52 protein-coding genes and 1 rRNA gene (1 of these 53 running past the window's edge) are annotated in these 57,671 nt (G+C 36.4%); 38 read left to right on the top strand and 15 right to left on the bottom strand.

Going from position 1 to position 57,671, the window contains the following annotated elements; translation table 11 throughout:
- The 5 genes from A9G07_RS11405 to orn form a co-directional block, all read right to left on the bottom strand.
- Positions 1 to 569, bottom strand: partial view of a cation:dicarboxylate symporter family transporter gene (locus A9G07_RS11405; protein WP_065735219.1) — the 5' portion only. The gene continues 853 nt to the left of window position 1, outside the view; 569 of the gene's 1,422 nt are visible here — the first part of the coding sequence; the start codon lies at positions 567 to 569; its stop codon lies off the left edge, out of view.
- Positions 570 to 691: 122 nt separating this feature from the next.
- The gene (locus tag A9G07_RS11400) at positions 692 to 2,017 is read right to left on the bottom strand and encodes a CoA-disulfide reductase (RefSeq protein ID WP_065735218.1); all 1,326 of its coding nucleotides are present in this window, start codon (positions 2,015 to 2,017) and stop codon (positions 692 to 694) included.
- 157 nt (positions 2,018 to 2,174) lie between these two features.
- Positions 2,175 to 3,149 (bottom strand): ferrochelatase, encoded by a 975-nt coding sequence (gene hemH / locus A9G07_RS11395; RefSeq protein WP_065735217.1) that lies wholly within the window; start codon positions 3,147 to 3,149, stop codon positions 2,175 to 2,177.
- The gene (gene waaA, locus A9G07_RS11390) at positions 3,146 to 4,423 is read right to left on the bottom strand and encodes a lipid IV(A) 3-deoxy-D-manno-octulosonic acid transferase (RefSeq protein ID WP_065735216.1); all 1,278 of its coding nucleotides are present in this window, start codon (positions 4,421 to 4,423) and stop codon (positions 3,146 to 3,148) included. The genes hemH and waaA overlap by 4 nt, the downstream gene beginning before the upstream one ends.
- A 2-nt stretch (positions 4,424 to 4,425) precedes the next feature.
- On the bottom strand, positions 4,426 to 4,980 hold the full coding sequence (orn, locus tag A9G07_RS11385) for an oligoribonuclease (protein ID WP_065561851.1): 555 nt from the start codon (positions 4,978 to 4,980) through the stop codon (positions 4,426 to 4,428).
- An 81-nt stretch (positions 4,981 to 5,061) separates the two neighbouring features.
- Here orn and rsgA point away from each other — a divergent pair, with 81 nt between their 5' ends.
- Positions 5,062 to 6,087, top strand: a complete 1,026-nt coding sequence (gene rsgA, locus A9G07_RS11380) for a small ribosomal subunit biogenesis GTPase RsgA (protein ID WP_065735215.1) — start codon at positions 5,062 to 5,064, stop codon at positions 6,085 to 6,087.
- 81 nt (positions 6,088 to 6,168) lie between these two features.
- Here rsgA and A9G07_RS11375 read toward each other — a convergent pair whose 3' ends face one another.
- Both A9G07_RS11375 and dauA read right to left on the bottom strand, forming a co-directional pair.
- The gene (locus A9G07_RS11375) at positions 6,169 to 6,720 is read right to left on the bottom strand and encodes an HdeD family acid-resistance protein (RefSeq protein ID WP_065735214.1); all 552 of its coding nucleotides are present in this window, start codon (positions 6,718 to 6,720) and stop codon (positions 6,169 to 6,171) included.
- 176 nt (positions 6,721 to 6,896) lie between these two features.
- Entirely contained in the window at positions 6,897 to 8,570 is a 1,674-nt protein-coding gene (dauA, locus tag A9G07_RS11370) for a C4-dicarboxylic acid transporter DauA (RefSeq protein ID WP_065735213.1), read from the bottom strand.
- 185 nt (positions 8,571 to 8,755) lie between these two features.
- On the opposite strand from dauA, the gene A9G07_RS11365 reads away from it, so the two are divergent.
- Complete coding sequence (locus tag A9G07_RS11365) at positions 8,756 to 10,123, top strand: histidine-type phosphatase (protein WP_065735212.1); 1,368 nt, start codon at positions 8,756 to 8,758, stop codon at positions 10,121 to 10,123.
- A gap of 3 nt (positions 10,124 to 10,126) precedes the next feature.
- On the opposite strand, the gene dtd is transcribed toward A9G07_RS11365, so the two are convergent.
- From dtd to rpsT, 4 genes are all read right to left on the bottom strand, one after another.
- Entirely contained in the window at positions 10,127 to 10,561 is a 435-nt protein-coding gene (gene dtd / locus A9G07_RS11360) for a D-aminoacyl-tRNA deacylase (RefSeq protein WP_065735211.1), read from the bottom strand.
- Positions 10,562 to 10,578: 17 nt separating this feature from the next.
- Complete coding sequence (locus tag A9G07_RS11355; RefSeq protein ID WP_065735210.1) at positions 10,579 to 11,412, bottom strand: virulence factor BrkB family protein; 834 nt, start codon at positions 11,410 to 11,412, stop codon at positions 10,579 to 10,581.
- 12 nt (positions 11,413 to 11,424) lie between these two features.
- The gene (locus A9G07_RS11350; RefSeq protein ID WP_065735209.1) at positions 11,425 to 12,009 is read right to left on the bottom strand and encodes an SPOR domain-containing protein; all 585 of its coding nucleotides are present in this window, start codon (positions 12,007 to 12,009) and stop codon (positions 11,425 to 11,427) included.
- 117 nt (positions 12,010 to 12,126) lie between these two features.
- Positions 12,127 to 12,390, bottom strand: coding sequence for a 30S ribosomal protein S20 (gene rpsT, locus A9G07_RS11345; RefSeq protein ID WP_025316521.1), 264 nt, complete (start codon positions 12,388 to 12,390; stop codon positions 12,127 to 12,129).
- A 229-nt stretch (positions 12,391 to 12,619) separates the two neighbouring features.
- Between rpsT and pgk the strand changes: the two genes are divergently transcribed.
- From pgk to A9G07_RS11175, 34 genes are all read left to right on the top strand, one after another.
- Positions 12,620 to 13,783, top strand: coding sequence for a phosphoglycerate kinase (gene pgk / locus A9G07_RS11340; RefSeq protein ID WP_065561811.1), 1,164 nt, complete (start codon positions 12,620 to 12,622; stop codon positions 13,781 to 13,783).
- 73 nt (positions 13,784 to 13,856) lie between these two features.
- Positions 13,857 to 14,936, top strand: a complete 1,080-nt coding sequence (gene fbaA, locus A9G07_RS11335) for a class II fructose-bisphosphate aldolase (RefSeq protein WP_065561812.1) — start codon at positions 13,857 to 13,859, stop codon at positions 14,934 to 14,936.
- 169 nt (positions 14,937 to 15,105) lie between these two features.
- Positions 15,106 to 15,534, top strand: a complete 429-nt coding sequence (gene rplK / locus A9G07_RS11330; protein ID WP_034884321.1) for a 50S ribosomal protein L11 — start codon at positions 15,106 to 15,108, stop codon at positions 15,532 to 15,534.
- Between the two features lie 3 nt (positions 15,535 to 15,537).
- Positions 15,538 to 16,239, top strand: a complete 702-nt coding sequence (gene rplA, locus A9G07_RS11325; RefSeq protein ID WP_065561813.1) for a 50S ribosomal protein L1 — start codon at positions 15,538 to 15,540, stop codon at positions 16,237 to 16,239.
- 223 nt (positions 16,240 to 16,462) lie between these two features.
- Positions 16,463 to 16,960, top strand: coding sequence for a 50S ribosomal protein L10 (gene rplJ / locus A9G07_RS11320; protein WP_065561814.1), 498 nt, complete (start codon positions 16,463 to 16,465; stop codon positions 16,958 to 16,960).
- A gap of 58 nt (positions 16,961 to 17,018) precedes the next feature.
- Complete coding sequence (gene rplL, locus A9G07_RS11315) at positions 17,019 to 17,387, top strand: 50S ribosomal protein L7/L12 (protein ID WP_065561815.1); 369 nt, start codon at positions 17,019 to 17,021, stop codon at positions 17,385 to 17,387.
- Positions 17,388 to 17,630: 243 nt separating this feature from the next.
- Positions 17,631 to 21,659 carry a DNA-directed RNA polymerase subunit beta gene (rpoB, locus tag A9G07_RS11310; RefSeq protein WP_065561816.1) on the top strand — a complete coding sequence of 1,343 codons (4,029 nt, stop codon included), beginning with the start codon at positions 17,631 to 17,633 and terminating at the stop codon, positions 21,657 to 21,659.
- Between the two features lie 90 nt (positions 21,660 to 21,749).
- Positions 21,750 to 25,967: a DNA-directed RNA polymerase subunit beta' gene (gene rpoC, locus A9G07_RS11305; RefSeq protein WP_065561817.1), complete on the top strand. Its 4,218-nt coding sequence runs from the start codon at positions 21,750 to 21,752 to the stop codon at positions 25,965 to 25,967.
- Positions 25,968 to 26,047: 80 nt separating this feature from the next.
- Positions 26,048 to 26,359: an antibiotic biosynthesis monooxygenase family protein gene (locus A9G07_RS11300; RefSeq protein ID WP_065735208.1), complete on the top strand. Its 312-nt coding sequence runs from the start codon at positions 26,048 to 26,050 to the stop codon at positions 26,357 to 26,359.
- Positions 26,360 to 26,795: 436 nt separating this feature from the next.
- Entirely contained in the window at positions 26,796 to 27,392 is a 597-nt protein-coding gene (locus tag A9G07_RS11295; RefSeq protein ID WP_065561819.1) for a LemA family protein, read from the top strand.
- Between the two features lie 370 nt (positions 27,393 to 27,762).
- Positions 27,763 to 28,689: a TPM domain-containing protein gene (locus A9G07_RS11290; RefSeq protein WP_081303429.1), complete on the top strand. Its 927-nt coding sequence runs from the start codon at positions 27,763 to 27,765 to the stop codon at positions 28,687 to 28,689.
- Positions 28,690 to 28,870: 181 nt separating this feature from the next.
- A complete protein-coding gene (locus A9G07_RS11285; RefSeq protein ID WP_065735206.1) occupies positions 28,871 to 29,779 on the top strand; it encodes a TPM domain-containing protein in 909 nt (302 codons plus the stop codon).
- 103 nt (positions 29,780 to 29,882) lie between these two features.
- Positions 29,883 to 30,791 carry a TPM domain-containing protein gene (locus A9G07_RS11280; RefSeq protein ID WP_065735205.1) on the top strand — a complete coding sequence of 303 codons (909 nt, stop codon included), beginning with the start codon at positions 29,883 to 29,885 and terminating at the stop codon, positions 30,789 to 30,791.
- A gap of 321 nt (positions 30,792 to 31,112) precedes the next feature.
- Entirely contained in the window at positions 31,113 to 31,442 is a 330-nt protein-coding gene (locus tag A9G07_RS11275) for a PRD domain-containing protein (protein ID WP_065561825.1), read from the top strand.
- Between the two features lie 45 nt (positions 31,443 to 31,487).
- On the top strand, positions 31,488 to 31,856 hold the full coding sequence (locus tag A9G07_RS11270; protein ID WP_065735204.1) for an SFCGS family glycine-rich protein: 369 nt from the start codon (positions 31,488 to 31,490) through the stop codon (positions 31,854 to 31,856).
- A gap of 13 nt (positions 31,857 to 31,869) precedes the next feature.
- The gene (locus A9G07_RS11265) at positions 31,870 to 32,166 is read left to right on the top strand and encodes a DUF4312 family protein (protein WP_065561827.1); all 297 of its coding nucleotides are present in this window, start codon (positions 31,870 to 31,872) and stop codon (positions 32,164 to 32,166) included.
- Positions 32,167 to 32,181: 15 nt separating this feature from the next.
- The gene (locus A9G07_RS11260) at positions 32,182 to 32,934 is read left to right on the top strand and encodes a DUF4311 domain-containing protein (RefSeq protein ID WP_065735203.1); all 753 of its coding nucleotides are present in this window, start codon (positions 32,182 to 32,184) and stop codon (positions 32,932 to 32,934) included.
- Positions 32,935 to 32,952: 18 nt separating this feature from the next.
- Positions 32,953 to 33,606, top strand: a complete 654-nt coding sequence (locus A9G07_RS11255) for a DUF4310 family protein (RefSeq protein ID WP_065561829.1) — start codon at positions 32,953 to 32,955, stop codon at positions 33,604 to 33,606.
- Positions 33,607 to 33,655: 49 nt separating this feature from the next.
- Positions 33,656 to 34,792 (top strand): amidohydrolase/deacetylase family metallohydrolase, encoded by a 1,137-nt coding sequence (locus tag A9G07_RS11250; protein WP_065735202.1) that lies wholly within the window; start codon positions 33,656 to 33,658, stop codon positions 34,790 to 34,792.
- Positions 34,770 to 35,909, top strand: coding sequence for a DgaE family pyridoxal phosphate-dependent ammonia lyase (locus A9G07_RS11245; protein WP_065735201.1), 1,140 nt, complete (start codon positions 34,770 to 34,772; stop codon positions 35,907 to 35,909). The genes A9G07_RS11250 and A9G07_RS11245 overlap by 23 nt, the downstream gene beginning before the upstream one ends.
- Complete coding sequence (dagF, locus tag A9G07_RS11240) at positions 35,909 to 36,649, top strand: 2-dehydro-3-deoxy-phosphogluconate aldolase (RefSeq protein ID WP_065735200.1); 741 nt, start codon at positions 35,909 to 35,911, stop codon at positions 36,647 to 36,649. Before A9G07_RS11245 ends, dagF begins: the two co-directional genes overlap by 1 nt.
- A 3-nt stretch (positions 36,650 to 36,652) precedes the next feature.
- Positions 36,653 to 38,572 (top strand): BglG family transcription antiterminator, encoded by a 1,920-nt coding sequence (locus tag A9G07_RS11235; RefSeq protein WP_065735199.1) that lies wholly within the window; start codon positions 36,653 to 36,655, stop codon positions 38,570 to 38,572.
- Between the two features lie 296 nt (positions 38,573 to 38,868).
- Positions 38,869 to 39,378 (top strand): 23S rRNA accumulation protein YceD, encoded by a 510-nt coding sequence (gene yceD / locus A9G07_RS11230; protein ID WP_065561834.1) that lies wholly within the window; start codon positions 38,869 to 38,871, stop codon positions 39,376 to 39,378.
- 4 nt (positions 39,379 to 39,382) lie between these two features.
- Positions 39,383 to 39,550, top strand: coding sequence for a 50S ribosomal protein L32 (gene rpmF, locus A9G07_RS11225; RefSeq protein ID WP_025316508.1), 168 nt, complete (start codon positions 39,383 to 39,385; stop codon positions 39,548 to 39,550).
- Between the two features lie 33 nt (positions 39,551 to 39,583).
- Positions 39,584 to 40,630: a phosphate acyltransferase PlsX gene (plsX, locus tag A9G07_RS11220; protein WP_081303428.1), complete on the top strand. Its 1,047-nt coding sequence runs from the start codon at positions 39,584 to 39,586 to the stop codon at positions 40,628 to 40,630.
- Positions 40,631 to 40,634: 4 nt separating this feature from the next.
- Positions 40,635 to 41,588, top strand: coding sequence for a beta-ketoacyl-ACP synthase III (locus A9G07_RS11215; RefSeq protein WP_065561835.1), 954 nt, complete (start codon positions 40,635 to 40,637; stop codon positions 41,586 to 41,588).
- Positions 41,589 to 41,623: 35 nt separating this feature from the next.
- On the top strand, positions 41,624 to 42,559 hold the full coding sequence (gene fabD / locus A9G07_RS11210; RefSeq protein ID WP_065735198.1) for an ACP S-malonyltransferase: 936 nt from the start codon (positions 41,624 to 41,626) through the stop codon (positions 42,557 to 42,559).
- 18 nt (positions 42,560 to 42,577) lie between these two features.
- Positions 42,578 to 43,312: a 3-oxoacyl-ACP reductase FabG gene (gene fabG / locus A9G07_RS11205; RefSeq protein WP_065561837.1), complete on the top strand. Its 735-nt coding sequence runs from the start codon at positions 42,578 to 42,580 to the stop codon at positions 43,310 to 43,312.
- A gap of 150 nt (positions 43,313 to 43,462) precedes the next feature.
- Positions 43,463 to 43,696 carry an acyl carrier protein gene (gene acpP, locus A9G07_RS11200; protein WP_025316503.1) on the top strand — a complete coding sequence of 78 codons (234 nt, stop codon included), beginning with the start codon at positions 43,463 to 43,465 and terminating at the stop codon, positions 43,694 to 43,696.
- A 153-nt stretch (positions 43,697 to 43,849) separates the two neighbouring features.
- On the top strand, positions 43,850 to 45,094 hold the full coding sequence (gene fabF / locus A9G07_RS11195; protein WP_065561839.1) for a beta-ketoacyl-ACP synthase II: 1,245 nt from the start codon (positions 43,850 to 43,852) through the stop codon (positions 45,092 to 45,094).
- A gap of 231 nt (positions 45,095 to 45,325) precedes the next feature.
- On the top strand, positions 45,326 to 46,417 hold the full coding sequence (locus A9G07_RS11190) for a glycerol dehydrogenase (protein ID WP_065735197.1): 1,092 nt from the start codon (positions 45,326 to 45,328) through the stop codon (positions 46,415 to 46,417).
- A 166-nt stretch (positions 46,418 to 46,583) separates the two neighbouring features.
- Positions 46,584 to 50,063, top strand: coding sequence for a DNA polymerase III subunit alpha (gene dnaE, locus A9G07_RS11185; protein WP_065735196.1), 3,480 nt, complete (start codon positions 46,584 to 46,586; stop codon positions 50,061 to 50,063).
- A gap of 219 nt (positions 50,064 to 50,282) precedes the next feature.
- Positions 50,283 to 51,242: an acetyl-CoA carboxylase carboxyl transferase subunit alpha gene (accA, locus tag A9G07_RS11180; protein ID WP_065561842.1), complete on the top strand. Its 960-nt coding sequence runs from the start codon at positions 50,283 to 50,285 to the stop codon at positions 51,240 to 51,242.
- 18 nt (positions 51,243 to 51,260) lie between these two features.
- Positions 51,261 to 51,632, top strand: coding sequence for a diacylglycerol kinase (locus tag A9G07_RS11175; RefSeq protein ID WP_081299430.1), 372 nt, complete (start codon positions 51,261 to 51,263; stop codon positions 51,630 to 51,632).
- A 69-nt stretch (positions 51,633 to 51,701) separates the two neighbouring features.
- On the opposite strand, the gene A9G07_RS11170 is transcribed toward A9G07_RS11175, so the two are convergent.
- The 4 genes from A9G07_RS11170 to metK are packed head-to-tail and all read right to left on the bottom strand — an operon-like array spanning position 51,702 to position 54,808.
- Positions 51,702 to 52,544 carry a 23S rRNA (adenine(2030)-N(6))-methyltransferase RlmJ gene (locus A9G07_RS11170; RefSeq protein WP_065735195.1) on the bottom strand — a complete coding sequence of 281 codons (843 nt, stop codon included), beginning with the start codon at positions 52,542 to 52,544 and terminating at the stop codon, positions 51,702 to 51,704.
- On the bottom strand, positions 52,538 to 53,155 hold the full coding sequence (locus A9G07_RS11165) for a hypothetical protein (RefSeq protein WP_065735194.1): 618 nt from the start codon (positions 53,153 to 53,155) through the stop codon (positions 52,538 to 52,540). The genes A9G07_RS11170 and A9G07_RS11165 overlap by 7 nt, the downstream gene beginning before the upstream one ends.
- Positions 53,156 to 53,169: 14 nt before the next feature.
- Positions 53,170 to 53,673, bottom strand: coding sequence for a SprT family zinc-dependent metalloprotease (locus A9G07_RS11160; protein WP_065735193.1), 504 nt, complete (start codon positions 53,671 to 53,673; stop codon positions 53,170 to 53,172).
- Positions 53,657 to 54,808 (bottom strand): methionine adenosyltransferase, encoded by a 1,152-nt coding sequence (metK, locus tag A9G07_RS11155; protein WP_065735192.1) that lies wholly within the window; start codon positions 54,806 to 54,808, stop codon positions 53,657 to 53,659. The genes A9G07_RS11160 and metK overlap by 17 nt, the downstream gene beginning before the upstream one ends.
- A gap of 205 nt (positions 54,809 to 55,013) precedes the next feature.
- Between metK and murI the strand changes: the two genes are divergently transcribed.
- Complete coding sequence (murI, locus tag A9G07_RS11150; protein WP_065735191.1) at positions 55,014 to 55,841, top strand: glutamate racemase; 828 nt, start codon at positions 55,014 to 55,016, stop codon at positions 55,839 to 55,841.
- 383 nt (positions 55,842 to 56,224) lie between these two features.
- Positions 56,225 to 57,671: ribosomal RNA gene (locus A9G07_RS11145) — 16S ribosomal RNA — on the top strand; the annotation flags it as partial.

The raw sequence follows: 57,671 nt of genomic DNA, 5'->3' as shown, positions 1-57,671 counted from the left end.
TTTACCATAGAGCCGATAATATTACTTGGAATAAGATTCACGAAAGTGTCAATAATATTGGTATATTGTTTGGCGGTAGCCGTTTTGGCTGATGCTGAACTCAACTCACCTAATGATAATAAATTTGCTAAAATAATACCGACAATACAAGCGATGGCTGTAGTGAATAGTAACCAAAAAATTCCTCTGAATGCTATTTTCGGCAAATTGTCTTTACCAGAAAAATCAATAATCACTTTTACAATTGAGACAAAAATTAATGGAATCACTAACATGCGTATGAAGGCAATAAAGGCACGACCAAACAAACCATACCATGTTGCTGTTTCTTGCATCCAAACAGTTGAACTTTCTGGAAAACCGGCTGCAGCTTGAATACCTAAACCAATAACAGCACCAAGCACCAATCCGACTAACATTCTAATGGAAAAATTAACTTTTTTGGTTTGCATCGGTCGCATGACGGCAAAAAAGCAAAGCAGTAATAAACCAATCCCGATTAAAGTTTGATAATGGGTGATGGATAAGAACTTTTCGAAAAAAGTGCCCTGAAAAATGGCATCTGACATGTTTACCCCCAGCTTTTGGATAAAATTGAATTAATTTTTAATAATCTTTTATGGTTTGGATTAAAACCAAACCACATATTTTGAATTTTAATAATTTTGCAAATATTTGAAATATTTCAATACTATTTAGCAATGCCCCCAGCGATATTTAAAATATCCCATGGTCTTGAAAAAGGTGGTGCATATAAAAAATCCATCATGGCTAATTCATCAATTTTCATATTAGCCCAAATAGCGGTGGCTAAACTATTCGTTCTTAATACAGCACCACTGCCCCCAGCAATCTGTCCACCTAATAAAATACGAGTTTCGGCGTGATAAATAAGTTTAGCCGTGACGCTAGTTTGCCCTTCAACATAGTTACTATGATTTTTATCTTTAACTACTACTGTTTTGTATGGGATACCAGCTTTAATAGCTTGTTGTTCGGTTAATCCTGTTCGACCGGCTTCAATATCAAATACTCTTAATGCTGATGTCCCAAGGGTTCCTGGGAATTGATTGTTACCGCCTGCTAAATTGTCTCCAACAATTTTACCTAATTTGTTCGCTCCGGTCGCTAATGGAATATAAGTCATTGATTGGCTAACGCGATGATGAAGCGCGACACAGTCGCCTGCAGCATAAATATCAGCTATGTTAGTTTGTCCATAATTATCAGCGACAATTGCACCATTACTAAGAGTTTCAATATTGAGGTGTTTATAAACTTCGCTATTAGGCTTTACTCCTGTGGCAATAATGACAATGTCGGCGGGATATTTAGCTTTATCGGTGATAACATGAGTAACTTTTTGTTCACCTTCAAAACCTTGTACTTGCTCTTGTAGATGTAAATCACAATGTTGTTTTAGATTTTCTTCAATTATCTCAGTAAGTTCTGGATCGAAGGCATCGGTCAAAACTCTATCATCTAATTGAATTAATTTTACGTTTTTATTCAATTTTACTAACGATTCGGTTATTTCTAGCCCGATATAGCCAGCACCAATGACCACGACATTGGTATTTTGGTTTAAGGCTTTTTTTATTGCTAGACCATCATACATATCGCGTAAAGTGAAAATATTTTCCAGTTGTCTATTTTCTAAAGGTGGAATTATTGGTATCGCCCCAACGGAAATGAGTAACTTGTCATAATCATCGTCAAAGCAATTATTGTTTTTGATATCTTTGACGGTGACTTTTTTTAAATTAGGATCAATAGCGATAACTTCATGTAATGTTTTGATTTCAATGCCATCTTTAGCAAATTGTTCTGGCGTTCTGGATATCATTTCATTTTCATCGCCAAAATGATTGCCAATAAAATAAGGTAATCCACAAGCTCCAAATGAAACTATATCTGATTTTTCATAGATACAGATTGTCGCATTGGGTTCCCTTCTTTTGGCTTTTGCAGCAGCACTTGCTCCAGCTGCTTGAGCGCCAATGATGATTATTTTCATCGATAATTCTCCTTTGAGCGCAGATAATTTTTAACTATCATCCTAACACAGGTTATCATTTAGGTTAAATTAGTTGGTTATTTAGCTTTAATCGTAATCAATTTATGGTCAGTAGATAATATTTGGGATAGCGAGTTATCGTTAAAATAAGTTTTAATTAATCAAAAAAAGTTGAGGAACGGGGTTTTTGAAGTATATTTTTGATTAATTCCACCTGTAATAGCGTATCGTTTAAGGCTGGAATGTAATAAAACTGTTTACCGCCCGCATTTAAAAATATTTCTCGGTTTTGCTCATCAATTTCATAAAGTGTTTCAATGCAATCCGCCGAAAAACCAGGGCAGATAACATGAACATGTTCAGTCTCGGTTTTAGCTAGGTTTTCTAATATATCGCTGGTGTTTGGTTCAACCCATTTCCCTTTACCAAATTTTGATTGATAAGCCATTTTGATTGGTAAGTCGATTCCATTATCTTGGCATTTTTTTATCAATAACTGGGTTGTTAACTGGCATCTTTGCACATAGTCATCTTGCCGTTTATCAATATAGCGTTGAGGTATGCCATGATAGGAAAGAAGCAATACATCAGGTTGTCCTTGCGTTGAAAAAGCTTGTTGCACTTGTGAATAAAGCGCATCGATATAACTTTCGTCATCTGCATAATCACGAATATAGTTAATCTTGAACGCACAATCACGAATAAGTTGCTTAACTTTATCTAATACCGCCTGAGTTGTAGTTGTAGAATATTGTGGAAATAACGGTAATAGTGTTATTTTCTCACATGATTTTAAATTATTTAGTGCGGATTGTAAGCTCGGTTCACCATAGGTCATGGCTAATTCGCATTGTATATCCGGTAATGCTTGTTGTAATTGATTCATCAAGCGTTTACTGTAATGGAGTAATGGTGATTCCTCATTTATCCATATTTTTTGATAATGGTTAATGATGTAGGGAACGCGTTTAGGTAATACTAGGTATTTTAGTATTGGATACCAAATAAAAGCAGGAAGATCGACAACATGACGATCGAGTAAAAACTCCGTTAAGTAAGAGCGTATTGCCTCTGGCGTTGCAGCACTTGGCGTACCTAAATTAACAATTAATACTCCCTGTTTGTTTTTCATCGGTTATCCTTATATGGTTCAAGATAGTGATGGATAACCTTAAGTAGGCGATTTAGTGCTCCTTGGTTTCTTTTTAATACTCGATATGCGTTTTCGCCGATTTGCTGACAACGATTATCGTCATTCAATAAGCTGTTTACCGTTGAATAGAGTGAATCAGCTGTGCTGTCACATATCAACATACCATTAGCTTCAATTAACTGTTCACAAATGACTTTAAAGTTAAAAAAGTATTTACCGCTGATAATTGGAATATGGTGTAGTGCCGGTTCTAATGGATTGTGACCACCATGTTCAATTAAGCTACCGCCAACAAAAGCGATATTAGCTAAACCATAAAGTTCTAATAGTTCTCCCATGGTGTCGCCCAAAATCACTTGCGTCTGCTCAGTTGGGATTTGTTTCGTGCTTCGTTTGATATAATTTAACTTATTGTCGGAAATTAGTTCTTCAACAGTTTTAAAACGTTCTGGATGACGCGGAACTAAGATAAGTAATAAGTTAGAGTGATTTTTTAGTAGTCGTTGAAATGCTGATAAAATGATTTCATCTTCACCTGAATGTGTGCTCGCTGCTATAAGAACTGGTCGATTTAATTGCCATTGCTGTTTTAATTGCGCAAGACTTTGTTTATCAGTTAGTTCAATATCAAATTTAATACTACCGGTTACGGTTAAATGCTCTTTTGGCAAACCTAACGATAAAAATCGCTCTCCATCTTGTTCGTTTTGAGCGGCGACTGTGCTGATTTTAGTTAATAGTTTACTAATCGCTTTTCCTAATTTGTGATACCTATTGGCTGAACGTTCAGATAATCGCGCATTAGCAATAATTAATGGGATTTTTTTGTTATGGCATTGGCTAATTAAGTTTGGCCAAAGTTCGGTTTCCATGATTATGACTAATTTAGGTTTAACTGCTTTTAGAAAACGATGTATTGAACAGGGTAAATCATAAGGTAAATAGACATGGCTAACGCTATCTTTTAGTAGCGTCTTAACTTGTTTAGAGCCAGTAGGTGTCATTGTTGTAACGGTAATTGGTAACTGCGGATATTGTTTTTGAAGTGTTTTTATCAATGGAATTGCAGCGAGTGTTTCGCCGACAGATACCGCGTGAACTAAAATTCCACCTGATTTGACTTTATTTTTACAAAATCCATAGCGTTCTAACCAACGCTTACGATAATCTGGTGCTTTGCGACTGCGCCAAAGCAGTCTAAACCAGACAAGCGGTTGGATTAAATAAAGTAAAATCGTATATAAAATATTCATGATTACTCATTAGTTAGATTGAAAAAGTGTTGTCGGTAATAAAGTAATTCAGCGATTGAGTCGCGAATATCATCTAACGCTTGGTGAGAACTCTGTTTACTGATACCTTTTAATATTTCAGGTTTCCAGCGTCTGGCTAATTCTTTAATCGTACTGACATCTAAATAACGGTAATGAAAATACTTTTCTAGATTTGGCATATAATTGAACAGAAAACGTCGGTCTTGACCAATCGTATTACCACAGATTGGTGAACAGTTTTCGGGAACCCATTGTTTTAAAAACGCAAGAGTTTGTTGTTCAGCTTGTTGTTCGGTAACCGTACTTTGACGAACACGATCGATTAATCCTGACTTGCCATGCGTTTTTTGATTCCAATCATCCATAAGCGCAAGTTGTTCATCTGTTTGATGAATGGCAATGACTGGACCTTCAGCGAGAATATTTAAATTAGAATCAGTTACAATAGTTGCGATTTCGATAATGCGATCGCTATTTGGATTGAGGCCTGTCATCTCCAGATCAATCCATATCAGATTATTTGATAGAGTAGTCATAATTTGTGGTATAAATTTTCTTTTTAATGCTGAGTAGTGTAGCATAAGTACTAAACTGTTTGACCAAAAAAATTAGCAACCGTGGCAAAAAATCAACTTTCAAAAAATCAAAAAAGGCGTATGGCCGCTAAGCATCAACAACGTTTAGAAACTAAGATGGATGAAAATCTATCAAATTTCTCTGCGCCTCGTGATGGGGTGGTGGTAAGTAGGTTTGGCAAATCAGCGGATGTTGAAGATAATGCTGGGATTATTTATCGATGTAGTATTCGCCGTACTTTACCGTCATTAGTGACGGGGGATAAAGTATTGTGGCGTGAGAGTTTGGAACCGAATACTAATGGTATTATTGAAGCAGTTCATCCTCGTCATTCCGAGTTAGTACGGCCTGATTTTTATGATGGAGTTAAGCCTGTTGCAGCAAATGTCGATCAAATTGTTATTATTTCAGCCGTTTTACCTGAATTATCGTTTAATATCATCGATCGGTATTTAGTCGCTTGTGAGGTGACGAAAATTAAACCTATTATCGTATTGAATAAAATTGATTTACTTGATGAGCAAAAAAAACAAGAAATTGAGCAACAGTTTCTTATTTACACTAAAATTGGTTATCAGGTTTTATTTGTTTCATGTCAGTCACAACAAGGTATTGAACCTTTACAGAAGGTTTTAGATGGTAAAATTTCTATTTTAGTTGGTCAATCAGGTGTCGGTAAATCCAGTATCATCAATTTACTATTGCCTCACAACCAAGCTACGCTAACCGGTGAAGTATCTGAAATATCTGGGCTTGGCCAACATACCACAACTTCAACTCGGCTTTATCATTTACCAAATGGTGGGGATATTATTGATTCACCAGGAATTCGTGAGTTTGGTTTATGGCATTTAGAGCCAGAGCAAGTTATTGCTGGTTTTGTTGAATTTGATGATTATTTAGGAGGTTGCCAATTTCGTGATTGTAATCACTTAGATACACCGGGATGTTTACTCCAGAAAGCTGTTGCACAAGGCGCGATTGCACCATCAAGGTTAGATAATTACCATCGAATATTACAGTCAATGCGCGAAGTCAAAGCGAAAACCAATAAAAGTTATAAATAGTTGCTTTTGGTTAGAAAGTTTTATTTTTGAACTGTTGAGGCTTATTGCTCACAACATGACTTGTGAGCAATAAAATGAAATTTAAGATCTATGATTTTTTAGTGCAAAACCAATTGCAAAATAAGCAAAGCCTTGGAAAACTAAATCTATACCTAAAAACATTCCTAATACGTAAACACTATCATATGGCCAGCCTGCTATTAGCATAAGACCTAAAATAATGTTAATAATTCCCGAAAAAATGATCCATCCCCAACGAGGTATGTTGCGGTTATTCATTGCTGCAAAAATTTGAGTAAATCCACTCATTGTCAATAATAAAGAAATCAATAATGTCAATGCACTTGAGACAGCAATTGGTTGGAAAAACGACATAGCACCAATGAAGATATATAAAATCCCCATGATTGCCCATAAAGCAGTTTGGCCAAATCCTTTGATGTTAAAAGAGTGGATTACTTGGATAATCCCTGCGATAAAAAGGAGTGAACCGATAAAATAAACAGAAAAAACGGTGGCTATGAATTTGTACCCCAATGCCAAGCAACCGAGAATAATTAAAACTATACCAATAATAATAAACCAATTTGATTTTTGTTTAAAACTTTGAATAGTGTTTTCATTAGCTATCATATTTATTTCCTGTTGTTAATGTAATGTATTAAATGAACACCATCTTTCTGAGTTAATCTTGACTCATATGAAAAAGGGAAGTGTACATAGCTGATAAAAAATACTTAGTGAAAACTCGGACGATTTACTTTCACTAAGTATAATATTTAATCAATATAATAAAATCAATTTTGATATTAAATTTTATCTTTCAGTGCTTCATCTAAAGTTGAATAAAACATTAATTTATTTGATACAGGTACAATTCTCGCCCGAGCTAAGGTTTTTAATGGTTGGAATTGCAATTCGCAAATAGATAAATCAACTGACTCTGGTAATTCATCAATAAAATGGATAAGTGCATTTAAGCCTCCTGCATCTAGGATAGGTACCGCATCCCATTGTAAAACAATATGTTGATAACCATTGATTTTTTGGTATAACTCTAAAAAAGTCCGTTCAGCAGCCGCAAAGAATAATGGACCATTAATTCTTAGCACTAACGTCTTTTCATTGCTTTGATTCAATTCGACCAAACGAGTCATACTAGCAATACGACGCATAAACAAGATTGAGGCTAATACAATTCCAAGCGTAATAGCGATTACCATGTCGAATAATACGGTAAGGGACATGCAAATAAGCATGATCATGATATCGTCTTTAGGCGCGCATTTAATAATGTAGATAACGCGTTGAATGGCACTCATATTCCATGCAACAATTAATAATAATGCTGCCATAGCTGATAATGGAATAAATGATAAAAGTGGGGCAAAACAGATAAGTGCCAATAATACGATTAATGAATGCAATACGGCGGCAATTGGCGATGTTGCGCCCGCTTTGACATTTGCCGCTGAACGCGCAATAGCCGCTGTTGCTGAAATGCCACCAAAAAATGGCGCAATGATATTTCCTAAACCTTGGCCAATCAGTTCGCTATTTGAATGATGTTTTGTATGGGTCATTTCATCTAATACAACTGCGCATAATAGTGATTCAATCGCACATAACATAGCCATCGTTAATGAGATTGGAATTAAAGCGGTTATTGTTGACCAATCCCATGTGAAACTTGCATGTTCCCATGGTAAGATAAATTCTGGTAAAACAGGCGGAATACCATGACCAACAGTGTTATCGGCTAATGTATAAGTGAATCGTGAACCGATTGTTTCGATTTGATAGCCAAATTGATTGAATACTAACATGGTTAGTATGCCAGCAATTAAAGCCGGTAAATGGCCAGATATTTTTACTCGAAATTTTGGCCACATGATTAAAACAATCAGTGTAACTAAGCCAACAAAGGTATCTGCGATATTAATGGTTGGAAAAGCTTTAACTAGTTCAATAACTTTATTAACATAATTTTCTGGCATGTGTTCTAGTGTTAAGCCAAAAAAATCTTTTATCTGCATGGTGGCGATGGTTATTGCAATACCAGAAGTAAAACCTAGCACCACTGGTAGAGGAATGTATTCGATTAATCGACCTAAACGAATTACACCCATCAATATTAAAAAAATGCCTGAAAGTAGAGTGGCAATTAATAGACCTGATAAGCCAAATTGTATGGAAACAGGATATAGAATGACCACAAACGCCGCAGTTGGGCCGGAAACACTAAAACGTGATCCTCCAGTGAGAGCTATCACGAAGCCTGCTATAATTGCGGTATAGAGGCCATGTTGAGGGGCAACACCACTTGCAATAGCTAAAGCCATAGCAAGTGGGATAGCAATAATGCCAACCGTTATTCCGGCAATTAAATCTTTAAGAAAACGAGTTGTGTTGTAAGGAGTATTTATGCATGCAGATATAAACGCACAGCTTATTTTAATACCAGAAAGGCCATATAATTTCATTATGTTTTAAAGCAGTTAAATGAGTTATAAAAAGTAGCTAATAAGATAATCTTTTTTTAAAAAATTGAAAGAGTATTCTAAAAATAATTGTATGATTTTCAGTTAAATTATGTGATTAATGGTATAAAATGCTTTAAAAGCACGCTCTTGTTATTTTGCTCTTATATTATTAGGTAGGAGTCATTATGTCTTTTATAAAACAATCTTTTTTTATCCAATTTTTAATCTTAGTCATCAGTTTACTGATGTTTTCACCATTAAGTTTTGCAGAAATGATAACATCAGGTTCAAAGACCGCGTATCAGTATGATAAACAACAGACTCCTGCACCAGATGGATATCAAGCATTTTATATTGATCATATTGGTCGGCATGGTTCACGTTATATTAGTAAACCTAAATATGAAGATATTGCTTATAACGTATTAATTTTGGCTGATAAAAATAATCAATTAACCGAAATGGGAAAATCATTATTAAGGCAAATTATTCGTATTAAAGCATTGAATAAAAATCATTATGGTCAGCTTACTGATCTTGGTCGAAAAGATATTAGTTTAATTAGTCAACGCATGTTAGCCAATAACCCAACGGTTTTTAAAGGACAAAAAATCGAAGTGATATCATCAACCTCACCAAGAGCTAAAGAAACAGCAGAAATTTTTATTAAAACATTTAAAAATAACTATTCTGATATCAATATTTATCAACAACCAGAAGATCAACAAACACTATTACGTTTTTTTGAATATTCTCCGACTTATAAAGAATATAAAAAGAGTAAAAGTGTTAAAAATGCCTTAAAATCGCTAGAAAATTCGACTAAAACAGTAGAGATGAGTCAAAATGTTGCAAGTTTGATATTTACTCAAGGCTTTTGTAATGAGTTGAATATTGGGATTTCTTTACCTGAAAAATCTTCAATTAAAACAGCAGATTTTGTCATTGCAGTTTATCAACTTTACCAGGAGTTATTATCATTTTCTCCTGAAATTTTAGCGGATAATCATCTTGATTTTAGCCTATATTTCACTAAAAATCAGTTATTATGGTTTGACACGGTAGTCACTTCTAAAAATTTTTTACAAATTGGTCCAGCGTTTGATGCGAATGGTATCCAGATTAAAATTGCTGCGCCATTATTGTTGGATATGTTAAAAACAGCTGATAAGGCAATAACTGATAAAAATATTGATGCTAATTTACGGTTTGCTCATGCTGAAACTATTTCGCCATTAGCAACATTGCTTGAACTTGAAGGCACTTATACTGCTGTTAACTCAGTCGTGGATTATCCATTCGTTTGGCAAGCAGAAAAAATTATTCCTATGGGCGCTAATATTCAATGGATTTTTTACCAAAGCAATCAACCCCATCAACCCATATTAATCAAAGTGATGTTAAATGAAAGAGAAGTGCATTTACCATTGAAAACCGATAATTATCCGTACTACCGTTGGGACGAGGTAAAACAGTTTTATGAAAATAAGCTGAGTAAACTAGGTTTTACTGATAATAACACATCTTTAGAATGGCTAAATAAAGTAAAATAATTTTTAAACTTGTAGCCAAAAAGTTACGGGTCCATCGTTAATAAGAGAAACCTGCATGTCAGCGGCAAATTGTCCAGTTTGTGTCTCAATTTGTTGCTGACATTGTCTAACAAAAAATTGATAAAGTTCATTAGCTTTATCGGGTGGAGCACCTTTTGTGAAACTTGGGCGCATACCTTTTTGAGTATCAGCGGCCAGGGTGAATTGAGAGACAACCAACAATTTTCCGTTTATTTGCTGAACATTGAGATTCATTTTGTCATTAGTATCACTGAAAATACGATAGCCGAGTACTTTTTCACTCAAGCGTATTGCTTTTTGCTCGTTGTCATCTTGTTCAATACCGAGTAAAACAAGTAATCCCTGATCGATTTGACCAATAATTTGATTATCAACAGAAACCGATGCTTGTTTTACACGTTGGATTAAGGCAATCATAATTTATATTATTCCAGTTAAGATTGGGGCTTTAATAGCGCTTTTTGTTGTTTATTATAGTCAGCGAGTGTTGCTGCAAATTCGGCGCCAAACAAAACAATACACCATGAGCAGTAGATCCAAACTAACATAATGGGAATTGAGGAAACTACCCCATAAATAAGTTGATAAGTCGGAAAAGAAGTAACATACAGCGCAAAAGCGCGTTTACCAATTTCGAATAATATTGCTGCAACTAACGCACCAATTGCTGCTTCTTTAAATGGAATTGATTCAGTTGGAATAATGCTGTAGAGCAACCAAAATCCAACAACCGATATGATAAATGGTAAAGTACTTAGTAGGAGATCACCACTAGCAGCATTCGATAACCATTTTAGGGAAAATATATAAGAACTTACTGCAACACTTGAGCCAACTAAAATAGGACCTAATGTTAAAATTGTCCAATACATGGTTAAGTTATACATGAATGAACGTTTACGTTTGGTTTGCCAGATACGGTTTAGTGCATTATTAATAGAATTAATAAGTAGTAATGATGTTACTATTAAACCGATAATTCCGATAAATGTCATTTTTTTTGTATTGGCAATAAATTGTTCTAGGTAATTTTGAATGGTGTCACTTGCAGTAGGGACAAGATTGCTATAAATGAGCTGTTTTAATGATTGGCTAACTTCATTAAACATAGGAAACGCAGAAAGTAAAGAAAACACAACAGTTATTAATGGGACTAATGCAAGTATTGTCGTATAAGCTAGTTCTGCCGAGGATGAGGTTAAACGATCATGATTTATACGAGACCATAACATTACCAAAAAGGTCTGTATATGCTTAAGTATATTCATAATATATCTTATTTAATTAGAAATAATACAGTTATTAATTCCATTCGTTTTTAAAGTGTTTAATGCTTTTTGCACATCACCTTTATTTGTATAAGGCCCAACGGTAACTCGATATAACTGCTGACTTAAAGATATGTTACCACTAATACCGGTCATTGCCAAAGATGCTTTTAATGTATCTGCATTTGTTTTATCTTTAAAAGCACCACATTGTAGTAACCATTTATTATTATCATTACTTGATGATATAGTAGATGTGGTCGTGGTGTTATTCATAAAGCTATCTAATATTTGTTGCCGTTCACTTGCCATTTTATTTGAGTTGCTACTAGCATTTGGTGTTTCCAATTCTTTAAGGTAAGTCCAGCGTTCTTGTGGTTTTTCCGGCAGGGTTATTGCTGGAGATTCAGTTTTGACTTTTGGTTTTTCAACTGGTTTTTCAGAAGAATTGGTTGAAAGATAATATAGAATAGAAGAAAACAAAATAATAATGATGATTGCAAGGAATATCATTAAAGATGGGAATAATCGTGACTTATTTTTTTTAGCTTTTCCTTTTGATTGGCTCTTTTTTCTTACATAATCACGCTGAACCACAATACGCTCTCTTTTCTTTTATTCACATAAATTTAAATAATAGTATATAAATAAAAAAAGTGGCTTACACCACTTTTTTTCAATTTTCTTTAACTCTATTGTCAACAGATTAGAAAATTAAGCTAATGCTTTAATCTGTTTAATTAAATTCGCTTTATGACGTGCTGCTTTGTTTTTGTGGATTAGACCACGAGCCGCTTGACGGTCAACAACTGCTTGCATGTCTTTGAATGCTACTTCAGCTGTTTGTTTATCACCAGCTGCTACAGCTGCGTAAACTTTTTTAATATAAGTACGCATCATTGAACGGTTACTAGCATTATGTTTACGGCGTTTTTCGGACTGAACCGCACGCTTCTTAGCTGATTTGATATTAGCCAAAGTCAACTCCCAAGTTTAGATAAAAAATACATATTAATAAGGCGGGGAAATATGCCTGATTTTCTTTCTATTGTCAATGCTGTTACATAAAAAAATTTCCTATATAGTATAAATTACTAATTTCTACTAAATGTTTACTATATAACCGATAATGGATGTAACCTAAAAAGAAATTTTATGTTAGAATAGCAAAAATTTTATTGTTTTTATATTTAAAAGAGGAAGTCTCATGTCTATCATTAGAATGCAAGATCTTGATCTAAAAGGGAAACGTTTATTTATTCGCTCAGATCTTAATGTGCCGGTCAAAAATGGTAAGGTTACTTCTGATGCTCGAATTAAAGCATCATTACCGACTATTGAAGAAGCCATTAAAAAAGGCGCTAAAGTAATGGTTACTTCTCATATTGGCCGTCCAACTGAAGGCGAATATAACCCTGAGTTCTCTCTACAACCAGTGGTTGATTATTTAAAAGAACATGTTTCTTTCCCTGTTCGTCTAGTAAAAGATTATCTTAACGGTGTTGACGTTAAAGAAGGCGAACTAGTTGTTCTTGAAAACGTACGTTTTAATGTAGGCGAAGGTAAAGATGATGAAACTTTATCTAAAAAATATGCAGCACTTTGTGATATCTATGTAATGGATGCATTTGGTACTGCTCACCGTGCTCAAGCTTCAACTCATGGAGCTGGTAAATTTGCGCCAGTTGCTTGTGCCGGTCCATTATTAGCAGCTGAACTTGATGCTTTAGGTAAAGCGTTAGATAATCCAGCTCGTCCAATGGTTGCGATTGTTGCTGGTTCTAAAGTATCAACAAAATTGACTGTTCTTGATTCTTTATCAAAAATCGCTGACCAAATTATTGTTGGTGGTGGTATCGCAAATACATTCATCGCAGCTGAAGGCTATAATGTGGGTAAATCACTTTATGAAGCTGATTTAATTCCTGAAGCAAAAAAATTAATGGCTAATTGTCATATTCCAGTTCCTACTGATGTTCGTGTAGCAACAGAGTTTAGTGAAACTGCGACAGCTACTGAAAAATCAGTTGCTGATGTAAAAGAGAATGAACAAATTCTTGATTTAGGTGATAAATCAGCTGAAGCATTAGCAGACATTATCAAAAAAGCCAAAACTATATTATGGAATGGCCCTGTTGGCGTATTTGAGTTCCCTAATTTCCGTCGTGGTACCGAGATTGTTGCTAAAGCAATTGCTGACAGCCAAGGTTTCTCAATCGCAGGTGGTGGTGATACATTAGCTGCAATTGATTTATTTGGTATTGAAGATAAAATCTCTTATATTTCAACTGGTGGTGGTGCCTTCCTAGAGTTTGTAGAAGGTAAAAAACTTCCTGCTGTTGCAATGCTAGAAGAGAGAGCAAAAGCGTAATAATTTTCTATATGAAGGATGAGCCAATCACTCATCCTTTAATTTTTATATAAATAAATCTATAGGTATTAAAATGGCTACAAAGATTTCTGATGTCGTTAAACCTGGTGTTGTAACCGGTGATGATGTTCAAAAAGTGTTTCAAGTTGCTCGTGAAAATAATTTTGCATTACCAGCTGTTAACTGTGTTGACACTAATACAATTAATGCAGTAATCGAAACTGCGGCTAAAGTTGGTTCTGCTGTTATCGTTCAATTCTCTAATGGTGGTGCTCAATTCATCGCAGGTAAAGGATTGAAATTAGATGGGCAAGAAACTGCTGTTTTAGGTGCAATTTCTGGCGCTAAACATGTTCACCTTATGGCTGAAAAATATGGTGTGCCAGTTATCGTTCATACCGACCACTGTGCTAAAAAACTTCTTCCATGGGTTGATGGATTACTTGACGCTGGTGAAGCTCACTTTGCTAAAACGGGTAAACCTCTATTCTCTTCTCACATGATCGATCTTTCAGAAGAATCTTTAAAAGATAATATTGATATTTGTTGTCAATATCTTGCTCGTATGTCAGCAATGAAAATGACATTAGAATTAGAGCTTGGTTGTACTGGTGGTGAAGAAGATGGTGTTGACAATAGCCATATGGATAGTTCAGCACTTTATACACAACCTGAAGATGTTGCTTATGCTTATGAACGTTTAAGTGCAATTAGCCCACGTTTCACTATCGCAGCTTCATTCGGTAACGTTCATGGTGTTTATAAACCAGGTAATGTTAAATTAACGCCAAAAATTTTAGATAACTCTCAAAAATATGTATCTGAGAAATTCAATTTACCAGCTAAATCATTGAACTTTGTGTTCCATGGTGGTTCTGGTTCTACTCCTGAAGAAATTGCAGAAGCAGTAAGTTACGGTGTTGTTAAAATGAACATCGATACTGATACGCAATGGGCAAACTGGGCTGGTGTTTTAGAATATTACAAAGCAAATGAAGCTTACCTTCAAGGTCAATTAGGTAATCCTGAAGGCGTTGATGCTCCAAATAAAAAATATTATGATCCACGCGTATGGTTACGTAAAGGTCAAGAATCTTTAGTTGCTCGTTTAGAACTTGCATTTAAAGAACTTAATGCGATCGACGTACTTTAATATCATTCATTATTATATAAAAGCAGGGCTATTCCTGCTTTTATTTTATCCGCTAATAAAAAGTCTTGCATTTTTGTATTAGTTGTAGGATAATTTCGCCCTCATTTAACTTAGGGGAGCTGTCTATTGATTAATAGAAGCGTTTGCACCCGAGAAAAAGGAAACTAAAATGGCAAAAAAAGTACAAGCCTACATCAAGTTGCAAGTTGCAGCTGGTGCAGCAAATCCTAGTCCACCAGTTGGTCCAGCACTTGGTCAACATGGTGTTAACATCATGGAATTCTGTAAAGCATTTAACGCTAAAACAGAAAGCATGGAAAAAGGTCTACCTATTCCTGTTGTTATTACAGTATATTCTGACCGTTCATTTACTTTTGTAACTAAGACTCCTCCTGCGGCTGTATTATTAAAGAAAGCAGCTAAAATCAAGTCTGGTTCTGGTGAGCCTAATAAGAAAAAAGTAGGTAAAGTAACAAGCGCTCAAATTCGTGAAATCGCTGAATTGAAAGCTGCTGATATGAATGGTGCAACTATTGAAACGATGATGCGTTCTATTGAAGGTACTGCTCGTTCAATGGGCTTGGAAGTGGAGGGTTAATTCATGGCTAAATTATCTAAGAAAGCTAAACTTATCCGCGAAAAAGTAAACGCGACTAAACAATATGAAATCAATGAAGCAATCGCTTTATTAAAAGAATTTGCTACTGCTAAATTTACTGAAAGCGTTGATGTTGCAGTTAATTTAGGTATTGATTCACGTAAATCAGATCAAAATGTGCGTGGTGCTATCGTTCTTCCTCACGGTACCGGACGTAGTGTACGTGTTGCTGTATTTACTCAAGGTGCAAACGCTGATGCTGCTAAAGAAGCTGGTGCTGAATTAGTTGGTATGGATGATCTAGCGGATCAAATCAAAAAAGGCGAAATGGACTTTGATGTTGTTATTGCATCTCCAGACGCTATGCGTGTTGTTGGTCAATTAGGTCAAATTTTAGGGCCACGTGGTTTAATGCCAAACCCTAAAGTTGGTACTGTAACACCTAACGTTGCTGAAGCTGTGAAAAACGCTAAAGCTGGTCAAATCCGTTACCGTAATGATAAAAATGGTATTATCCATACTACTATCGGTAAAGCTGATTTCGATGCAGATAAGCTTAAAGAGAATTTAGAAGCATTACTTGTTGCATTAAAACGTGCAAAACCAGCATCTTCAAAAGGTGTATTTGTGAAGAAAGTTAGTCTTTCTACTACAATGGGCGCTGGTGTTGCTATCGACCAAGCAACTTTAAATGCATCTGTTTAATTAATTGTTAAACAAAGAATCGGTTGGTGTCTGGCCTTAACCAGACCCCGTCCAAGACCGTAGGTGTAATTGATATTTAATTACTTAATCTTCCTACGTAGACGGTGACAGAACCTGATAAGATATAATACAGGCATTCTGCTCATCGTGATTGTGCTAACTACATTTGTAGTTAGTTTAAATAATTCTAGGCTTTGCCTAGTTTAATCCAGGAGCAATACCAATGGCACTAAATCTTCAAAATAAACAAGAAATTGTTGCTGAAGTTAATGAAATCGCCAAAGGTGCGCTATCTGCAGTTGTAGCTGACTCTCGTGGCGTAACTGTAGAAAACATGACTGCATTACGTAAATCTGCTCGTGAAGCTGGTGTTTATATGCGTGTTGTTCGTAACACCTTATTACGCCGTGTTGTTGAGGGAACTCAATACGAGTGCTTAAAAGATTCGTTTGTTGGTCCAACTCTAATTGCATTTTCAAATGAGCACCCAGGTGCTGCTGCGCGTATTTTTAAAGCGTTTGCAAAAGAAAATGATAATTTTGAGATTAAAGCCGCAGCCTTTGAAGGTGAGTTAATTACTGCAGCGAACATTGATCGCTTAGCAACATTACCTACTTATGAAGAAGCATTAGCTCGCTTGATGTCAACCATGAAAGAAGCCGCAGCTGGCAAATTGGTTCGTACTCTTGCAGCGGTTCGCGATCAAAAACAAGCTGCTTAATAGCGCTGTGATTGTGAATTTTATTAATTAAAAAAATGTAAATTTGGGAAACTATATTATGTCTATCACTAAAGAACAAATTTTAGATGCAGTTGCAGAAATGTCTGTAATGGATGTTGTTGAACTTGTATCAATGATGGAAGAAAAATTTGGCGTTTCTGCAGCAGCAGCTGTAGCAGTTGCAGCAGCTGGTCCAGCTGAATCAGCTGAAGAAAAATCTGAATTTGATGTAATCTTAAAAGATGTTGGCGCTAACAAAGTAGCTGTTATCAAAGCAGTTCGTGGTGCAACAGGCTTAGGCTTAAAAGAAGCAAAAGATCTTGTTGAATCAGCTCCAGCAACAGTTAAAGAAGGTGTTAGCAAAGCTGACGCAGATGAACTTAAAAAGGCACTTGAAGAATCTGGTGCAGTTGTCGAACTTAAGTAAGTTTATCAATAGCAAGCTAAACGGCTGGGGGTTTTATACCTCCAGCCTTTTTGCGCTGTAATAAGTCAAATAATTTTATTTGAAGATTATCAATAAAAAGTAATAAAGAAATAATATATTTATTAAGCCTAATCAATTGATATTTATAGATATTTTCGATGAGGTGTCAGGCGTTATCATTTCGTAGTACCCTGATGAATATTTAATCATGCTAAAATAGCAGATAAGCAAGTTGAGGAACTAATGGTTTACTCTTATACCGAGAAAAAACGAATTCGTAAGAATTTTGGTAAGCGTCCACAAGTCTTGGATATACCGTATCTTCTTTCTATTCAACTTGATTCGTTCCAGAAGTTTATTGAGCAAGACCCAGAAGGTCAATATGGCTTAGAAGCCGCATTCCGTTCAATATTTCCGATAAAAAGTTATAGTGGTAGCGCTGAGTTACAATACGTAAGCTTTAAAATGGGCGAACCTGTGTTTGATGTAAAAGAATGTCAAATCAGAGGGATCACTTACTCAGCACCATTGCGCGTTAAATTACGTTTAGTTATTTATGATAAAGATGCGCCAGAAGGAACAGTTAAAGATATTAAAGAGCAAGACGTCTATATGGGCGAAATCCCTTTAATGACGGACAATGGTACTTTTGTGATTAACGGTACTGAACGTGTTATCGTTTCACAATTACATCGTAGTCCAGGTGTGTTCTTTGACAGTGATAAAGGTAAAACGCACTCTTCTGGTAAAGTTTTATATAATGCTCGGATTATTCCTTATCGTGGCTCTTGGCTTGATTTCGAATTTGATCCAAAAGATAATCTTTTTGCTCGTATCGACCGTCGTCGTAAACTTCCAGCAACAATTATTTTACGTGCGTTAGGTTATGAAACTGAAGAAATTTTAGATATGTTCTTCGAAAAAACTATTTTCGAAGTAGGCAAATCAAAATTAAAAATGGAACTTGTGCCAGAGCGTTTACGTGGTGAAACAGCGCTATTTGATATCGAATCTAAAGGCAAAGTTTACGCAGAAAAAGGTCGTCGTATTACAGCTCGTCATATTCGTGAGCTTGAAAAAGATAAAGTAACTAAAATCGACGTTCCAGTTGAATATATTGTAAATAAAGTTTTAGCAAAAAATTATGTTGATGAAGAAACTGGTGAGGTTATTGCTTTTGCCAATACGCCAATTTCTTTAGAACTATTACTTGAATTAACCAATGCTGGTTATAAGAAAATTGAAACATTATTCACTAATGATTTAGATCATGGACCATTTATTTCTGAAACATTAAATGTTGATTCAACACGTGATCGATTAGGTGCATTAGTTGAAATTTATCGAATGATGCGTCCAGGCGAGCCACCAACAAAAGAAGCAGCCGAAGCGTTATTTGATAATCTATTCTTCTCCGACGAACGTTATGACTTATCAGCGGTAGGTCGTATGAAGTTCAATCGTTCTTTAGGACGAGACGATATTGAAGGCGAAAGTGTCTTAACAAAAGCCGATATCGTTGATGTAATGAAGAAATTAATCAGCATCCGAAATGGTCATGGTGAAGTTGATGATATCGATCACTTAGGCAATCGTCGTATCCGTAGTGTTGGTGAAATGGCTGAAAACCAATTCCGTATTGGTTTAGTTCGTGTTGAACGAGCTGTAAAAGAGCGTCTATCTTTAGGTGATCTTGATTCATTAATGCCACAAGATATGATCAATGCTAAACCAATTTCAGCGGCAATTCGTGAGTTCTTTGGTTCTAGCCAATTATCTCAGTTTATGGATCAAAACAATCCATTATCTGAAATTACTCACAAACGTCGTATTTCTGCATTAGGTCCAGGTGGTTTAACTCGTGAACGTGCAGGCTTTGAAGTGCGTGACGTGCATCCTACACATTATGGTCGTGTATGTCCGATTGAAACGCCGGAAGGTCCAAACATCGGTTTGATTAACTCATTAGCGGTTTATTCACGTACCAATGAGTATGGATTCTTAGAAACGCCATATCGTCGAGTGATTGACGGTGTTGTGACTGATGAGATTAACTATTTATCAGCAATCGATGAAAGTGAGTTTGTTATAGCTCAGGCTAACTCAAATCTTGATGACGATGGTCGCTTTAAAGAAGATTTAGTGACTTGCCGTTTAAATGGTGAATCTGGTTTATATAGCCCGGAACAAGTTCATTATATGGACGTATCAACACAACAAATCGTTTCTGTTGGTGCTTCATTAATCCCATTCCTTGAGCACGATGATGCGAACCGTGCCTTGATGGGTGCGAACATGCAACGTCAAGCTGTACCAACATTAAAAGCAGAAAAACCTTTTGTTGGTACTGGTATGGAACGCGCGGTTGCGGTTGACTCAGGTGTAACTGCGGTTGCTCGTCGTGGCGGTACAGTACAATATGTTGATGCTTCACGTATTGTTATTAACGTTAACGATGATGAAATGTATGCCGGTGAAACAGGTATTGATATTTACAACTTAACTAAATATACCCGTTCTAACCAAAATACTTGTATTAACCAAATTCCATGCGTGGAATTAGGTGAAAAAGTTGAGCGTGGTGATGTACTTGCAGACGGCCCATCAACGGATTTAGGTGAGTTAGCACTTGGTCAAAATATGCGCGTGGCATTTATGCCATGGAACGGTTATAACTTTGAGGATTCTATTTTAGTCTCTGAAAAAGTGGTACAAGATGATCGTTTCACTTCGATTCATATTCAAGAACTATCTTGTGTATCTCGTGATACTAAACTTGGTGCTGAAGAAATTACTGCTGATATTCCAAATGTGGGTGAAGCAGCACTTTCTAAACTTGATGAGTCTGGTATTGTTTATATCGGCGCTGAAGTAAAAGGTGGTGATATTCTTGTTGGTAAAGTAACGCCTAAAGGCGAAACGCAATTAACACCAGAAGAGAAATTACTACGTGCTATTTTCGGTGAAAAAGCATCTGATGTTAAAGATACTTCATTACGTGTACCAAATGGTGTTTCAGGTACGGTTATTGATGTTCAAGTCTTCACTCGTGATGGTGTACAAAAAGACAAACGTGCACTTGAAATTGAAGAGATGCAACTCAAGCAAGTAAGAAAAGACTTAACTGAAGAACTTAAAATTTTAGAAGCAGCATTGTTTGCTCGTATCCGTGATGTATTAATTTCTGGTGGTATTAAAGCAGACAAATTAGATGCTTTACCACGTGAAAAATGGTTAACCATTGGTATTTCTAATGAAAGTAAGCAAGCTCAATTAGAACAACTTGCTGAACAACATGATGAAATCAAAGCTGAATTTAATAAGAAGCTTGAAGCTAAACGAATGAAGATTACTCAAGGTGATGATTTACAACCTGGAGTTCTCAAAATTGTTAAAGTTTACTTAGCAGTTAAACGTCAAATTCAGCCTGGTGATAAGATGGCGGGTCGCCATGGTAACAAAGGGGTTATCTCTAAAATCAACCCAATTGAAGATATGCCATATGATGATAAAGGACGTCCAGTTGATATCGTATTGAATCCACTTGGTGTTCCGTCTCGTATGAACATCGGTCAGATTTTAGAAACTCACTTAGGTATGGCGGCAAAAGGTATTGGTCAGAAGATCGATGCAATGCTAAAAGAACAGCAAGAGTTAGCTAAATTACGTGATTTCATTCAGAAAGCTTATGACCTTGGTTTAGGGGCAGCACAGAAAGTCAATGTTGCTGAATTTACTGACCAAGAAGTGATGACATTGGCACAAAACTTACGTAATGGTATGCCACTTGCTACACCAGTGTTTGACGGTGCAAAAGAGCAAGAAATCAAGTCATTACTTGAGCTGGGTGATTTACCAACTTCAGGTCAAATTACATTGTTTGATGGTCGTACAGGTGAGCAATTTGAACGTCCAGTAACTGTAGGTTACATGTATATGCTGAAATTGAATCACTTAGTTGATGATAAGATGCATGCGCGTTCTACAGGTTCATATAGTCTGGTTACACAACAACCATTGGGTGGTAAAGCTCAATTTGGTGGTCAACGTTTCGGTGAGATGGAAGTATGGGCACTTGAAGCATATGGTGCTGCTTATACTCTACAAGAAATGTTAACTGTTAAATCAGATGATGTGAATGGTCGTACTAAGATGTATAAAAATATTGTAGATGGTGATCATCGTATGGAGCCTGCGATTCCAGAATCATTTAATGTATTATTAAAAGAGATTCGTTCGTTAGGTATTAATATCGAGTTAGATGAAGAGTAATCTTAACTAACTGAAATGATTTCTATTTATAGGGATAACTTATCAGCAATGATAAGTTATCTAATTGGTTTAACTCCATAGGAGTCAATTGTGAAAGACTTACTAAAGTTTCTAAAAGCACAAACTAAAACTGAAGATTTTGATGCTATCAAGATAGGCCTTGCTTCTCCTGATATGATTCGTTCATGGTCTTTTGGTGAAGTTAAAAAACCTGAAACAATTAACTATCGTACGTTCAAACCGGAACGTGACGGATTGTTTTGTGCACGTATTTTTGGACCAGTAAAAGATTATGAATGTTTATGTGGAAAATATAAACGTTTAAAACACCGTGGTGTGATCTGTGAAAAATGTGGTGTTGAAGTTACTCAAGCCAAAGTACGTCGTGAGCGTATGGGGCATATTGAGCTTGCATCACCTACTGCACATATCTGGTTTTTAAAATCATTACCATCACGTATTGGTCTATTATTAGATATGCCACTTCGTGACATTGAACGTGTGCTTTATTTTGAATCATTTATGGTTCTTGACGGCGGAATGACAAACTTAGAACGCGGTCAAATTTTAACAGAAGAACAATATTTAGATGCGTTAGAAGAGTTTGGTGATGAATTCGATGCTCGTATGGGTGCCGAAGCAATTCAAGAATTACTACGTAATATCGATGTGCAAGCTGAATGTGAAGCACTACGTGATGAGCTTGAAACTACCAATTCTGAAACTAAGCGTAAAAAACTGACTAAACGTATTAAGATTATTGAAGCATTCATTCAATCAGAAAATAAACCAGAATGGATGATCTTAAACGTATTACCTGTGTTGCCACCCGATTTACGTCCATTAGTACCACTAGATGGCGGACGTTTTGCAACATCAGATTTGAACGATCTATATCGTCGAGTGATTAACCGTAATAATCGTTTAAAACGTTTATTAGATTTGGCAGCGCCAGATATTATCGTACGTAACGAAAAACGTATGTTACAAGAATCTGTTGACGCATTACTTGATAATGGTCGTCGTGGCCGTGCAATTACCGGTTCAAACAAACGTCCATTAAAATCACTTGCCGATATGATTAAAGGTAAGCAAGGTCGTTTCCGTCAAAACTTATTAGGTAAACGTGTTGACTACTCAGGTCGTTCAGTAATCACTGTAGGTCCATACTTACGATTACATCAATGTGGTTTACCGAAGAAAATGGCTCTTGAATTATTCAAACCATTTATTTACGGTAAATTAGAGCGTCGTGGTTATGCAACTACCATTAAAGCAGCCAAGAAAATGGTTGAACGTGAAGATGCAATTGTTTGGGATATCTTAGATGAAGTTATTCGTGAGCATCCGGTATTACTAAACCGTGCACCAACACTTCACCGATTAGGTATTCAGGCATTTGAACCTATCCTAATTGAAGGTAAAGCGATCCAATTACATCCATTAGTTTGTGCGGCATTCAATGCTGACTTCGATGGTGACCAAATGGCGGTTCATGTACCATTAACGTTAGAAGCGCAATTAGAAGCGCGTGCGTTAATGATGTCAACCAACAACATTCTTTCACCTGCGAGTGGTGAACCTATCATTGTTCCTTCTCAGGACGTGGTATTAGGTCTTTACTACATGACTCGTGATAAAGTTAATGCGAAAGGTGAAGGTATGATTTTAACCGGACCTAAAGAAGCAGAAAAACTGTATCGCTTAGGTCTTGTTGAGCTACATGCTAAAGTTAAAGTACGTATTACTGAAAGCCACCGCAATAGTATTGGTGAGTGGGAAGATACAACTTCTGTGGTTGATACTACAGTTGGTCGTGCTATCTTATGGTTAATTATGCCTAAAGGTATGAGCTTCTCTGTCATCAATCAACCACTTGGTAAAAAGGCGATTTCACGAATTTTAAATATTTGTTATCGCCAACTAGGCATGAAAGAAACTGTTATCTTGGCTGACCAAGTAATGTATACCGGATTTGCTTATGCAGCACGTTCTGGTGTATCGGTTGGTATTGATGATATGGAAATTCCAGCTAAAAAATTACAAATCATTAATGAAGCTGAAATTGAAGTTGCTGAAATTCAAGAACAGTTCCAATCAGGTTTAGTTACCGCTGGTGAACGCTATAACAAAGTTATCGATATCTGGGCAGCAGCCAATGAACGTGTTGCTAAAGCGATGATGGATAACTTATCAACTGAAAAAGTAATCAATCATGAAGGTAAAGAAGAAGTTCAATCTTCATTTAACAGCATCTATATGATGGCCGACTCTGGTGCGCGGGGTTCTGCAGCTCAGATTCGTCAGTTAGCTGGTATGCGTGGATTGATGGCAAAACCGGATGGTTCAATCATCGAAACACCAATTACGGCAAACTTCCGTGAAGGGTTAAACGTTCTTCAGTACTTTATCTCGACCCATGGTGCGCGTAAAGGTCTTGCCGATACCGCATTAAAAACTGCGAACTCAGGTTACTTAACTCGTCGTTTAGTTGACGTAGCTCAAGATCTAGTCGTTATTGAAGATGACTGTGGCACGTTAGAAGGCGTAGTGATGACACCAGTTATCGAAGGTGGAGATGTTAAAGAGCCACTTCGTGAACGTGTATTAGGTCGTGTAACCGCGGAAGATGTATTAAAACCAGGTAGTGCGGATATTTTAATTCCTCGTAATACACTACTTGATGAAAACTATTGTGATTTACTTGAAGAAGAATCTGTCGATAGTGTTAAAGTTCGTTCAGTTGTTTCGTGTGATACTGACTTTGGTGTTTGTGCGAAATGTTATGGTCGTGACTTAGCCCGTGGTCACCTAGTAAATAAAGGTGAAGCAATCGGTGTTATCGCTGCTCAATCAATCGGTGAGCCTGGTACACAGTTAACCATGCGTACGTTCCATATCGGTGGTGCGGCATCACGAGCAGCAGCAGAATCAAGTGTTCAAGTTAAAAACAAAGGTAGCATCAAATTATCTAATGCTAAATTTGTAACTAACCCAGATAAGAAACTGGTTATTACATCTCGTAATGCTGAATTAACGATTATCGATGAATTAGGTCGAATGAAAGAAACTTATAAAGTTCCTTATGGTTCGATTCTAACTAAAGGTAATGGTGCAGCGGTTGATGCCGGTGAAACAGTTGCTAACTGGGATCCACATACCATGCCAGTTATCTCTGAAGCGAAAGGCTTTGTTAAATTTGTTGATATGGTTGATGGTCAAACTATCACCCGTCAAACCGACGAATTAACAGGTTTATCATCAATTGTTATTTTAGATGTCGCTGAACGAACAGGTGTTGGTAAAGATTTACGTCCAGCAATCAAGATTGTTGATGCTAAAGGTAAAGATATTTATGTTGCAGGTACAGAGATGCTTGCTCAATATTTCTTACCAGGTAAAGCATTAGTACAATTAGAAGATGGTGCTGAAATCAATGTGGGTGATACACTTGCACGTATTCCACAAGCATCGGTTGGTACTAAAGATATTACCGGTGGTTTACCACGCGTTGCTGACTTATTTGAAGCACGTAAACCTAAAGAGCCAGCAATTCTTGCTGAAATCGATGGTATTATCTCGTTTGGTAAAGAAACCAAAGGTAAACGTCGCTTAATTATCACTCCACTAGATGGTAGTGATCCATATGAAGAGATGATTCCAAAATGGCGTCAACTCAACGTATTTGAAGGCGAACAAGTTGGACGTGGTGATGTGATTTCTGACGGTCCAGAATCTGCACATGACATTTTACGTTTACGTGGTGTTAATGCAGTGACACGTTACATCGTTAACGAAGTTCAAGAAGTTTATCGCTTACAAGGTGTAAAAATCAATGATAAACATATTGAAGTTATTGTTCGTCAGATGTTACGTAAAGCGACAGTTATTCATCCGGGTGGTTCTCGTTTACTTGACGGCGAACAACTTGAAGTTTCACGCTTGAAGATTATTAATCGTGAGCTTGAGGCACAAGGTAAAGAGCCAATTGTTTACTTGCATGATCTGCTTGGTATTACTAAAGCATCACTTACTACTGAATCATTTATTTCTGCGGCATCGTTCCAAGAAACGACTCGCGTATTAACTGAAGCAGCAGTTGCTGGTAAAAATGATGAGCTTCGTGGCTTGAAAGAAAACGTTATTGTTGGTCGCTTAATTCCAGCTGGTACTGGTTATGCTTATCATAAAGAACGTTTGCGTAAACGTACAATGCCTATTGATGATGAAATTCAACCAACTGTTTCAGCTGAAGAAGCAACAGCTAACTTAGCAGAATTACTCAATTCTGCAGAAGAAAATCAATAGTCAGTAGGACTAAGTTATTAAAATAGCACGTGTAAGCACGTGCTATTTTTTTATGTGTATTTAAAAAAAGGAGTTTTGATATGTATATTGTCATGAACCGATTTAAAGTAAAACGAGGTAGTGAAGAGGCTTTTATTGAAATATGGCGTAATCGTGATACCCATTTAAAAGAGATGAAAGGCTTTAATCGTTTTTATTTTTTAAAAGGGAAAACTGAGGAAAATTATACGTTATTTTCATCATTTGCCGAATGGGAATCAAAAGCCGATTTCGACGCTTGGGTAAACTCAGAACAATTCAAACATACACATCGTAATACCGGAAATAGACCAAATAATAACGATATTTACTATGAGCCGGCACAGTTAGAATGCTTTGAAAGTGTATTATAAATAATTATCAAATAATAAACCGCTTATTATAAATTGGTAAAATCTACCTAAATCATCATTAATAAAAGTTTTATGATCAAGAATAAAAATAAGCGGTATATTTTTTATGCGTAAATTAGGATTATACATAGCATGCATTATAAAAATGGCTATAATAATATTGAGTAAATTATCTTAAACGGTGTGGATTAAGGCGATATTAATTTGCAATATAGCCAATTCAATATTAGTGAGTCCACAGATTGATAACTTACATTCCTTGTTTTTTTCAGAGCTTGTTCTTTTTATCGAAATATCGGTATAAATTTGTTAGTGAGATTTAAACTTGAGGTATAAATAAGTGTTTAAAAATCGCAGATAGCTTATTTTAATTCTATTTTTTGATGTATTCATTTGTTAAGCTATCCATAAATTCAACTATTTATAGGAATATACAATGAAATCAAAATTTCTATTATGTGTTTTGGTATTAATTATTGTTGGAGCATTTTTTTGTTTTAGTCGATACAATGATATCCAAACTCGTGACGAAGGTGTAGCAGCTGCATGGTCAGAAGTTGTCAACCAATATAAGCGTCGGGCTGATTTAACTCCAAGTTTAGTTAATACGGTTAAAGGTTATACTACACACGAAAAAGAAGTGTTAACTCAAGTGACCGAAGCAAGAAGTAAAGTTGGCTCAATTCAAATCAACGCTGATCAGCTAACCGATCCGGCTTTATTTGCTAAATTCCAACAAGCGCAATCAGAATTAAGTACTGCCTTAAGCCACTTAATTGCTGTCAGTGAAAACTATCCAGATCTTAAAGCCAGTTCACTTTTTCAGGATCTTATGAGCCAGTTAGAAGGCACTGAAAATCGGATCGCAGTTGCCAGAGGACGATATATACAAGCAGTTCAATCGTTTAATATTTATATCCGAAAAATACCAAATAAGTGGATTGCTGGCTTTATAGGTGTAGAACCTAAACAGCAATTTACGGTTGATAATGAAAAAGAAATTTCAAATGCACCCGCAGTTAACTTTCAATAAACATAATTGCTCAAAAAATATTGAGTGTTAAGTTTGCTGTTAATCATCAGTTGGTATCGATCAACTGAAATTCTCTTCCTTTAAGATCGAGTTATGACCATACGTCAACTCGATCTCATAGAAATATTTTACAATAAAGCTCTATTAAGTTTCCCCAATACAAAATAAATAGTGCCAAATTTTCATGACGGCAAAACTTGATAAAAAAGCTGATGTTAATAGCAAAATTGTTATCTGGCTATATAATAGTCATTTCTACCCATTGATGTCTTATACTACTTAAACCTAAAATAGAGTAGATTAGCTTTTGATATGCGTTTTTTAAAAGTAATAATATTATTCTATTGCAGGTCATTTTGGTCAAAATATAATGAAAAAATATGTTTTCTTTAGTATGTTGTTAATGCTTAGTTGGTTTAGTTATGGTTTGACTGAAATTCCTGCTTTTAATAGTCATATTATTGATACAACCAATACTTTAAGTGCATCGCAAGTCAAGTCTTTAGAATCAAGCCTAATTCAATTTGAACACTCGAAAACTGATGGGGCGCAAATAGCGGTTTTGATGATCGCAAAACTCGACAACGAAACCATAGAGCAGTACGCGCAGAGAGTTTTTAACCAATGGAAAATTGGAAGAAAAGGGCTGGATAATGGTATTTTATTGTTAGTAGTAAAAGATGACCGACAGATGCGTATTGAAGTGGGGTATGGGCTTGAAGGCATTGTTACTGATTTAGTTGCTAGCCACATCATTCGGGAACAGTTAGCTCCACAATTTAAGCAAAATAATTATTATCAAGGTATTAATGATGCAATTTCGGTATTAAAAGATGTCACAATAGGTAATGAAATTCATCCAGAGAAACAAACCCAGAATAATCATAGAATTGGGTTAAGTGAAATGTTAGATATGTTGTTTAACTGGATTATTCAACAAAGCTGGAAAGTGTTTTCCTTTTTTGTTTGTTTAGCCTTCACGGTTAAATTCGAAAAAAATGTATTTAAACGCATTATCATTACATCACTATCAAATAGTTTATTTATTCTAATTGTAACTTGGTGTGTTCACGGTTTTACTTACTTATATCTAACCGATGTCGTTTTTATTTTTGGTATAAATTATGTAGTTGCTAACTTGTTATTCATCGCTATCAGTTTTAAAAATGGCACTAGAAGAAGTCGTAGCGGGAGTGGCAGTAGCAGCCGATCTTCATATAGCCATTCGAGTAGAAGTTCCCGAACCGGCGGAGGCGGCGGTCGCAGTGGTGGTGGCGGTGCATCTGGTCGTTGGTAATGAGATGAACAAAGATAATACTCATTAAGTTTTAATAGTAATATTATGATTCGGCTATATATTAGTTTTAGTTAACCAATGATATCTTGTCTAAACGCTTTATTAAATGGATCGCAATTAACTGTTTGTTGTAAAAAGTAAAATTTTATTTAGCGTTGTTAATCATAAGGCAAAAAATACAATGAAAAGATATTTTCTAAGTAGTTTATTGTTAATATTCAGTTGGTTTTGTTATGGGCTAACAGACATCCCGGAATTTGCACATCGTGTTATCGACACGACTCAAACTTTAACCGATTCTCAAAAAGAGTCATTAGAATCAAGCCTAATTGGCTTTGAAAAGCCTCGAACAGATGGTGCCCAGATAGCGGTTTTAATGATTCCCAAACTGGATGATGAAACGGTAGAACAATACGCAGATAGAGTCTTTATTCAATGGAAAATCGGTCGAAAAGGACAAGACAATGGTATTTTATTACTTATTGTTAAAGATGATAAACTCATGCGAATTGAGGTTGGCTATGGGCTTGAAGGAACTATTACAGACTTAGTGGCCAGTAAAATTATTCGTGAGCAATTAGCACCACAATTTCGACAAAATAACTATTATCAGGGTATTGATAATGCCTTATCTGTGCTAAAACAAAAAATCGATAATCCTACCTCGAAATGTGAAGATAATGAACAAGGCCTTAGGATTGAACAGTTATTTACAGAAAACTTTGCTTATTATGCGCTGGTGTCATTCGTTATTTGTTTTATACTTGCCAAATTATTATATCGTAAAGATAAAACCAAACAATGTTTACGTACTGGTTTATTTAACGCATTATCTGTTGCTGGATACACTCTTTGGCATGTGGAATATATACTTGAGATAGCATTTTTGATGTTTATTATAATGTGTGTCGTATTTGGTTTAAGTACCATGGCTAGCGGCATTTTAACTCCCGGAGCTGGCGGAGGAGGAAATAGTCGCGGAGGAAGTGACGATTTTGGTGATTCTAGCGGTGGTTTTAGCGATAGCGGCGGCTTTAGCGGCGGCGGTGGTGGCCACAGTGGTGGTGGCGGTGCATCTGGTCGTTGGTAATGAGATGAACAAAGATCATACTCTTTAAGTTTTAATAGTAAGATTTTGATTTGACTATATAATAGTTTTATTTAGCGTTGTTAGTCATGAGGCAGAAAATATAATGAAAAGATATTTTCTAAGTAGTTTATTGTTAATATTCAGTTGGTTTTGTTATGGGCTAACAGACATCCCGGAATTTGCACATCGTGTTATCGACACGACTCAAACTTTAACCGATTCTCAAAAAGAGTCATTAGAATCAAGCCTAATTGGCTTTGAAAAGCCTCGAACAGATGGTGCCCAGATAGCGGTTTTAATGATTCCCAAACTGGATGATGAAACGGTAGAACAATACGCAGATAGAGTCTTTATTCAATGGAAAATCGGTCGAAAAGGACAAGACAATGGTATTTTATTAGTTATTGTTAAAGATGATAAACTCATGCGAATTGAGGTTGGTTATGGGCTTGAAGGAACTATTACCGACTTAGTGGCCAGTAAAATCATTCGTGAGCAATTAGCGCCAGAATTTCGACAAAATAACTATTATCAAGGTATTGATAATGCCTTATCTGTGCTGAAACAAAAAATCGATAATCCTACCCCGAAATGTGAAGATAATGAACAAGGCCTCAGGGTTGAACGGTTATTTACAGAAAACTTTGCTTATTATGCGCTGGTGTCATTCGTTATTTGTTTTATACTTGCCAAATTATTGTATCGTAAAGATAAAACCAAACAATGTTTTCGTACTGGTTTATTTAACGCATTATCTGTTGCTGGATACACTCTTTGGCATGTGGAATATATACTTGAGATAGCATTTTTTCTGTTTGTTATAATGTTTGTCGTATTTTTTTTCAGCCTTCTGGTTAGCAACTTTTTAACTCCTGAAGCTGGCGGAGGAGGAAATAGTCACGGAGGAAGTGACGATTTTGGTGATTCTAGCGGTGGTTTTAGCGATAGCGGCGACTTTAGCGGTGGCGGTGGAGGTTCTAGCGGTGGAGGTGGTGCCTCCGGTAGCTGGTAATTTTTAATAAAACGATCTTGGTTATATATCTTCTCCACAAAATTCAGCTTTAACATAAAAAACCCGGTCACCATAAAAAAAGTTGAGGAACGGGGTTTTTTAATATTAATTTAGGGTGTTAATGACGTTTTTAATCGTTTTTAATGATTAAGTTTAAAATCAATTTACTCAATTACTTGTCCAACACGACAATCCTTGTTAGTTACAGAACTCACTCATCATGACAATAAATTTCCTTTTGCAATAGGAAAAAGTCTCTCTCCACATTGATTGTTATTTCATTTAGGCTAAGTCATCTTATAAATAAACAAGAGAATAATAATGACTATGCCACAATTCCGAATGGTCGAAGATGATTTAGATCCCGAAGTTGTTACTGAGCAAACGATAAAAATCATTAATCATTGGTTAGCTGAGCATCAAATCACTCAAAATGATGTGCAAAAAGCGATGCTGTTATCACATGTTAAAGCGATGGTAGAAAGAGCAAAAACTTTAGAAAAACTCCCCGAAGTCGATCCCACTATATTTGATGAATTATCAGAGCAAGCTTTAGCTCTTTCGCGTAAAACAGTAGAACTATTCAATAATCTTCCAATGGAAGAGGTTTATTTATTGGCTGTTCATTATGAGGTGGCCATGGCCAACTAAACAAGTTACTAGATATAAAAAACGATAATTAATAGGAGAACAATTATGGCTGAATTAGTCATCGTAATCGGCGATAGAATGGGAAAAGGACAAAAAATTGCAGAAGGAATCAATTCTATTGATGGATGTCGCGCAATTGTTATACCAGGTATGGCCGCCGATATGAAATTAGGTGATGTGATGAATCAAGAGAATGCGGATTTAGGGCTTTCGTTTTGTGGAAGTGGTGGCGCGGGTGCGATAACAGCCCAAAATAAGTATGGTTATTCACAACGACATGGTATGCGTTCGATTGAAGAAGGTGAAACTGCCATTAATGATGGTTGTAAAGTGCTTGGTTTTGGTTTTATGGATACGGTAGAGCTTGGTCAGCGTATCGCCCAAGCATTTTTAAAAAAATACCCTCGTTCTTAAATAGGTTTGAAATATGAAAAAAACTGAGCAGATACAAGTAAGAGTAACCGGGCAAGGGGATTCAAAGCAGCGTGCATTTGCCATAGCCTTAAGCCAAGTGCAGAAACAGGTGCTTAAAAATACGAATAATGTAATGTTACGAATTGAACCCCTAGATATTAGTGTTGTTTCTGCTACAGAAAAGATAACTACAGAACGTTTTTTATTTATCTTTTTACCTAGAAAAAAAGCATTTTATGACATCACTCTTGATGTATCAGTAAATGTTACGTTTATCGATCTAAGCGATATTAAATTTATCTCTAAATAACGTAAAAGGAAAGTCATGGAAATTCTAATTATAGCGTTAAAGTCTATTGTAATTGGTGGACTGTGTGGATTTGGAGTAGGAGCGGGTGCCGCTCGAATGTTTCATGCTCCAACCTATCAAGGTATGGGGGCATTTCGTACCCTAGGTGAGCTCAATTCATGTGAGGGTGATCCAGCTGCTCACTTTTCATTTGGTTTAGGATTCTTTTTTAATGCATGGGCTTCATCAGTTGCTGCGGGTTCATTCACGCAAGATGTTGATCATCGTATTATCCCAAACTGGGGCGCTGCATTATTGATGATAAAGAACCGAAATTTAGCTCAAACGCTACATGATCCTAAGAAAATGGCGTTTGCTTGCGCATTTATCGGTGTGATTGTTGTGTTATTTTTAAATACAACGACATCAGTTATTCCTGATTCATTAAAAATTACTGCAACAAAAGTCCTAGTTCCAGCTGCGAATTTGCTTGTGGCTACAGTGATGCCAGTTATTTTCTGGTTAGCTGCCTTAGATGCTGGTCGAAGAAGTGGTTTTTGGGGGACATTGTTTGGTGGCCTTGCCCAATTAATTATGGGAAATGCAGTGCCAGGATTAGTTCTGGGAATCTTGATTGGCAAAGGTGTAGATGACAGTGGTTGGAATCGAGTAATGAAAATCATGCTTGTTGCAGTAATCATCTTATTTGTCATGAGCGGATATTTCCGTGGTTTTGATATGAAGATGATAAATTCATTTCGAGATGGTTTGTCTTATTGGTTTAAATAATATAGGGAACAACACATTATGAATACTCAAACAACCATTAATAAAAGTTTTTGGTATGCAGATTGGTCTTTCCCTATTCTTTGTGGATTACTTTCTGCTGGTATTTTTGCTGGGACGCATACTTTCTATGTATATGGTATTGGCGCTTTTAATGAAATTGCCTTTGTTGCAATGCTTAAATCAGGAATGACAACGGGCGACTATGGCGCTGTAGCAGCTTTTGGGGCGAGCTTTTTATTTGCACGTGTTATTGAAGGATCGCTAGTTGGTATCCTTGATATCGGCGGTGCACTACAAACCGGTATTGGTTTAGGGGTACCTGCGCTGTTATTAGCTGGTGGCTATACATTGCCAATTGAGAATTTTTTTGTGGCATTAGTAACAGGTTTAATTCTCGGTTTAGCAATAGGCTTAATTATCATCCTGATACGTAAATTTACCGTTAACAGTGGCGGTGGCTCAACCTTTGGGGCTGATGTCATGATGGGCGCGGGGAATGCTTCAGGTAGATTTCTTGGTCCAATGATTATTTTATCAGCTATGGTTGCTTCTATTCCAATCGGTATAGGTTCACTGCTTGGTGCACTACTATTTTATGTGTGGAAAAAACCTATTACTGGTGGTGCAATCTTGGGTGCCATGATCTTTGGTGGTATCTTCCCAATTATATAACGTCATGTTCCCCTCTATTTATAACATGGTGGAGGGGTTGGATTAAATTATGTATGACTTAATTATAAAAAATGCCAAACTTATTAATGATTCAGTAACTGATATCGCTATTAACCATGGCAAAATTGTTGAAATTGGCAAGGATATAACAGCCCCATCTGAACGGGTGTTGGATCTAAAAAGTCAACACTATATCAGTGCTGGTTGGATCGATTCTCACACTCACTGCTTTGCACGCTCACCTATATATCATGATGAACCCGATCTAATTGGTGTTAAGGCTGGGGTGACGACAGTTGTTGACGCCGGCAGTGTTGGTGCCCTAGATATTGATGAGTTTTATGATTTAGCTATGCAAGCTAAAGCTCATGTTTATTCTTTTTTAAATATCTCAAAAATTGGCTTAATAAGGCAAAATGAGCTTGCTGATATGCAAGATGTTGATGCTGCGTTATTTGACAAATCACTCGCTAAATATCCTCATTTTATTATTGGAATAAAAGTTAGGATGAGCCGTAGCGTTGTTGGTGACAATGGTGTTTTACCATTAATCAAAGCAAAAGAGATGCAGAAAAAGACTGGTTTACCACTGATGATTCATGTTGGTAATAATCCTCCTGAACTTGATGAAATTGCAGATTTATTAACTAAAGGCGACATTATTACTCACTGTTTTAATGGTAAACCAAATCAAATATTCGATAAACAAAATAATCTGCGAGATTCAATTAAACGCGCTATTGAGCGTGGCGTCATTTTAGATATTGGTCATGGCGGTGAAAGTTTTAGTTTTGCTGTTGCCGAGCGCGCTAAATGTTTAGATGTTTATCCTAACACTATCAGTTCTGATATTTATTCTAAAAATCGCTTACAAGGCCCAGTATTTAGCTTGGCTAATGTCATGAGTAAATTTATTTGTTTAGGTTATAGCAAAACTAGAATTATAGATAGTGTGACGAAAAATGCGGCACAAATATTGCATTTAAAAAACAAAGGAGAAATAGCAATTGGCTATGATGCTGATTTGACTATTTTTGATGTAAGAAAGCAGACTGTTTTGTTTACTGATTCAGAAGGTGATGTGCGTGAATGTCATGAGCAGTTTGTTCCTTTGGCTTCTATCATTAATAATATTATTGAAATAATACAAGAAGGTAGTGAAAATGAGCTCAGAATCTCAAACTGAAAAAGAAATATACAGTAAATACCATTTGAAAAAAGTGATTAATGCTTCCGGGCGAATGACTATTTTAGGTGTATCAACCCCTAGAGCAGAAGTGGTAGATACCGTATCTCATGGCTTAAATGAATATTTTGAAATAAAAGATCTTGTTGATAAAACAGGCCAATACATTGCTAAATTACTTAATGTAGAAAATGCTGTAGTTGTGTCATGTGCTTCTGCTGGAATTGCGCAAGCTGTCGCGGGTTTAATTGTTAAAGATGATCGTGATTTGCTATTTAATCTCCATAGTTCTGATAAATATGTACCTCGTGAAATTATCGTTCCCAAAGGACATAACGTTAATTTTGGTGCTCCTATCGGTACGATGGTGTCTTTGGGTGGTGGGCTTGTCGTTGAGGCGGGGTATGCGAATGAGTGTAAACCAGAGCATATTGAATCACTAGTTAATCCTGATACTGCAGCTATTTTATATGTTAAATCACACCATTGCGTGCAAAAAAGTATGTTATCCGTAGCTCAAACCGCCACGATTGCCAAAAAATATAATATTCCTTTAATTGTTGATGCCGCTGCAGAAGAGGATTTACAAGCCTATTATCAACAAGGTGCGGATTTAGTTATCTATAGTGGTGCAAAAGCTATTGAAGGGCCGACTAGTGGATTAGTCATTGGTCGTCATCAAGCAATTGAGTGGCTTAAACTTCAGTCCCAAGGTATTGGAAGACCAATGAAAGTGGGGAAAGAAGGTATTTTAGGTTTAACAAAGGCTATTGAATTATATATTAATGATCCAAAACAAGAAACTGGACAAGAAATGGTTTCTAAAATGACACCATTTATTGAAAAATTAAATTCAATTGATGGCATATCAGCAAAAGTTGTTTGGGATGGAGCAGGGCGCGATATTGCTCGAGCCGAAATATCATTTGATTCAAAAGTTATTGGTAAAACAGCAATTGAAATGATTGAGCTGATGAAGCAAGGTGAAGTTGCAGTCTATTTTAGGGAATATAAGGCCAATGAAGGCAAAGTAGATGCAGATGTTCGCAGTGTCACTGCCGAACAGCTTGATATTATCTATAACAAAATTAAAAAAATTATCCAAGGAGTAAAATAATGCAATTAACACCAAATTATTTTAATGACCGTGTCTGTTTGAATGTACTAGCCAATTCAATTGATAATGCGCGTGCTATTTATGAAGCCGCTCAAACTTATGTTGTTGTTGGCGTCTTATCAAAAAACTATCCAGATAATGATCAAGCAATCACTGATATGAAAAAATATGCTTTAGCCATTGATAATGCAATTTCAGTTGGCCTTGGCGCGGGTGATCCAAATCAATCTAACATGGTGTCTCAAATATCAGCTGTTCTTCAGCCTCAACATGTCAATCAAGTTTTTACTGGAGTAGGAACTAGTCGCGCTTTATTAGGGCAAAAAGAAACCGTGATCAATGGACTTGTGTCACCAACAGGTAAAGTGGGCTTGGTTAATATCGCAACCGGACCATTAAGTTCAAAATCACCCGCTGCAATCGTACCTGTTGAAACCGCTATTGCGTTATTAAAAGATATGGGAGGGAGCTCTATAAAATATTTTCCTATGGGTGGTTTAAAACATGTAGATGAATATGAATATGTAGCTAAATGCTGTGCTGAATATGATTTTTATCTAGAACCTACAGGGGGAATAGATTTAGACAATTATGAAGCCATTTTGAAAATTGCTTTAGATGCAGGTGTAAAAAAAGTGATTCCACATATTTATACGTCAATTATTGATAAAGAAACTGGTGCGACAAGAACTGAAGATGTTAAACAACTTTTAGCTATTACGCAAAAATTAGCAGGATGAGTAATGGCATCTAAATTGCTATTCCCTTATCAACGATTAGCTTATATTTTTGATACGATAAAAAATGAATTGCTACCTCAAAAAGAGCTAGCAAATCGTTTTTCAGTATCGATAAGAACTATTCGTTCGGATATTTCTGCTTTAAATGATGTGTTACAAACTTATGGTGCGCAGGTTGATTATATTAAAAATATTGGTTATCGCCTTGTAATAGTTGATTCTAACCTTTATGCAACAATACCCATCGTTCAGCAAATGGAACGGGTTCCTCGCACTAATAAAGAACGTGTTTCCGCCTTACTTATTGCATTTTTAACACAATCTAAATCTGTAAAATTGGATGATATTGCTGGTGAATGGTTTTTAAGCCGTAATACATTGCAAAATGATGTTATTGAAGTTAAGCAGTATTTAGACAAATACCATTTATCGCTCGATAATCGTCCTTATTCTGGTATGCGATTAGTCGGAGAGGAATCAGCTATCCGAGCTTGTTTAACTGATATTTTATGGCAACACCATATAACGGGCGATACTATCAATGTTAATCGTTTAATACAGGCAATATTGCCTGATATTGATTTAGAGTATCTTGAAAGCCTATTACAAGACCAGTTTGAACGTTTTGAATTGAAATTAACTTCGGAAGGGCAAGGGTATTTGCTCTATTGTTGTGCAGTCTCGATAACTAGAATTACGCAAGGTCATGAATTATTGGACTATCAAGTGGATCATATTGATTCTACAGTAATTGGAGCTGCACGAGAGGTCTCTGAAGGCTTTTCTTATTTTTTAGGCAGTGCACTTTCAGATGCTGAATTTAATTATTTATGTGTGCAGATTATGTCGCGCACTATTATGCAATCACCTAATCAAGCTAAAAGTCTAGAGTTATTTGAACATATCTTGTCTTATATCAATGATTCTTATCACTATAATTTGAAAGATGACATGAAACTTCGCCAAGATATGTTAATCCATATTTCATCGATGCTATCTCGGATCAAGTATAAAATTCATACTTCCAATCCATTACTACATGAAATTAAGCAATATTACCCTTTTGCCTATGATATTACTTTATCAGCATTAGCGAATATTCATAAATTTACTGATGTTAAAATGACTGAAGATGAAATTAGTTATTTAGCAATTCATATAGGCGTCGCATTAGAGCGTAACTATAGTGCTGGATATGAAAGATTAGTGCAAATTTTACTCGTTAGTGAATTAGGTAATGCCACCTTGCGTATGATTGAATCAAAGATTAAACGAGATTTCCCTCATATTTTAATTAAACGAACGCTTTCTTATCGAGAATACGAGCAGTTAACTCATATTGAGGAAGATTTTGTTGTCTCTACCGTTCGCTTGACCGAAAAAGATAAGCAAATAGTAAAAATAGCGCCATTTCCAACACCTTATCAACTTGAACAATTAGGGCGATTGTCTATGGTAGATCGCACAATGCCATATATTATTGAGCGCTTTTTTAATGAAAAGTTTTTCCTAATTATTGATAAGCCAATGACACAAAATGAACTGTTTCAGATAATTTGTCAGCGCCTTGAGAAATCAGGATATGTTGGATCAGATTTTCATCCATCGGTAGTGGAGCGAGAGAATATTGTATCAACCTTAATTGGTGAAAATATTGCTATTCCCCATTCAGTAGGGTTGTTGGCTAAAAAGACAGTGGTAACAACTATTTTGGCTCCTCAAGGTATTGAATGGAATAAAAATGAGATTGCGCATGTCATTTTCTTATTAGCAATCAGTAAAGATGAATATGAAGATGCGATGCGAATCTATAATTTAGTGGTTAATTTTGTTAAAGAAAGATCAACTAAGCGGTTACTAAATAGTCGAAATTTCGATGATTTTCAAGCCATAGTAAAAGATAGTTTTGGGCGGCTATCATAATTAATTTGCTTTAAATTTGAAATTGGGAAAGCGATTTCTATTAAGTGAATAGAATTTCAATGATCAAATAAATAACGATTTTGGATATTAAAAAACCCCGCTCCTCAACTTTTTTTTCTAATACTAATGTCAGGAAATAAAAATGATAAATATTAAAGGAATAATTAATAATGAAAACAAATTATCTTGTGCTTACCCATTGACGAAACAGTGATTTAAAGGTAATATGCGCGCCTTATGGCTTTGTGTGGTTTTTAGCTGCACTTAATAATTTTTAAGGTAGACATGCATATCTTATGCAAAATAAATTACCATTAACAATTGACCCAATCAAAGCAGCACAAAAAAGACTTGATTATGTTGGATATTATCCAGCAAAAAGTGCAACGAGGATTGAAAGTCCAAAAAGTGATATCGAATGTCATCTATCTTTTGATTATGATGAACAAAGACTTTGCGTTATCACCATTGATGCAAAAATGACGCTTGAGTTGATTTGTCAGCGTTGTTTTAAACCTTTTATCACTGAAGTCCATGTGATGAATAAATTCAGCCCTGTTAAGAGCGATGCTCAAGCAGAGGCATTACCGGAACATTATGAACCCGTTTTAGTTAACGAGTTTGGTGAAGTAGATATATTAGCGTTAATTGAGGACGAAATTATTCTCTCATTACCAATTGCGCCGGTGCATGATAGTAAACACTGCGAAGTGTCAGAGGCAGATATGGTATTTGGTGAAATTCCAGCGGAGAATGAAAAACCAAATCCATTTGCAATTTTAGTTAGTTTAAAGAATAAGGGGTAAATCCATGGCTGTTCAACAGAATCGTAAAACTCGTGCAAAACGTGGTATGCGTCGTTCTCATGATGCATTAACTGTTGCTAATATCTCAGTTGATGAATCAGGTAAAACACATTTACGTCATCACGTAACCGCTGATGGTTATTATCGCGGTCGTAAAGTGATTTCTAAATAATTATTTAGTAACTAGAAATCTTCAGGTGACATTTTGGATAATCTAACCATTGCGTTAGATGCTATGAGCGGGGACTTCGGTCCTCGTATTGTTGTTCCTGCTGCAATTCAAGCATTACACCATTATCCAAACCTTTCTATCTTTCTTGTCGGTGATTTAAAGGAAGTTGGCTTTTTTTTGTCTAAAGAAAATGCAAAGCTGGTTACTCAATATCAAGAAAATGGTCGTTTGATGTTAACTGAATCTACTGCGATCATCGCTAACGATATGAAACCATCATATGCAATTAGGCATAGCCAAGGTTCCTCAATGAGGATTGCATTAGAGTTAGTGAAAAGTAGTAAGGCTCAGGCTTGCGTCAGTTCCGGTAATACTGGTGCGTTGATGGGGCTATCTAAGCTGTTGTTGCATTCTTTAACTGGTATCGATCGCCCGGCATTAGTTGCCACCATTCCTGCGTTAAATAACCAAAATACTGTTGTGCTTGATTTAGGTGCTAATGCAGAATGCGATAGTGATATGCTAGTGCAGTTTGCCATAATGGGCGAAATACTAGCAAAATCAGTCCTTCATATTAAAAATCCGCGCGTTGCTCTGCTTAATATTGGTGAAGAAGATATTAAGGGGCTAGATAAAATTCGTGCCGCGGCGTCTATTTTGAAAGCCAATGATCAAATTAATTATATCGGTTATTTAGAAGGCAATGAGCTGTTGACCGGTAAAACTGATGTGCTTGTTTGTGATGGTTTTGTTGGTAATGTGACGCTCAAAACAGTAGAAGGATTAATCAAAATTTTCATGTCATCATTTAAAATGCTATTAGGGCAAAACTCATTAATTATGAAATTTTTGAGTAAATGGCTTCAACGAAAAATAGTAAAAAATTTTGGTTATTTAGATCCTGGACGATATAATGGTGCCTGTTTACTTGGACTTCAAAGTATTGTGATTAAAAGTCACGGTAGTGCCAATCAAAAATCATTTTTTGCAGCAATTGAGCAAGCTATTTTAGCTATCGAAACGAATATACCTGAGAAGATTGCCAATAGTCTTTCTTCTGCACTACCTAAGAGCGAATAATTAGATGTATACAAAGATATTAGGAACAGGAAGCTATCTTCCAAAACAAATAAGAACCAATGCCGATCTTGAAAAGATGGTCGATACTAGTGATGAATGGATAACTACCCGTACTGGTATTAAAGAAAGACGCATTGCTGCACCCGATGAAACCGTTACTAGTATGGCTTATGAAGCGGCGATTAATGCGATTGAAATGGCGAAAATCGATAAACAAGAGATTGGTTTGATTATTGTTGCAACAGCAACATCGGTTAATGCTTTTCCAAGTTCAGCTACTGAATTACAGGCCAAATTGGATCTGGGTGATGTAATTGCATTTGATGTATCAGCTGCTTGTTCAGGGTTTATTTATGCGCTTGATATTGCGGATAAATATGTGAAGAGTGGTGCAATTAAATATGCCTTAGTGGTTGGCTCAGATATGTTAACTCGTGGTGTTGATCCAAGTGATCGCGGGACAATTATTATTTTTGGTGATGGTGCAGGAGCTGTTGTAGTGGGTGCTTCACAAGAACCAGGAATTATTGCTTCTCATCTTCATGCTGATGGTCGTTATGGTGAATTGTTAAAATATCCATATGTCGATCGTCGTTCACTTAATGATCCAGTTTATATGACAATGCATGGCAATGAAGTATTTAAAATTGCAGTCAAAGAACTTTCAAATTTAGTCGATGAGCTATTATCCGAGAATGCATTTAATAAATCAGATTTAGATTGGTTAGTTCCTCATCAAGCTAATTTACGAATTATTTCAGCTACGGCTAAACGTCTTGATATGGATATGAGTAAGGTTATTGTGACGCTTGATAAACAAGGTAATACTTCTGCTGCATCGGTACCTTGCGCTTTAGATGCAGGTGTGCGAGATGGCCGTATTAAACGAGGGCAGTTAATATTGTTAGAAGCTTTCGGCGGTGGTTTCGTTTGGGGCTCTGCACTCGTTAAATTTTAATTTATAACTTATTTTAAGTAATCAAGGATTTCAAAATGACCAAATTTGCAATGGTATTTCCAGGACAAGGCTCACAAGCTGTAGGTATGTTAAAAGATCTTGCTGAAAACTATCCAATTGTGAAGTCAACTTTTGATGAAGCTTCACAAGTGTTAGGTTATGATTTATGGGCTTTAGTGCAAGATGGTCCTGCTGAGGAATTAAATAAAACTTGGCAAACTCAACCAGCATTACTTGCTTCATCTGTTGCTATTTACCGTGTTTGGCAAAGTATTAATGGCGCTCAACCAGAATTTATGGCAGGCCATAGTTTAGGCGAATACTCAGCATTGGTATGTGCTGGCGTAATTGATTTTAAAGATGCAATTAAATTAGTTGAGCTACGTGGAAAACTAATGCAAGAAGCTGTACCAAGTGGTACAGGGGCAATGTTTGCTATCATTGGTTTAGATAACGATTCGATCCGTAAAGCTTGTGACGAAGCGGCTCAAGGCCAAGTCGTTGCACCAGTTAATTTTAATTCACCGGGTCAAGTTGTTATTGCGGGTAATAAAGAAGCGGTTGAACGAGCAGGTGCTCTGTGTAAAGAGGCTGGTGCTAAACGAGCATTACCACTGGCAGTTAGCGTGCCTTCACATTGTGCTTTGATGAAACCAGCCGCTGATAAATTAGCGGTAGCATTAAATAATATCACATTCAATGCTCCTAAATTTGCAGTAATTAATAATGTTGATGTTAAAGTTGAAACATCAGCAGACAAAATCAAAACAGCATTAATCGCTCAGCTATATAGCCCTGTTCGTTGGACTGAAACAGTAGAGGATATGGCAAAACAAGGTGTAACAATGTTAGTTGAAATCGGACCAGGCAAAGTTTTAACTGGTTTAACTAAACGAATCGTTGATTCATTATCGGCTTATGCTGTTAATGATAAAGCATCATTAGATGTTGCGATAGAAAATACTAAATAGAAGGTAAAAGGGGTAGTTATGAACCTATCAGGAAAGATTGCTTTAGTTACTGGCGCAAGCCGTGGGATCGGGAAGGCAATTGCAGAAAAATTAGTTGCTTGTGGCGCAACCGTTATTGGAACTGCAACAACCGAAAAAGGTGCTCAAGCCATAAGTGAATATTTAGGCACTAAAGGTAAAGGTTTAGCACTAAATGTGACCGATGAAGGATCTATTGAATCAGTTATTAATACAATTAAAACGGAATTTGGTGATATTGATATTCTCGTTAATAATGCAGGTATCACTCGTGATAATTTATTAATGAGAATGAAAGAAGATGAGTGGCAAGATATTTTAGATACTAATTTAACGTCTGTATTCCGCTTATCAAAAGCATTAATGCGTACTATGATGAAAAAACGTTATGGTAGAATTATTACTATAGGATCTGTTGTTGGTACTATGGGTAATGCAGGTCAAGCTAACTATGCGGCTGCAAAAGCTGGATTGATTGGGTTTAGTAAATCATTAGCTCGTGAAGTTGCATCTCGAGGTATTACGGTTAATGTGGTAGCACCAGGGTTCATTGCAACTGATATGACAGAAGCATTGACTGATGAACAAAAGGCGTTAACATTAGCACAAGTGCCAGCAGGGCGTTTGGGTGAACCCGCTGAAATTGCTAATGCAGTCGCGTTTCTTGCTTCTGATGAGGCATCTTATATTACGGGTGAAACTTTACATGTCAATGGCGGCATGTATATGGTGTAATTGATCAGAATAGTGTAAAATGAGTCAATAATTTCACGTTTTGAACAAAAAATAAGCAATTGGGTTGAAAAATGATTGGCATCTTTTTCAACATTTTATAAACTTACATTCACCGCCACTTTCGGCGATATTTATAGGAAAAAAAAGAGTATGAGCACTATTGAAGAGCGAGTTAAGAAAATTATTGTTGAGCAACTTGGTGTTAAAGAGGATGAAGTTAAAAATGAATCTTCTTTCGTTGAAGATCTTGGCGCTGACTCTCTTGATACAGTTGAATTAGTTATGGCTTTAGAAGAAGAATTTGATACTGAAATTCCTGATGAAGAAGCTGAAAAAATTACAACTGTACAATCAGCAATTGATTATATTACTGCAAATCAATAAGGTTAGCAGAGTTTTCATAATAGGCGGTCAAATGATCGCCTAGTTTGTATTTATATCTCTATTTTTATAGAGTGGATTCCAATTTAATTTTGAAAACTCATAAAAAATTTTCAATGATTCAAATTTCATTTCAATCCTTTTCTGGAGGACAATGTGTCTAAACGCAGAGTTGTTGTTACTGGAATGGGCATGATATCTCCAGTAGGTAATACAGTTGATTCTACTTGGCAAGCTTTATTAGCAGGTCAAAGTGGTGTAGAACTTATAGAACACTTTGATACAGCCCCTTTTGCAACGCGCTTCGCAGCGATGGTTAAAAACTTTGATGGCGAAGATTATAATATTTCACGTAAAGATGCTCGTAAAATGGATTATTTCATCCAATACGGTATTGCAGCAGGTATGCAAGCAATGCAAGATGCGGGTATTGAAATTACGGAAGAAAATGCAGAGCGAATCGGTTGTGCTATCGGTTCAGGTATTGGTGGACTAGGATTAATTGAAGAAAATCATAGTGCATTAGTTAATGGTGGACCACGTAAAATTAGTCCTTTCTTTGTACCATCGACTATAGTAAATATGATTGCTGGTCACTTATCAATTATTTACGGATTAAAAGGTCCAAGTATTACTATTGCTACCGCTTGTTCTTCTGGCGTACATAATATTGGTCATGCAGCGCGTATGATTGCATATGGTGATGCCGATGCGATGTTAGCCGGTGGTGGTGAAAAAGCGAGTACTCCTCTTGGTATCGGTGGTTTCGGGGCTGCTCGTGCCTTGTCAACGAATAATGACAACCCAAAAGCTGCAAGTCGACCATGGGATAAAGATCGTGATGGTTTTGTGCTTGGTGACGGTGCAGGTATCATGTTCCTAGAAGAATATGAACATGCTAAAAAGCGTGGTGCTAAGATTTATGCTGAAGTAGTTGGTTTTGGTATGAGTGGTGATGCTTATCATATGACTTCACCTCCAGCGGATGGAAGCGGAGCGGCATTAGCTATGAAATGTGCGATTCGTGATGCAGGAATAACACCTGAACATATTGGTTATATTAATGCTCATGGTACATCAACTCCTGCTGGTGACAAAGCTGAGACTCAAGCAGTTAAAAGCATTTTTAAAGAAAATGCCAACAAAGTAATGGTAAGTTCAACTAAATCAATGATTGGGCACTTATTAGGTGCAGCTGGTGCGGTTGAGTCTATTTTTACTGTACTTGCATTACGCGATCAGGCTGTTCCTCCAACAATTAATTTAGATAATCCTGATGAGGGATGTGATCTTGATTATGTTCCACACACAGCTCGTCAAGTGAAAAACTTAGAATATGCTCTTTGTAATTCATTTGGCTTTGGTGGTACTAACGGTTCAGTCTTATTCAAGAAGATTTAATCTCCATTTTTCCCATCACGATTTGGTGATGGGAAGTAACTATTTCCTTTTTTCATTTTTCAATAATACATTTCACAATAAAAAATGTGGCATACACCTCATTTTTTAAAATATTTAGTAGTATATTAATAATAAAAGCGTATGTTTTAATCTAATAATATAGATAGAAATATTTCTTAAAATAATAAGATTTATCTATGCAGGATTTTTTATTTTTTAGGAGCTGTTATTATGATTACTACTGCACTTTTTCCAAATCGTTACATTCAAGGTTTTAATGCAATTGAAAATAGCCTAGGCCAAGAGTTAGCAAGGCTTGGAAAAAAAGCATTATTACTTGAAAGTCCATCTGCACATAAAAACTTATCTAAAACTATCGAAAAATCACTATCAGGTAATATTGAAAGTATCGTCGATATTTTTAATCGAGAATGTAGCGATGAAGAGATTGCAAGGATAATTGAGTTAGCTAAATCTCAAAATATTGATGTGATTGTGGGTATAGGTGGGGGGAAGGTTATTGATACAGCGAAAGCGGTTGCCGCAACTATTAACTACCCTTGTGTTGTGGTTCCTACGCTTGCCTCTACAGATGCGCCTTGTAGTGCTTTATCAGTAATTTATACGCCAACTGGTGAATTTAAAAGATATTTTGTGTTACCCAGAAATCCTGATGTAGTATTAGTTGATTCAAAAGTTATCGCTAATGCTCCTGTAAGATTTTTAGTTGCTGGTATGGGAGATGCTTTAGCAACATGGTTTGAGGCCGAAGATTGTAGGCAATCAAAAGCTGGGAATATGACTGGACGACCAGGTCCAATGACTGCATTTGCGTTAGCAAAATTTTGTTTTGAAATATTACTTAACTATGGTGTTCAGGCTAAAAATTCTTGTGAACAAAAAGTCGTAACTCCAGCCCTAGAACATGTAATTGAAGCTAATACACTTCTTTCAGGATTGGGGTTTGAAAGTGGTGGGCTTTCAGCTGCCCATGCCATTCATAATGGATTTACAGCATTAGAAGCAACGCATAATTATTGGCATGGTGAAAAAGTAGCATTTGGTACGCTTGCTATGTTAATGCTAATCGATAGCGATCCTGAAATGATCGAGACTGTTTATCATTTTTGTGAGTCAGTTGGATTGCCAACTACGCTAGCAGAAATTGGATTAGCTAATGTTAGCGATGATGATTTGATGCAAGTGGCAATTTTAGCTTGTGCTGAAGGTGAATCAATTCATAATTCTCCTGCAGAAATTTCTCCAGAAACAGTATTTGCTGCGATAAAAGCAGCTAATGCTGAAGGTTTACGGCGCAAATAACTTTTTATAATTTTTAAGACTAATTTGATTAACTTCCGTTCTTTATAACGGAAGTTTTATTTATTGTTTTATTAGTCGATTATTTTGATAAATAAAGCAATAAGAATATTCGTCTGGTTTGTGCTATAATTGTGGCTAATTTTTTGTGTAATTACTTTTGGTAAATATGACCGAACCTAAGTTTATTCATCTTCATTTGCATAGCGATTTTTCAATGGTTGATGGTATCGCTAAAGTAGGTGCTTTAGTCAATGAAGTAAGTAAATTGCAAATGCCTGCTTTTGCAATTACTGATTTTACCAATCTCTGTGGACTAGTTAAGTTCTATGGATCAGCCATGGGAAAAGGCATTAAACCCATTATTGGTGCTGACTTAGCAATTAAAAGTTCACAACTAAGTGATGATATTTATCGATTAACAATATTAGCCGCTAATAATACAGGCTATCAAAATCTTACCTTATTAATTTCAAAAGCTTATCAACGAGGCTATATTGGTGATATGCCTGTTGTTGATCAAGAATGGCTAACAATCCATCGAGAAGGTTTAATCATATTAGCTGGTCGTGAAAGTGATATTGGTATTGGTGTTATTCGCGATAATCAAGCGATTATTGATGAGGCGATCACTTACTATTTAGAAAATTTTAATCAACATTTCTATTTTGAATTAGTTCGTACAAATCGCGCCAATGAAGAGTTATTTATTCATAGCGCAATTAAACTCGCTGAACAATATTCCTTACCGGTTGTGGCGACTAATGATGTGCGCTTCTTATCATCTTCTGATTTTGAAGCGCATGAAATTCGAGTAGCTATCCACGATGGTAATACACTTGAAGATCCAAGTAGGCCGAAAAACTATTCATCCGAGCAATACTTACGATCGGAACAAGAAATGTGCAAATTGTTTTCCGATATTCCAGAGGCATTGGAAAATAGTGTTGAAATAGCTAAACGATGTAATGTGACTATTCGACTCGGCGAATATTTTTTACCACAGTTTCCTACGGGTGATATGTCAACCGAAGATTTTTTGGTGCATAAATCACGTGAAGGTTTAGAAGAGCGGCTTGAGTTTCTTTTTCCTGATCCAGAAGTTCGAAAACAGCGACGTCCTGAGTATGATGAGCGGTTAGAAACTGAATTGAACGTAATAAACCAAATGGGCTTTCCTGGGTACTTTTTGATCGTCATGGAGTTTATTCAATGGTCAAAAGATAATGATATTCCTGTTGGGCCAGGACGTGGTTCAGGAGCCGGTTCTTTAGTTGCTTATGCTCTAAAGATAACTGATTTAGATCCATTAGCATTTGACCTCCTTTTTGAACGTTTTCTAAATCCAGAACGGGTTTCAATGCCGGATTTCGATGTTGATTTTTGTATGGAAAAGCGTGATATGGTTATTGATCACGTTGCTGATATGTATGGTCGCGATGCAGTATCTCAAATTATTACATTTGGTACAATGGCTGCTAAAGCAGTTATTCGCGATGTAGGACGAGTTCTTGGTCATCCTTATGGATTTGTTGATCGTATTTCAAAATTAATTCCACTTGATCCGGGTATGACATTAGCTAAAGCATTTGAAGTTGAGCCTCAACTTCAAGAGCTTTATGATAACAACGAAGAAGTTAAGTCTCTCATTGATATCGCCAGACAATTAGAAGGGGTAACTCGAAATGCAGGTAAACATGCCGGTGGTGTAGTAATATCTCCGACAAAGATTACTGATTTTTCTCCTATTTATTGCGATCCCGAAGGTCATCACCCAGTAACACAATTTGATAAAAATGACGTTGAATACGCAGGGCTTGTCAAATTTGACTTTTTAGGGTTACGGACCTTAACCATTATTGATTGGGCTATTAAAATGATTAATGAGCGCCGATTAAAAGATGGAAAACCACCAGTTGATATTACTCGCATACCACTTGATGATGAAGAATCGTTCCAATTATTATTAAAAGCTGAGACAACAGCTGTATTCCAACTGGAATCGCGCGGAATGAAAGACTTGATCAGACGATTAAAACCTGACTGTTTTGAAGATATGATCGCTTTAGTTGCGCTATTTCGACCGGGTCCGTTGCAATCAGGCATGGTAGATAATTTTATTGACCGTAAACATGGTCGGGAGGAAGTATCATATCCTGATATAAATCATCAGCATGAATCACTTAAACCAATTTTAGAGCCGACCTATGGTATCATCCTATATCAAGAACAAGTTATGCAGATTGCTCAGACGCTATCTGGTTATACACTTGGTGGCGCCGATTTGCTTCGAAGAGCAATGGGTAAGAAAAAACCAGAAGAGATGGCTAAACAGCGTTCGGTCTTCAAAGAAGGAGCTGAGAAACAAGGTGTTGATGGTGAACTTTCCATGCATATCTTTGATTTGGTTGAGAAGTTTGCCGGATATGGTTTTAATAAATCTCACTCAGCTGCTTATGCACTCGTTTCATATCAAACATTATGGTTGAAAACGCATTACCCAGCCGAATTTATGGCAGCCGTAATGACTGCTGATATGGATAATACAGATAAAATTGTGGGTCTTGTTGATGAGTGTTTAAGAATGGGGCTGCAAGTAAATCCTCCAGATATTAACAGTGGCCTTTATCATTTCCATGTAAATGATAAAGGCGAAATTGTATATGGTATTGGTGCAATAAAAGGCGTTGGTGAGGGCCCAATTGAGGCTATTGTCGAAGCACGTAATAGTGGTGGTTATTTTAAAAATATCTTTGAGCTTTGTGCTCGAACAGATATGAAGAAAATCAATCGGCGCGTGTTAGAGAAATTAACTATGGCTGGGGCTTTTGATAAATTAGGTCCTCATAGAGCGGCTATTTTGCATAGTATCAATGACGCCATGCAAGCAGCAGATCAGTATGCTAGAGCTCAAACCATTGGGCAAGAAGATATGTTTGGTGTATTAGCTGAGGAGCCAGAACAAGTTGAAAATGCTTATGCTGCTGTTCCTGAATTACCGGAACAAGTATTACTTGAAGGTGAACGAGAAGCCTTAGGTTTATATTTAACCGGCCATCCAGTTACGCAATATTTAAAAGAACTTAATCGATATTCTGGTGGAGTTAGAATAAGTGAAGCGGCTCCAACTGGATGGGGGAAAATGGCAACATTTGCCGGTATTGTTGTTGATGCCAGAGTTCGAATAACTAAAAAAGGTAATAAGATTGGATTATTTACTTTAGACGATAGATCTGGACGAATTGATGGCTTGCTTTTTTCTGACGCATTGGAAAAGTTTGGTCATTTGTTAGTGAAAGATAAAATTTTAATCGTTTCAGGTCAAGTTAGTCATGATGATTTTAATGGCGGATTTAAGATGTCGGTTCGCGATATTGTCGACTTAAAAGATGCTAGGGCTAAGTATGTTAAAGGATTATCTTTAACCTTATCTGACGCTGAAGTTAACCGTCCAATTTTACAGCGATTACAACAAGTTATAGAACCTTATCGGCATGGTAGCGTCCCGATTAATCTCTATTATCATAGAGAAGATTCTGTGGTACGTCTTCAATTTGGTACAACTTGGCGGATTGTGCCTGAAGATGCGCTAATAATAGAGTTGAAAACTTTATTAGGAAATGAGCGAGTGGACTTTGAATTTGATTAATTAAAAAACAGATTTTTTATTTAATGGTTGCAGTTAACCTATTAAAAGCTAGCTGTGCCATTTGGAATGTTGATGTTCATTAATAATAAATATTGGTGACTTCAATGATTATTACATAGTAAAATTGACTTAATTTTATTTTAATAAATAGTCAGTATACTAAATTTAGTAATGTATTTTAACTAAATACAATTAATACAAGAGGCAATCATAAGCGTTATGAATAATTTTTTGGAATTTGAAAAGCCGATAGCGGAATTAGAAGCAAAAATTAATTCCTTAAAGAATATTGATTCGCAGCAAGTTGAATTGGATATCAATTTAGATAAAGAAATTAAACAGTTGAATCAAAAAAGTCGTGAGTTGACTAAGAAGATATTTTCAAATTTATCACCTTGGGATGTAGCTCAATTAGCCCGACATCCTAATCGCCCTTATACATTGGACTATATTAATGAAATTTTTACCGACTTTGATGAGCTGGCCGGTGACAGAGCTTACGCAGATGACAAAGCAATTGTTGGTGGAATAGCTCGTATTGATGACCGACCTGTTATGGTTATTGGTCACCAAAAAGGTCGTGAAACTAAACAAAAAATTTATCGTAATTTCGGTATGCCTGCTCCTGAAGGTTATCGTAAAGCATTGAGATTAATGCAAATGGCTGAGCGATTTAAATTACCTATCATTACCTTTATTGATACACCAGGTGCTTATCCTGGTATTGGCGCAGAGGAAAGGGGGCAAGCTGAAGCGATTGCTCGTAATTTACGTGAAATGTCTCGTTTAAATGTACCAACAATTTGTACTGTTATTGGTGAAGGTGGTTCTGGTGGAGCACTTGCAATAGGTGTGGCCGATAAAGTTAATATGCTCCAATATAGTACTTATTCTGTTATTTCTCCTGAAGGTTGTGCGTCTATTCTTTGGAAGAGCGCAGATAAAGCACCAGTGGCGGCTGAAGCAATGAATATGACTGCAGATAAATTGATAAAACTAAAACTTATTGATGCAGTTATCCCTGAACCTTTAGGTGGTGCTCATCGAGATTATAGTGCTGTTGCAGCCTCACTTAAAAAGCAATTATTATCTGATCTTGATGAATTAGGTAGTTTGGAGTTGCCTGTGCTTCTTGAAAGAAGGTTCCAGCGTCTGATGAATTATGGCTATGTAAGATAATTTTAAATTTGGGAAGTTATTGTGAAAAAAGCAACAGGACTACAACGTATTATCAATGCGACGAAGTACTCATTAAAGGGATTTAAATCAGCTATCATAAATGAAGCAGCGTTCCGACAAGAATTAATTTTGTTAATTCTTGCTTATGTTATTGTAATGCTTATTGATTTTTCTATTTATGAGCGAATTTTATTAGTTGGTTCAATAGGCTTTGTGATGATAGTTGAACTCATTAATAGTGCCATTGAATGTGTGGTTGATAGAATTGGAAGTGAGCGACATGAATTATCTGGTCGAGCAAAGGATTATGGCTCCGCGGCTGTTTTTCTTTCATTACTTTTGACTTTAATATTATGGATTTATCTCTTTGCTTGCCATTTCTTCCCTTAATAGAGATTTTTGAAGTTTTAATAAAAAATGCGAGAAAATCTCGCATTTTTAACTTAAAAATAGCTTAAATTATTCACTAACAAGTTCTTTGATAAGATAATTTCCTGTTTTCTCTGTATCAAGAATGTTTTTTAACCAAGGCATAATTGTTTGCATTTGCTCATTTAACTTCCAAGGTGGATTAATCACAATCATACCTGAAGCTGTCATTCCCTTCTGATTATTATCGGGTTTTACTGCCAATTCGAATTGTGAAATTCTTTTAATACCTGAATTAATAATTTGCTCAATCATCTTTTGTGTTTGAGTTCTAGAGACAACTGGATACCAAATTAAATAAACCCCGGTTGCAAAACGTTTATATGCTTCAATTAATGCTTTTGGGATTTTTTGATAATCATCTTTTATCTCATATGATGGATCTATCAAAATAATACCACGTCGTGATTCAGGGGGTAATTTTGATTTGAGTTGTGCAAATCCATCTTCTTTAAATACTTTAGCTCGCTTATCTTTACTAAATTCTTGTCTTAATAAGGAATAGTCAGTTGGGTGAAGTTCAGTAAGATTAAGTTTGTCTTGCTCTCTTAGTAATTGCTTAGCAATTAAAGGTGAGCCTAGATAATATTTTAAATTATCGAAAGGATTATAACGCTTCAGAACAGATAAATAGGTGTTAAGTAGTTCTGGCGTATCAGATTGTTGCCAAATTAAATTGATTCCTGATAAAAACTCTCCAGTCTTTTCAGCATGTTCACTTTGTAGTAAATAGCGACCAGCGCCAGAATGTGTATCTAAATATAAAAAAGGCTTTTCTTTTTCTTTCAATGCATTAATACATAACGTCAATACAATGTGTTTTAACACATCTGCATGATTTCCAGCGTGATAGCTATGACGATAGCTTAACATGGCTTGTTTAACCTCTCTTGTTCATTTTTTTGCATATAAATAGTTATTAATGCAAGACTTAAAAGACAAGGTATTTCCATTAACTCTTCAATAAGATCTTTTCTTTCGTTGTTTAGGACTAAAAATTGATGACCAATACGATGATGTTCAGCAATATCAGCAATTCCTAGAAAGAGGAAAGCAAAAAAGATGTGCCAGACAGGAATTCTTTCAAATTTATAACGGCGAACTATCTCTTGGCGGATTGTCGGTAAAAATATTGTTAAAAAAGGTATTCCAATTAAGATACCAGCAATTATTTTATAGTAGAAACGGGGTACCTCAGGGAAAAAGTCACGCCCCCAGCTGATTCCTCTGCCAAAAAGCATAAACCACCAGAAAATTGTCCAAACCCAAAATTTGTAAAGATTTACATGATTCTTGACCTTTTTAGCATATAAATATGTGTAACAGCACATAAATAATAAGAAAAGAGACTGTAAATGTTCGACCAAGCTAACTGTCAATTTTCCATACAATGGAATGAAAAAGTTACCTGCTATATATAAACAAAAGCTTAAAATCACAATAATTGTGGAACTTTTGTAAAAATGTGTATCAAAATTAGGCATGTTTTACTTCAAAATTAAATAGATATTTTAAGTTTTAGTATAGTACCGCATTTACGGCATTGATAACTAGTTTTATTCTTTCGAATTTTGTTATGTCGTATTGGTGATAAATAATGTTCTTGGCAATTACAAATATAGACATATTCGTTACGTTTAATATTAAAATTATGAGTAACTTTAGGTTCCTTTTTCATTATTTCAGACATGATATATTGCCATTCTTGTCCATGTGGTTTTACCTTTCCAAATTTTTGAAAGGTAATGAGATGTGCTAATTCATGAGGAACAACTTCATTAATAAATTTTTCTCCATTCTCATTAAGCATTATGCTATTGAGTTGAATTTCCCAGCGAGTTAAAAAAGCGCATCCAGCAACACTACCTTTAGGTTTATAACTGACTTTGGGTTCTTTATAATTAGTATTTAATATATTATTGGCTTGAGTTAAGTGAGTTCTTAAACAAGCCAATACTTGATTATGGAGATAAATTGGAATTCGTTTATAATCCTGCTGCATCTCTAAGAATGGTTGCTTTATCTGTTTTTTCCCAAGGGAATATATCTCGACCAAAATGGCCGTAAGTTGCAGTTTTTTGATAGATTGGTTGGATGAGATCTAGCATTTGAATTAATCCGTAAGGTCTTAAATCAAAAAATTCTTTAATTAAAGATATAATTTTATTATGCTCAATTTTTTCTGTACCGAAAGTATTGACATAAATCGATGTTGGGTTAGCAACACCAATTGCATAAGAAACTTGTAGCTCGCATTTATCAGCAAGTCCCGCTGCAACAATATTTTTAGCAACATATCTTGCAGCGTAGGCAGCGGAACGGTCTACTTTTGAAGGATCTTTTCCAGAAAACGCACCACCACCATGACGTGCTGCACCGCCATAGGTATCAACAATAATTTTTCGGCCGGTTAAACCACAATCTCCCATAGGTCCACCAATTACAAAACGTCCTGTAGGATTGATAAAATATTTCGTTCTAGAAGTTAGCCATTCCGCCGGTAACGTTGGTTTAATGATTTCTTCCATGACGGCTTCATGTAGAGCTTTTTGTTCAATACCTTCTGAATGCTGGGTTGATAAAACCACAGTATCAACACCTTGGATTTTTCCGTTTTGATAAATTAAAGTAACTTGGCTTTTTGCATCAGGTCTTAACCAAGGGAGGGTGCCATTTTTTCTCACTTCAGCTTGGCGTTGCATAAGGTCATGGGCATAACTAATTGCAGCAGGCATTAAATTAGGCATTTCGTTTGTAGCATAACCAAACATGATACCTTGGTCACCAGCACCTTGTTCCAATGGATTCTGCCTATCAACACCTTGATTAATATCTGGTGATTGTTTACCAATAGCATTTAGAACAGCACAAGAATTAGCATCAAACCCCATTTCTGAGCTGGTATAACCAATATCATTAATCGTTTTTCTAGTTAATTCTTCAATATCTACCCAAGCAGAAGTTGTAATTTCTCCGCCAACTAATGCCATACCAGTCTTTACGTAAGTTTCACAAGCCACTCGAGCTTTAGGATCTTGCTCTAAGATAGCATCTAAAACTGCATCAGATATTTGATCGGCTATTTTATCAGGATGACCTTCTGATACAGATTCTGAAGTAAATAAAAATTCTGACATGTGTTACCTTCTTTAACTTATTTAGAGCAATGCTCTAAATATAATCGTATGAAATACTTATGTTTGGCAGTTTTACCATCTAGACGTCTATTTTAATGATTTATTCTGTAAAAAGCCAGTACTACCTTAAACAAAATTGCTTGCATAAAATTTTAATCAATTTAGGATATGGCTCGATTAATTTTTTAACCTTCGTTAACTGCATATGAATATTGTAAAAAAAACTCCAACAGTATTAGTTTTTGATTCGGGTATCGGTGGGTTATCTATTTATAATGAAATTTACAATAAAATACCCTATTTACGGTATATCTATGCCTTTGATAATGAGATGTTTCCTTATGGTGACAAATCCTCTGAATTTTTAATTAAACGAGTAAGTCATATAATAGATACAATTATAGAATCATATTCAATTGATTTAGCCGTCATTGCATGTAATACCGCAAGTACTATTTGTTTACCTAGTTTACGCTCAAAGTTTTCTTTTCCTATTGTCGGTGTTGTACCTGCAATTAAACCTGCAAGCATAATTACTAAAAATAAATGTATTGGGTTATTAGCGACGAAAGCTACAATTCAAAGAGCATATACAAGTAATTTAATTAAAGAGTTTGCTCCTGATTGTAATGTTAAATTACTTGGCTTATCTGAATTAGCTTATATAGCAGAGAATAAATTACAAGGCATTGCTGTTGATATGCAGCAACTTGAGATGCTAATGCAGCCATGGCTCAATCTACCAGTCATTCCTGATACAATTGTGCTTGGTTGTACTCATTATCCATTTATTAAAGATGAACTTAAACTACTTTTCCCTAATACGACTTTTATTGATTCGGGATATGCGATCGCTTCTAGAGTTTATTCATTACTTAATGAGCGATTTGATCTAAAGAGTGTTACAGCACAATCTTCAACAGACAATATTGTCTTAAGCACATTATGTAACCAACAAGTTGAAAAATTGATGGAAAAATTATCTAAATATAATCTTGATAAATATCAGAGAATTAGTTTATTAGATGATTAAAGCTTATTCGAACGATTAATAAATTGCTGTTTTTCACTTGCCAAAAAAAAAGAAGTGCCTATAATGCGCATCCACTGACACGGCGTCAGCGAAAGCAGGCGATAATGAAGTTGGTGAACAAGATCAAATTTTTTAAAAAAAGATCTTGACGAATAAAAAGGTGTAGCGTAGTATACGCAGCCCTTGAGACAGCAAACTGAAGCAAGGAATTGTGAAGTTAACTTAAAGCTGTCAGCTCTTTAAAAAGAAGAAACAGACAATCTGTGTGGGCACTTGCGAGACAAAAAATTAAAAGTCTACGGACTCAAAAAATTAAGTCTTGATAAGTGACACTGAAGATTCATTTGAATTATGTCAGAGACAGTTATTGAGCATCAAACTTTAAATTGAAGAGTTTGATCATGGCTCAGATTGAACGCTGGCGGCAGGCTTAACACATGCAAGTCGAACGGTAACATGAGTGCTTGCACTTGATGACGAGTGGCGGACGGGTGAGTAAAGTATGGGGATCTGCCGAATGGAGGGGGACAACAGTTGGAAACGACTGCTAATACCGCATAATGTTGAGAAACCAAAGCATGGGACCTTCGGGCCATGCGCCATTTGATGAACCCATATGGGATTAGCTAGTTGGTGAGGTAAAGGCTTACCAAGGCGACGATCTCTAGCTGGTCTGAGAGGATGACCAGCCACACTGGAACTGAGACACGGTCCAGACTCCTACGGGAGGCAGCAGTGGGGAATATTGCACAATGGGGGAAACCCTGATGCAGCCATGCCGCGTGTATGAAGAAGGCCTTCGGGTTGTAAAGTACTTTCGGTAATGAGGAAGGTGATGTATCTAATAGGTGCATCAATTGACGTTAATTACAGAAGAAGCACCGGCTAACTCCGTGCCAGCAGCCGCGGTAATACGGAGGGTGCGAGCGTTAATCGGAATGACTGGGCGTAAAGGGCATGTAGGCGGATAATTAAGTTAGGTGTGAAAGCCCTGGGCTCAACCTAGGAATTGCACTTAAAACTGGTTAACTAGAGTATTGTAGAGGAAGGTAGAATTCCACGTGTAGCGGTGAAATGCGTAGAGATGTGGAGGAATACCGGTGGCGAAGGCGGCCTTCTGGACAGATACTGACGCTGAGATGCGAAAGCGTGGGGAGCAAACAGGATTAGATACCCTGGTAGTCCACGCTGTAAACGATGTCGATTTGGAGTTTGTTGCCCTGAGTGATGGGCTCCGAAGCTAACGCGATAAATCGACCGCCTGGGGAGTACGGCCGCAAGGTTAAAACTCAAATGAATTGACGGGGGCCCGCACAAGCGGTGGAGCATGTGGTTTAATTCGATGCAACGCGAAGAACCTTACCTGGTCTTGACATCCACAGAATCTTGCAGAGATGCGAGAGTGCCTTCGGGAACTGTGAGACAGGTGCTGCATGGCTGTCGTCAGCTCGTGTTGTGAAATGTTGGGTTAAGTCCCGCAACGAGCGCAACCCTTATCCTTTGTTGCCAGCGATTCGGTCGGGAACTCAAAGGAGACTGCCGTTGATAAAGCGGAGGAAGGTGGGGACGACGTCAAGTCATCATGGCCCTTACGACCAGGGCTACACACGTGCTACAATGGCGTATACAAAGGGAGGCGACCTCGCGAGAGCAAGCGGACCTCATAAAGTACGTCTAAGTCCGGATTGGAGTCTGCAACTCGACTCCATGAAGTCGGAATCGCTAGTAATCGTGAATCAGAATGTCACGGTGAATACGTTCCCGGGCCTTGTACACACCGCCCGTCACACCATGGGAGTGGGTTGCACCAGAAGTAGATAGCTTAACCTT

Origin of the sequence: Gilliamella sp. wkB72 (assembly GCF_001693745.1) — a bacterium.
In the GTDB taxonomy this organism is placed as follows: Bacteria; Pseudomonadota; Gammaproteobacteria; order Enterobacterales; family Orbaceae; genus Gilliamella; species Gilliamella apicola_E.
The sequence above is the reverse complement of the archived record's forward strand: the minus strand, read 5'-3'. Positions and strand labels throughout refer to the sequence as shown.

Coding starts and splice junctions, on each gene's coding strand:
- A9G07_RS11365 (WP_065735212.1), top strand. CDS start 8,756: ATGTCTTTTATAAAACAATCTTTTTTTATCCAATTTTTAATCTTAGTC.
- fabD (WP_065735198.1), top strand. CDS start 41,624: ATGACCAAATTTGCAATGGTATTTCCAGGACAAGGCTCACAAGCTGTA.
- acpP (WP_025316503.1), top strand. CDS start 43,463: ATGAGCACTATTGAAGAGCGAGTTAAGAAAATTATTGTTGAGCAACTT.
- A9G07_RS11270 (WP_065735204.1), top strand. CDS start 31,488: ATGGCTGAATTAGTCATCGTAATCGGCGATAGAATGGGAAAAGGACAA.
- metK (WP_065735192.1), bottom strand. CDS start 54,808: ATGTCAGAATTTTTATTTACTTCAGAATCTGTATCAGAAGGTCATCCT.
- hemH (WP_065735217.1), bottom strand. CDS start 3,149: ATGAAAAACAAACAGGGAGTATTAATTGTTAATTTAGGTACGCCAAGT.
- A9G07_RS11165 (WP_065735194.1), bottom strand. CDS start 53,155: ATGCCTAATTTTGATACACATTTTTACAAAAGTTCCACAATTATTGTG.
- orn (WP_065561851.1), bottom strand. CDS start 4,980: ATGACTACTCTATCAAATAATCTGATATGGATTGATCTGGAGATGACA.
- fbaA (WP_065561812.1), top strand. CDS start 13,857: ATGGCTACAAAGATTTCTGATGTCGTTAAACCTGGTGTTGTAACCGGT.
- A9G07_RS11250 (WP_065735202.1), top strand. CDS start 33,656: ATGTATGACTTAATTATAAAAAATGCCAAACTTATTAATGATTCAGTA.
- A9G07_RS11290 (WP_081303429.1), top strand. CDS start 27,763: ATGAAAAAATATGTTTTCTTTAGTATGTTGTTAATGCTTAGTTGGTTT.
- rpoB (WP_065561816.1), top strand. CDS start 17,631: ATGGTTTACTCTTATACCGAGAAAAAACGAATTCGTAAGAATTTTGGT.
- A9G07_RS11215 (WP_065561835.1), top strand. CDS start 40,635: ATGTATACAAAGATATTAGGAACAGGAAGCTATCTTCCAAAACAAATA.
- A9G07_RS11235 (WP_065735199.1), top strand. CDS start 36,653: ATGGCATCTAAATTGCTATTCCCTTATCAACGATTAGCTTATATTTTT.
- rplA (WP_065561813.1), top strand. CDS start 15,538: ATGGCTAAATTATCTAAGAAAGCTAAACTTATCCGCGAAAAAGTAAAC.
- rplJ (WP_065561814.1), top strand. CDS start 16,463: ATGGCACTAAATCTTCAAAATAAACAAGAAATTGTTGCTGAAGTTAAT.
- A9G07_RS11255 (WP_065561829.1), top strand. CDS start 32,953: ATGAATACTCAAACAACCATTAATAAAAGTTTTTGGTATGCAGATTGG.
- fabG (WP_065561837.1), top strand. CDS start 42,578: ATGAACCTATCAGGAAAGATTGCTTTAGTTACTGGCGCAAGCCGTGGG.
- A9G07_RS11265 (WP_065561827.1), top strand. CDS start 31,870: ATGAAAAAAACTGAGCAGATACAAGTAAGAGTAACCGGGCAAGGGGAT.
- A9G07_RS11355 (WP_065735210.1), bottom strand. CDS start 11,412: ATGAATATACTTAAGCATATACAGACCTTTTTGGTAATGTTATGGTCT.
- A9G07_RS11300 (WP_065735208.1), top strand. CDS start 26,048: ATGTATATTGTCATGAACCGATTTAAAGTAAAACGAGGTAGTGAAGAG.
- dtd (WP_065735211.1), bottom strand. CDS start 10,561: ATGATTGCCTTAATCCAACGTGTAAAACAAGCATCGGTTTCTGTTGAT.
- rplL (WP_065561815.1), top strand. CDS start 17,019: ATGTCTATCACTAAAGAACAAATTTTAGATGCAGTTGCAGAAATGTCT.
- A9G07_RS11160 (WP_065735193.1), bottom strand. CDS start 53,673: ATGCAGCAGGATTATAAACGAATTCCAATTTATCTCCATAATCAAGTA.
- dagF (WP_065735200.1), top strand. CDS start 35,909: ATGCAATTAACACCAAATTATTTTAATGACCGTGTCTGTTTGAATGTA.
- A9G07_RS11280 (WP_065735205.1), top strand. CDS start 29,883: ATGAAAAGATATTTTCTAAGTAGTTTATTGTTAATATTCAGTTGGTTT.
- dauA (WP_065735213.1), bottom strand. CDS start 8,570: ATGAAATTATATGGCCTTTCTGGTATTAAAATAAGCTGTGCGTTTATA.
- A9G07_RS11190 (WP_065735197.1), top strand. CDS start 45,326: ATGATTACTACTGCACTTTTTCCAAATCGTTACATTCAAGGTTTTAAT.
- dnaE (WP_065735196.1), top strand. CDS start 46,584: ATGACCGAACCTAAGTTTATTCATCTTCATTTGCATAGCGATTTTTCA.
- A9G07_RS11245 (WP_065735201.1), top strand. CDS start 34,770: ATGAGCTCAGAATCTCAAACTGAAAAAGAAATATACAGTAAATACCAT.
- A9G07_RS11375 (WP_065735214.1), bottom strand. CDS start 6,720: ATGATAGCTAATGAAAACACTATTCAAAGTTTTAAACAAAAATCAAAT.
- A9G07_RS11400 (WP_065735218.1), bottom strand. CDS start 2,017: ATGAAAATAATCATCATTGGCGCTCAAGCAGCTGGAGCAAGTGCTGCT.
- A9G07_RS11260 (WP_065735203.1), top strand. CDS start 32,182: ATGGAAATTCTAATTATAGCGTTAAAGTCTATTGTAATTGGTGGACTG.
- waaA (WP_065735216.1), bottom strand. CDS start 4,423: ATGAATATTTTATATACGATTTTACTTTATTTAATCCAACCGCTTGTC.
- A9G07_RS11170 (WP_065735195.1), bottom strand. CDS start 52,544: ATGTTAAGCTATCGTCATAGCTATCACGCTGGAAATCATGCAGATGTG.
- murI (WP_065735191.1), top strand. CDS start 55,014: ATGAATATTGTAAAAAAAACTCCAACAGTATTAGTTTTTGATTCGGGT.
- pgk (WP_065561811.1), top strand. CDS start 12,620: ATGTCTATCATTAGAATGCAAGATCTTGATCTAAAAGGGAAACGTTTA.
- A9G07_RS11285 (WP_065735206.1), top strand. CDS start 28,871: ATGAAAAGATATTTTCTAAGTAGTTTATTGTTAATATTCAGTTGGTTT.
- rplK (WP_034884321.1), top strand. CDS start 15,106: ATGGCAAAAAAAGTACAAGCCTACATCAAGTTGCAAGTTGCAGCTGGT.
- A9G07_RS11275 (WP_065561825.1), top strand. CDS start 31,113: ATGACTATGCCACAATTCCGAATGGTCGAAGATGATTTAGATCCCGAA.
- accA (WP_065561842.1), top strand. CDS start 50,283: ATGAATAATTTTTTGGAATTTGAAAAGCCGATAGCGGAATTAGAAGCA.
- rpmF (WP_025316508.1), top strand. CDS start 39,383: ATGGCTGTTCAACAGAATCGTAAAACTCGTGCAAAACGTGGTATGCGT.
- A9G07_RS11295 (WP_065561819.1), top strand. CDS start 26,796: ATGAAATCAAAATTTCTATTATGTGTTTTGGTATTAATTATTGTTGGA.
- yceD (WP_065561834.1), top strand. CDS start 38,869: ATGCAAAATAAATTACCATTAACAATTGACCCAATCAAAGCAGCACAA.